57 protein-coding genes (1 of these 57 only partly in view) are annotated in these 45,354 nt (G+C 58.6%); 32 read left to right on the forward strand and 25 right to left on the reverse strand.

Annotation, left to right across the window (positions count from 1 at the left end; translation table 11 throughout):
- On the reverse strand, positions 1-177 hold the 5' portion of the coding sequence (cbiB, locus tag ACR0MV_RS18750; protein WP_480703251.1) for an adenosylcobinamide-phosphate synthase CbiB. The gene continues 744 nt to the left of window position 1, outside the view; only the first 177 of its 921 coding nucleotides appear in the window; its start codon is at positions 175-177; its stop codon lies beyond the left edge, outside the window.
- Entirely contained in the window at positions 174-1,139 is a 966-nt protein-coding gene (gene cobD, locus ACR0MV_RS18755) for a threonine-phosphate decarboxylase CobD (protein ID WP_480703252.1), read from the reverse strand. The genes cbiB and cobD overlap by 4 nt, the downstream gene beginning before the upstream one ends.
- A gap of 183 nt (positions 1,140-1,322) precedes the next feature.
- Here cobD and ACR0MV_RS18760 point away from each other — a divergent pair, with 183 nt between their 5' ends.
- Positions 1,323-1,685, forward strand: a complete 363-nt coding sequence (locus ACR0MV_RS18760; RefSeq protein WP_170419044.1) for a response regulator transcription factor — start codon at positions 1,323-1,325, stop codon at positions 1,683-1,685.
- Here the strand turns inward: ACR0MV_RS18760 and ACR0MV_RS18765 are convergent.
- The gene (locus ACR0MV_RS18765; RefSeq protein ID WP_480703253.1) at positions 1,667-2,656 is read right to left on the reverse strand and encodes a glutathione S-transferase family protein; all 990 of its coding nucleotides are present in this window, start codon (positions 2,654-2,656) and stop codon (positions 1,667-1,669) included. The genes ACR0MV_RS18760 and ACR0MV_RS18765 overlap by 19 nt on opposite strands.
- Before the next feature lie 211 nt (positions 2,657-2,867).
- Between ACR0MV_RS18765 and ACR0MV_RS18770 the strand changes: the two genes are divergently transcribed.
- Positions 2,868-3,221 (forward strand): hypothetical protein, encoded by a 354-nt coding sequence (locus tag ACR0MV_RS18770; protein WP_475201634.1) that lies wholly within the window; start codon positions 2,868-2,870, stop codon positions 3,219-3,221.
- 21 nt (positions 3,222-3,242) lie between these two features.
- Here the strand turns inward: ACR0MV_RS18770 and ACR0MV_RS18775 are convergent, their stop codons facing one another.
- Positions 3,243-4,415 (reverse strand): MalY/PatB family protein, encoded by a 1,173-nt coding sequence (locus tag ACR0MV_RS18775; protein ID WP_170469445.1) that lies wholly within the window; start codon positions 4,413-4,415, stop codon positions 3,243-3,245.
- A 94-nt stretch (positions 4,416-4,509) separates the two neighbouring features.
- Here ACR0MV_RS18775 and def (ACR0MV_RS18780) point away from each other — a divergent pair, with 94 nt between their 5' ends.
- Genes def (ACR0MV_RS18780) through ACR0MV_RS18800 form a run of 5 tightly spaced genes read left to right on the forward strand, consistent with a single transcriptional unit; the run spans position 4,510 to position 6,914 of the window.
- Positions 4,510-5,028, forward strand: coding sequence for a peptide deformylase (gene def, locus ACR0MV_RS18780; protein ID WP_170428836.1), 519 nt, complete (start codon positions 4,510-4,512; stop codon positions 5,026-5,028).
- Positions 5,025-5,519: a peptide deformylase gene (def, locus tag ACR0MV_RS18785; RefSeq protein ID WP_480703254.1), complete on the forward strand. Its 495-nt coding sequence runs from the start codon at positions 5,025-5,027 to the stop codon at positions 5,517-5,519. The genes def (ACR0MV_RS18780) and def (ACR0MV_RS18785) overlap by 4 nt, the downstream gene beginning before the upstream one ends.
- Positions 5,520-5,521: 2 nt before the next feature.
- Positions 5,522-6,436 carry a methionyl-tRNA formyltransferase gene (gene fmt / locus ACR0MV_RS18790; protein ID WP_170428830.1) on the forward strand — a complete coding sequence of 305 codons (915 nt, stop codon included), beginning with the start codon at positions 5,522-5,524 and terminating at the stop codon, positions 6,434-6,436.
- Between the two features lie 3 nt (positions 6,437-6,439).
- The gene (locus tag ACR0MV_RS18795) at positions 6,440-6,676 is read left to right on the forward strand and encodes a hypothetical protein (protein WP_480703255.1); all 237 of its coding nucleotides are present in this window, start codon (positions 6,440-6,442) and stop codon (positions 6,674-6,676) included.
- A 1-nt stretch (position 6,677) separates the two neighbouring features.
- A complete protein-coding gene (locus tag ACR0MV_RS18800; protein WP_480703256.1) occupies positions 6,678-6,914 on the forward strand; it encodes a GlsB/YeaQ/YmgE family stress response membrane protein in 237 nt (78 codons plus the stop codon).
- Positions 6,915-6,942: 28 nt separating this feature from the next.
- Here the strand turns inward: ACR0MV_RS18800 and ACR0MV_RS18805 are convergent, their stop codons facing one another.
- From ACR0MV_RS18805 to ACR0MV_RS18830, 6 genes are all read right to left on the reverse strand, one after another.
- Positions 6,943-7,566 (reverse strand): trimeric intracellular cation channel family protein, encoded by a 624-nt coding sequence (locus ACR0MV_RS18805; protein ID WP_480703257.1) that lies wholly within the window; start codon positions 7,564-7,566, stop codon positions 6,943-6,945.
- Positions 7,563-8,030 carry a ribonuclease HI gene (rnhA, locus tag ACR0MV_RS18810; protein WP_480703258.1) on the reverse strand — a complete coding sequence of 156 codons (468 nt, stop codon included), beginning with the start codon at positions 8,028-8,030 and terminating at the stop codon, positions 7,563-7,565. Before rnhA ends, ACR0MV_RS18805 begins: the two co-directional genes overlap by 4 nt.
- Positions 8,023-8,610 carry a class I SAM-dependent DNA methyltransferase gene (locus ACR0MV_RS18815; RefSeq protein WP_480703259.1) on the reverse strand — a complete coding sequence of 196 codons (588 nt, stop codon included), beginning with the start codon at positions 8,608-8,610 and terminating at the stop codon, positions 8,023-8,025. Before ACR0MV_RS18815 ends, rnhA begins: the two co-directional genes overlap by 8 nt.
- Positions 8,607-9,059, reverse strand: a complete 453-nt coding sequence (locus ACR0MV_RS18820; protein WP_480703260.1) for a DUF3429 domain-containing protein — start codon at positions 9,057-9,059, stop codon at positions 8,607-8,609. Before ACR0MV_RS18820 ends, ACR0MV_RS18815 begins: the two co-directional genes overlap by 4 nt.
- Positions 9,056-10,006 carry a 4-hydroxy-3-methylbut-2-enyl diphosphate reductase gene (gene ispH / locus ACR0MV_RS18825; protein WP_480703261.1) on the reverse strand — a complete coding sequence of 317 codons (951 nt, stop codon included), beginning with the start codon at positions 10,004-10,006 and terminating at the stop codon, positions 9,056-9,058. The genes ACR0MV_RS18820 and ispH overlap by 4 nt, the downstream gene beginning before the upstream one ends.
- Positions 10,007-10,198: 192 nt before the next feature.
- Entirely contained in the window at positions 10,199-10,771 is a 573-nt protein-coding gene (locus ACR0MV_RS18830; RefSeq protein ID WP_058278950.1) for a LabA-like NYN domain-containing protein, read from the reverse strand.
- Positions 10,772-10,924: 153 nt separating this feature from the next.
- Here ACR0MV_RS18830 and folK point away from each other — a divergent pair, with 153 nt between their 5' ends.
- The 9 genes from folK to rnc all read left to right on the forward strand — a co-directional run bounded on the left by folK (position 10,925) and on the right by rnc (position 18,153).
- Positions 10,925-11,482 (forward strand): 2-amino-4-hydroxy-6-hydroxymethyldihydropteridine diphosphokinase, encoded by a 558-nt coding sequence (gene folK / locus ACR0MV_RS18835; RefSeq protein ID WP_480703262.1) that lies wholly within the window; start codon positions 10,925-10,927, stop codon positions 11,480-11,482.
- 94 nt (positions 11,483-11,576) lie between these two features.
- Entirely contained in the window at positions 11,577-11,930 is a 354-nt protein-coding gene (rpoZ, locus tag ACR0MV_RS18840; protein WP_155142277.1) for a DNA-directed RNA polymerase subunit omega, read from the forward strand.
- 26 nt (positions 11,931-11,956) lie between these two features.
- Positions 11,957-14,089 carry a RelA/SpoT family protein gene (locus tag ACR0MV_RS18845; RefSeq protein WP_170428803.1) on the forward strand — a complete coding sequence of 711 codons (2,133 nt, stop codon included), beginning with the start codon at positions 11,957-11,959 and terminating at the stop codon, positions 14,087-14,089.
- A 16-nt stretch (positions 14,090-14,105) separates the two neighbouring features.
- Complete coding sequence (locus ACR0MV_RS18850; protein ID WP_170428800.1) at positions 14,106-14,804, forward strand: DUF2062 domain-containing protein; 699 nt, start codon at positions 14,106-14,108, stop codon at positions 14,802-14,804.
- Positions 14,797-15,543 carry a pyridoxine 5'-phosphate synthase gene (locus ACR0MV_RS18855; RefSeq protein ID WP_170428797.1) on the forward strand — a complete coding sequence of 249 codons (747 nt, stop codon included), beginning with the start codon at positions 14,797-14,799 and terminating at the stop codon, positions 15,541-15,543. Before ACR0MV_RS18850 ends, ACR0MV_RS18855 begins: the two co-directional genes overlap by 8 nt.
- A complete protein-coding gene (locus ACR0MV_RS18860) occupies positions 15,540-16,163 on the forward strand; it encodes a LysE family translocator (RefSeq protein WP_480703264.1) in 624 nt (207 codons plus the stop codon). The genes ACR0MV_RS18855 and ACR0MV_RS18860 overlap by 4 nt, the downstream gene beginning before the upstream one ends.
- Positions 16,160-16,579, forward strand: coding sequence for a holo-ACP synthase (gene acpS / locus ACR0MV_RS18865; RefSeq protein ID WP_480703265.1), 420 nt, complete (start codon positions 16,160-16,162; stop codon positions 16,577-16,579). The genes ACR0MV_RS18860 and acpS overlap by 4 nt, the downstream gene beginning before the upstream one ends.
- Positions 16,580-16,636: 57 nt before the next feature.
- Positions 16,637-17,476, forward strand: a complete 840-nt coding sequence (lepB, locus tag ACR0MV_RS18870; protein WP_170428787.1) for a signal peptidase I — start codon at positions 16,637-16,639, stop codon at positions 17,474-17,476.
- A complete protein-coding gene (gene rnc, locus ACR0MV_RS18875) occupies positions 17,473-18,153 on the forward strand; it encodes a ribonuclease III (protein ID WP_170428784.1) in 681 nt (226 codons plus the stop codon). The genes lepB and rnc overlap by 4 nt, the downstream gene beginning before the upstream one ends.
- 108 nt (positions 18,154-18,261) lie before the next feature.
- On the opposite strand, the gene ACR0MV_RS18880 is transcribed toward rnc, so the two are convergent.
- Entirely contained in the window at positions 18,262-19,638 is a 1,377-nt protein-coding gene (locus ACR0MV_RS18880; protein ID WP_480703266.1) for a multicopper oxidase family protein, read from the reverse strand.
- A 157-nt stretch (positions 19,639-19,795) separates the two neighbouring features.
- Here ACR0MV_RS18880 and era point away from each other — a divergent pair, with 157 nt between their 5' ends.
- A complete protein-coding gene (gene era, locus ACR0MV_RS18885) occupies positions 19,796-20,704 on the forward strand; it encodes a GTPase Era (protein WP_170428777.1) in 909 nt (302 codons plus the stop codon).
- Positions 20,701-21,030, forward strand: coding sequence for a DUF1491 family protein (locus ACR0MV_RS18890; RefSeq protein ID WP_480703268.1), 330 nt, complete (start codon positions 20,701-20,703; stop codon positions 21,028-21,030). The genes era and ACR0MV_RS18890 overlap by 4 nt, the downstream gene beginning before the upstream one ends.
- Before the next feature lie 42 nt (positions 21,031-21,072).
- Here the strand turns inward: ACR0MV_RS18890 and ACR0MV_RS18895 are convergent, their stop codons facing one another.
- Entirely contained in the window at positions 21,073-21,513 is a 441-nt protein-coding gene (locus ACR0MV_RS18895; RefSeq protein WP_480703270.1) for a cupin domain-containing protein, read from the reverse strand.
- 171 nt (positions 21,514-21,684) lie between these two features.
- On the opposite strand from ACR0MV_RS18895, the gene ACR0MV_RS18900 reads away from it, so the two are divergent.
- Together ACR0MV_RS18900 and recO are read left to right on the forward strand one after the other, a co-directional pair.
- On the forward strand, positions 21,685-22,584 hold the full coding sequence (locus tag ACR0MV_RS18900) for a hypothetical protein (RefSeq protein ID WP_170428771.1): 900 nt from the start codon (positions 21,685-21,687) through the stop codon (positions 22,582-22,584).
- A gap of 81 nt (positions 22,585-22,665) precedes the next feature.
- Entirely contained in the window at positions 22,666-23,391 is a 726-nt protein-coding gene (gene recO, locus ACR0MV_RS18905; RefSeq protein WP_170428769.1) for a DNA repair protein RecO, read from the forward strand.
- Here the strand turns inward: recO and ACR0MV_RS18910 are convergent.
- From ACR0MV_RS18910 to ACR0MV_RS18920, 3 genes are all read right to left on the reverse strand, one after another.
- The gene (locus ACR0MV_RS18910) at positions 23,375-23,767 is read right to left on the reverse strand and encodes an META domain-containing protein (protein ID WP_480703271.1); all 393 of its coding nucleotides are present in this window, start codon (positions 23,765-23,767) and stop codon (positions 23,375-23,377) included. The genes recO and ACR0MV_RS18910 overlap by 17 nt on opposite strands.
- Before the next feature lie 19 nt (positions 23,768-23,786).
- Positions 23,787-24,341 (reverse strand): hypothetical protein, encoded by a 555-nt coding sequence (locus ACR0MV_RS18915; RefSeq protein WP_480703272.1) that lies wholly within the window; start codon positions 24,339-24,341, stop codon positions 23,787-23,789.
- A 176-nt stretch (positions 24,342-24,517) separates the two neighbouring features.
- Complete coding sequence (locus tag ACR0MV_RS18920; protein ID WP_480703274.1) at positions 24,518-26,209, reverse strand: acyl-CoA dehydrogenase family protein; 1,692 nt, start codon at positions 26,207-26,209, stop codon at positions 24,518-24,520.
- A 145-nt stretch (positions 26,210-26,354) separates the two neighbouring features.
- Here ACR0MV_RS18920 and ACR0MV_RS18925 point away from each other — a divergent pair, with 145 nt between their 5' ends.
- On the forward strand, positions 26,355-27,119 hold the full coding sequence (locus tag ACR0MV_RS18925; RefSeq protein WP_480703275.1) for a sulfite exporter TauE/SafE family protein: 765 nt from the start codon (positions 26,355-26,357) through the stop codon (positions 27,117-27,119).
- Here the strand turns inward: ACR0MV_RS18925 and ACR0MV_RS18930 are convergent.
- From ACR0MV_RS18930 to ACR0MV_RS18940, 3 genes are all read right to left on the reverse strand, one after another.
- Positions 27,116-27,658 carry a hypothetical protein gene (locus ACR0MV_RS18930; RefSeq protein ID WP_480703276.1) on the reverse strand — a complete coding sequence of 181 codons (543 nt, stop codon included), beginning with the start codon at positions 27,656-27,658 and terminating at the stop codon, positions 27,116-27,118. The genes ACR0MV_RS18925 and ACR0MV_RS18930 overlap by 4 nt on opposite strands.
- 33 nt (positions 27,659-27,691) lie before the next feature.
- Positions 27,692-27,982, reverse strand: a complete 291-nt coding sequence (locus tag ACR0MV_RS18935) for a hypothetical protein (RefSeq protein WP_170428756.1) — start codon at positions 27,980-27,982, stop codon at positions 27,692-27,694.
- Between the two features lie 364 nt (positions 27,983-28,346).
- Positions 28,347-29,945 (reverse strand): phosphoenolpyruvate carboxykinase, encoded by a 1,599-nt coding sequence (locus ACR0MV_RS18940; RefSeq protein ID WP_170428753.1) that lies wholly within the window; start codon positions 29,943-29,945, stop codon positions 28,347-28,349.
- Between the two features lie 348 nt (positions 29,946-30,293).
- Between ACR0MV_RS18940 and ACR0MV_RS18945 the strand changes: the two genes are divergently transcribed.
- From ACR0MV_RS18945 to ACR0MV_RS18975, 7 genes are read left to right on the forward strand one after another with little or no spacing between them, the layout of a single operon-like run.
- On the forward strand, positions 30,294-30,998 hold the full coding sequence (locus ACR0MV_RS18945) for a response regulator transcription factor (protein WP_170428750.1): 705 nt from the start codon (positions 30,294-30,296) through the stop codon (positions 30,996-30,998).
- A 32-nt stretch (positions 30,999-31,030) separates the two neighbouring features.
- On the forward strand, positions 31,031-32,743 hold the full coding sequence (locus ACR0MV_RS18950; RefSeq protein ID WP_480703277.1) for a sensor histidine kinase: 1,713 nt from the start codon (positions 31,031-31,033) through the stop codon (positions 32,741-32,743).
- 3 nt (positions 32,744-32,746) lie between these two features.
- Positions 32,747-33,217 (forward strand): HPr kinase/phosphorylase, encoded by a 471-nt coding sequence (locus ACR0MV_RS18955; protein WP_480703278.1) that lies wholly within the window; start codon positions 32,747-32,749, stop codon positions 33,215-33,217.
- On the forward strand, positions 33,214-34,095 hold the full coding sequence (rapZ, locus tag ACR0MV_RS18960; protein WP_480703280.1) for an RNase adapter RapZ: 882 nt from the start codon (positions 33,214-33,216) through the stop codon (positions 34,093-34,095). The genes ACR0MV_RS18955 and rapZ overlap by 4 nt, the downstream gene beginning before the upstream one ends.
- Positions 34,092-34,484 (forward strand): PTS sugar transporter subunit IIA, encoded by a 393-nt coding sequence (locus tag ACR0MV_RS18965; protein WP_170428739.1) that lies wholly within the window; start codon positions 34,092-34,094, stop codon positions 34,482-34,484. The genes rapZ and ACR0MV_RS18965 overlap by 4 nt, the downstream gene beginning before the upstream one ends.
- A gap of 17 nt (positions 34,485-34,501) precedes the next feature.
- Entirely contained in the window at positions 34,502-34,771 is a 270-nt protein-coding gene (locus ACR0MV_RS18970; protein ID WP_170428736.1) for an HPr family phosphocarrier protein, read from the forward strand.
- A gap of 39 nt (positions 34,772-34,810) precedes the next feature.
- Entirely contained in the window at positions 34,811-35,710 is a 900-nt protein-coding gene (locus ACR0MV_RS18975) for a lysophospholipid acyltransferase family protein (protein WP_480703281.1), read from the forward strand.
- Between the two features lie 74 nt (positions 35,711-35,784).
- Here the strand turns inward: ACR0MV_RS18975 and ACR0MV_RS18980 are convergent, their stop codons facing one another.
- On the reverse strand, positions 35,785-36,660 hold the full coding sequence (locus ACR0MV_RS18980; protein ID WP_170428731.1) for a 3-hydroxybutyryl-CoA dehydrogenase: 876 nt from the start codon (positions 36,658-36,660) through the stop codon (positions 35,785-35,787).
- Between the two features lie 162 nt (positions 36,661-36,822).
- Between ACR0MV_RS18980 and ACR0MV_RS18985 the strand changes: the two genes are divergently transcribed.
- Positions 36,823-37,635, forward strand: coding sequence for a DUF6473 family protein (locus ACR0MV_RS18985; protein WP_254445860.1), 813 nt, complete (start codon positions 36,823-36,825; stop codon positions 37,633-37,635).
- 53 nt (positions 37,636-37,688) lie between these two features.
- Here the strand turns inward: ACR0MV_RS18985 and ACR0MV_RS18990 are convergent, their stop codons facing one another.
- The 6 genes from ACR0MV_RS18990 to ACR0MV_RS19015 form a co-directional block, all read right to left on the reverse strand.
- Positions 37,689-38,618 (reverse strand): electron transfer flavoprotein subunit alpha/FixB family protein, encoded by a 930-nt coding sequence (locus ACR0MV_RS18990; RefSeq protein ID WP_170428728.1) that lies wholly within the window; start codon positions 38,616-38,618, stop codon positions 37,689-37,691.
- Positions 38,618-39,376, reverse strand: a complete 759-nt coding sequence (locus ACR0MV_RS18995; RefSeq protein WP_170428725.1) for an electron transfer flavoprotein subunit beta/FixA family protein — start codon at positions 39,374-39,376, stop codon at positions 38,618-38,620. Before ACR0MV_RS18995 ends, ACR0MV_RS18990 begins: the two co-directional genes overlap by 1 nt.
- Before the next feature lie 181 nt (positions 39,377-39,557).
- The gene (locus ACR0MV_RS19000; RefSeq protein WP_170428722.1) at positions 39,558-40,130 is read right to left on the reverse strand and encodes a cob(I)yrinic acid a,c-diamide adenosyltransferase; all 573 of its coding nucleotides are present in this window, start codon (positions 40,128-40,130) and stop codon (positions 39,558-39,560) included.
- Positions 40,131-40,334: a twin transmembrane helix small protein gene (locus tag ACR0MV_RS19005; protein WP_170428719.1), complete on the reverse strand. Its 204-nt coding sequence runs from the start codon at positions 40,332-40,334 to the stop codon at positions 40,131-40,133. It abuts the gene before it with no gap.
- 80 nt (positions 40,335-40,414) lie between these two features.
- Positions 40,415-41,242 (reverse strand): SDR family NAD(P)-dependent oxidoreductase, encoded by an 828-nt coding sequence (locus ACR0MV_RS19010; RefSeq protein WP_170469356.1) that lies wholly within the window; start codon positions 41,240-41,242, stop codon positions 40,415-40,417.
- Positions 41,243-41,311: 69 nt separating this feature from the next.
- Complete coding sequence (locus ACR0MV_RS19015; RefSeq protein WP_480703283.1) at positions 41,312-41,911, reverse strand: SH3 domain-containing protein; 600 nt, start codon at positions 41,909-41,911, stop codon at positions 41,312-41,314.
- A gap of 200 nt (positions 41,912-42,111) precedes the next feature.
- Here ACR0MV_RS19015 and parC point away from each other — a divergent pair, with 200 nt between their 5' ends.
- The 3 genes from parC to ACR0MV_RS19030 all read left to right on the forward strand — a co-directional run.
- Positions 42,112-44,460 (forward strand): DNA topoisomerase IV subunit A, encoded by a 2,349-nt coding sequence (gene parC / locus ACR0MV_RS19020; protein ID WP_170469353.1) that lies wholly within the window; start codon positions 42,112-42,114, stop codon positions 44,458-44,460.
- Between the two features lie 96 nt (positions 44,461-44,556).
- A complete protein-coding gene (locus tag ACR0MV_RS19025) occupies positions 44,557-45,150 on the forward strand; it encodes a hypothetical protein (RefSeq protein ID WP_170428710.1) in 594 nt (197 codons plus the stop codon).
- Between the two features lie 113 nt (positions 45,151-45,263).
- The coding region (locus ACR0MV_RS19030; protein ID WP_215675807.1) for a GTP-binding protein at positions 45,264-45,354 on the forward strand (91 nt) is incomplete at its 3' end.

A 45,354-nucleotide genomic window follows, 5' to 3' on the forward strand; every position in this document is an offset into this window, starting at 1 on the left:
CACAACGGCGATCCCCTTTAGCCGCTTCCCTGTGCCCTGGTTCAGGCGTTTGTCCAGCCAGCCGATGACATTTCCGGTCATCACCGCCGGGTGGCGGATGCGGGACCACAGCCAGTCGGGCTCTCCCAGTGCCGCGTCCAGACACATGGCGCATACCAGCAGGAAAGCCGTGCTCACAACGCGGCCTCCAATCGTCCCCAAGCGTCAGCGGGGGGCAGGCCCAGCCGCAAGTAGGTGCGGGAGTAGGGGAAAACGCGGCTCCAGATATGGGCGCGGGCCAGTTTGGCTTGCCAGGCGGCTGCGTCGTCAACGTCAAAGAGGCGGAACAGCGTGGTGCCTCCGATCAGTGTTGCGCCGCTGCCAGTGACCATCTGGTCCAGCCGGTTGGTCGTATCAGCCAGATGCTGGCGGGTTGAGATGGCCCATTCAGTATCCCGCAGAGCCCGTTCGCCGATCCGCAGGGCCGGGCCAGAGACAGCCCATGGACCGGTCAGGTCATTCAGCTTTGCAATCAGGTCCGGCTGACCGATTGCAAACCCCAACCGCAACCCGGCCAGTCCCCAGAACTTTCCGAAACTCTTGAGCACGATCACGCCGGGATTTTCGGCCAGATGGATCAGAGACTTCTCAGGACAGATGTCACAGAAGCTTTCATCAATCACGGTCAGTGAGGCATCGGCGTCCGCTGCGCTCCAGATTCGTCCATCGGGGTTGTTTGGGTGGACGATAACACGCGCCTCGGCAGGACCTGCTGACTCAACAGTCCAGCCTTGTGCAGCAAATGCTGCGGCATGTTCGTTATAGGTCGGAGTTGTGATCCGAACCCTACCCCTCGGGGCGAGCGCTGGCATGCGAGCGATGAGCGCCGACGCGCCGGGCGCAGGAAGGATTGCGGCCCCGTCGGGCACCGACCAGAACTGGCGCGCGGCAGCCGACAAACGCTCAAACGCGCCGTGATCGGGTAGCGCCGTCCAATCCGATTGGGTCAGGTTCGAAACCGGATAGGGGTGCGGGTTGATGCCCGTGGACAGGTCCAGCCAGTCCTCGCGCGCGCCTCCGAACTGCGCCATGGCGCCATCCAGCCCGCCGCCATGGTCACGGGCGGCGCGGGGGTTCAGTGTTTCGTCTGGGCTTGCCATCGGGGTTCTCGCCGGAATCGTCAGTTTGAGCCCGCTTCAAGCGGATTTTCGCCGTTTAGACAAGCAAATCCGCGTGATTGGACCCGTTGGGTGACGCCATTAACACTTTGTTAAGGAATAAGCGTGATCACAAACAACGGGGGTCGGCACCACATACTCTACCAAGTGCCGAGGTTGTTGCAAATGAAAGTACTGATTGTTGAGAGTAACCCCGACCTTGGTCGGGTCTGGAAAAGACATCTGGAACGGCAAGGCGCCGAAGTGACGCTTGTTGCCGGTCAAGAGGCTGCGATCCTTGCGCTTTATGGCACGGATTTCGATATCATCGTGTTGGATCTGGTTCTGGAAACCGGCAGCGCCTTGGCTGTGGCTGATTTCGCCAGCTATCGACGGCCCGAGGCGCGGGTGATTTTTGTCACCAACACCACATTCTTTTCGGACGGGTCGATCTTTGCCCACAGCCCGAATGCATGCGCCTATGTCCAAAGCGGAACGCCGCCAGAGGATCTGGCGGCGATGGTCGAACACTACGCGGCGGGCCGCTGACCGCGCCCGTGCGGCTCCATATAGTCCAGGACCGGGTTCGTGGGGATGATCCGGTGCGGATTGATGCTGTCATGGCTAAAGTGATAGTGACGCACGATGTGGTGCATGTTCACCGTCTGAGCGACGCCTGGCCATTGATATAGCTCGCGGGTATAGGCCCACAGGTTCGGATAATCGACCAGACGCCGCCGGTTGCATTTGAAATGCAGGTGATAAACCGGGTCGAACCGGATCAGCGTGGTAAACAGCCTCCAGTCGGCTTCGGTCACGCGATCGCCCATCAGGTAGCGGTTGTGGGCCAGTCGATCTTCCAGCCAGTCCAGTGTTTCGAACAGGGGTTCAACCGCGGCATCGTAAGCCTGTTGAGTCGTCGCAAAGCCCGATTTGTAGACGCCGTTGTTTACGTTGGAATAGATCCGCGCGTTCACCTCTTCGATGTCATCACGCATCGCCTCGGGCCAGTAATCGTCCGTGTTGCCAGTGATCCCGTCAAAGGCCGAGTTGAACATGCGGATGATTTCAGAGCTTTCGTTCGACACGATCGTCTGCTGGGCTTTATCCCACAGGATCGGCACCGTGACACGGCCCGAGTAGTTTGGGTCGGCTTTGGTGTAAATCTGATGCGCAAAGCCCAGACCATAGAGGGTGTCACCGGTTGCGCCGTGATCGTCCGTTTCAAACGTCCAACCGTGATCCAACATATCGGGGTGCACGACAGAGACCGAGATGTGATCGCTCAGGTCTTTGAGTTCGCGAAAGATCAGGGTGCGGTGCGCCCAAGGGCAGGCAAGACTGACATAGAGGTGATAGCGCCCGGATTCGGCGTTGAACCCGCCCTTGCCCGAAGGCCCCGCGCTGCCATCGGCTGTCAGCCAGTTGCGAAACTGCGCGGCGCTTCGTTTAAACGCCCCACCGGTGGATTTGGTATCGTACCAGGTGTCGTGCCATTTACCGTCGACCAAAAGGCCCATGCTCAGTCCTCCGAAAAGCGGTTTGGCTAAACATAGTTCGGAGGATTTGCTGATCCTATGTCGGACGGCGCGCAGCATGCCTGCGTTCATGCACATCTCGGCTGAGATTTCTGTGCAACAGATTGAAATCAGGGCAACCTCTGCGTCCGGGTTCACTGGATTTTTACGATTTGGCCTTCACAATAATAGCCTCTGCCGAGGGGAACATTTTATGAGTACCTATGTATCAAAGGAAATTTCAGCCGAATTGGATGCGGCGCGAATCGCTGGTTTGAAAAAAACCAGCCGCCTTCGTGTCGAAATTGGCGACAATACCTATAAGATTTTAAGACTGTGGAGAGACGGCTTTACGGTCGAGGCCGAAACCACGCCGCAATTGCGCGGGCTTGTCGATATCTACGATGGCGCAAATCACCTGTACCAGTGCCTGATCATTGCGGATCAGGATGAGGCGGGCGAAATGCGCTATGAGTTCAAGCGCAGTACAGCTTCGGCTGACAGGGCACCGCTTGATTTCTATCGTGCCCCGGACGCGCCGATTGCGCTGTTGGGGCACGAAGAATAGGGCTCAACCGGCTTCCGGCAGTTATTGCAAATCGGCAAACGCGCGTTTCAGCCGCGCGCATGCCTCTTCGACGCGCCCGCGTTGCGTCGCCAGATTGAACCGCTCGAAGGTCTCTCCACCTGCTCCGAAACCGGGGCCGGACGAGGTTGCGATTTTGGCATCCGCGCGCAGACGGCGGATGAATTCGTCGTGGTTCATTCCGGTACCCGAGAAATCGACCCAAGCAAGATAGGTCGCCTGCAGCGGCATGGACCACAGACCAGGGATGTCGGCGATGGCCGCGTCAAAGACTGCGCGATTGCCAGCAAGATGCGCAATCTGTTCGTCCACCCAGGCAGCGCCTTCAGGCGAATAGGCCGCGGTGATCATCGCAACCCCAAGCGCGCCGGGATCATAATCCAGTGTCTGGATGCGGTGCCGCATGGCCGCGCGCAGCTTTGGATCGGGAATGATCATATTCCCCGTGCGCTGCCCTGCAATGTTGAAGGTCTTTGAAGCCGCCGTCAGCGTGACTGTCCAGGGCCGGGCATCAGGCGCTGCTACATCCATCGGTACGAAGGTGTTTCCGGGATAGACCAGATCGTGATGAATCTCGTCCGACACAAGGATCAGTCCGTTGCGTTCTGCAAAGGCCGCGACGGTGCGCAGTTCGTCCGGCGTCCAGACCCGGCCTGAAGGGTTCTGAGGCGAGCACCACAGCAACATCTTTTCCGACCCATCCAGCCGCGACTGCGCGTCTTCCAGATCAAGAACGTAGGTGTCGTTCTGCCGGACCAACGGGCATTCAACAACGCGGCGGCCGGATTTGTTCACCTTGTGTGCAAACTCATGGTAGACGGGTGTGAAAATCACCACACCGTCGTCGGGTTCCGTCCAGACGTCCAAGCACAGGGCGATTGCATTGCCCAAGCCTTGCGAGGTCAGAACCCAATCTGTGTCAATGTCCCAGTTGTGGCGGTTTCTCATCCACCACTGGACCGAGCCCAGGTAATCCGGGTGCATCCAGGAATAGCCGAACACACCGTGATCGGCGGCTTTGCGCACGGCGTCGATGACGCAAGGCGCGGTTGGATAGTCAGAATCTGCCGTCCACATGGCCAGCCCGTCTTTTGGCGAAACGCCGTAGAGTTGCTCCATCTTGTCCCATTTTGAACTATTGGTTCCCCGGCGGTCGATCAGGTCGTTGAAAGTCATGTCTGCTCCATCTGTCGGATCGAAAGCTAGCCACTATTGCGGCAGGCGCAAGGGGGGCGTTGCGGCGCGGGACGGGATGCCCTAAATCAACCCCATGAAACGCAATATCCTGATCCATCCCGATCCCCGCCTGAAAAAGGTCTGCGCGCCTGTGGCCGACATCAGTGACGAGCTGCGCAAGCTGGCCGATGACATGCTGGAGACGATGTATGACGCGCCGGGTATAGGCCTGGCCGCGCCGCAAATCGGTGTGCTGGACCGGCTGATCGTGATGGATTGCGTCAAGGAAGAGGGCGAGGCGCCTCGTCCGCTGATCATGTTCAACCCCGAGATTGTCGCCTCGTCCGATGAGACGAATGTCTACGAGGAAGGCTGTCTTTCGATCCCCGAGCAATTCGCCGAGGTGACGCGCCCGAAAGTGGTCGACGTGACTTGGATCGACCGGGATGGGAATTTGCAGCAAGAGACATTTGACGGCCTCTGGGCGACCTGCGTTCAGCATGAGATTGACCACCTGAACGGCAAGCTGTTCATCGATTATCTCAAGCCTCTGAAACGCCAGATGATCACGCGCAAGATGCAGAAACTGAAACGCGAACAGGCCCGCGCATGACCGTCCGCACTTGCCTGCCGTGGCCCGACAAGCGTCTGCGGACCAAGGCCGAGGATGTTGCCGAGATCACCGATGAAATCCGCTCCATCTGGGACGATATGATCGACACGATGGAGGCGATGCCTGGCGTTGGCCTTGCTGCGACGCAGATCGGTGTGATGCTGCGCCTTGCCGTCGTCGATGGTTCGACCGAGCGGGGCAGGGCCGTGCGGCTGGCGAACCCGGAGATCCTGCACAGCTCGATCGAACTGCGCGAGCATGACGAGGCCAGCCCGAACCTACCCGGTGTTTCGGCCAAGGTGAAACGTCCGCGCGCGGTGACGGTCAAGTTCCTGAACGAACAGGGTATGGTGGACCGCCGCGATTTTGTTGGAATCGAGGCCACCAGCGTGCAGCACCAGATCGATCACCTGAACGGGCGCATGTATTTCGACCGGCTGAGTAAGGTCAAACGGGATATGCTGCTGCGAAAAGCCAAGAAACAGGGGTAGAGATGCGCGTCATTTTCATGGGAACGCCCGACTTCTCGGTTCCGGTTCTGAATGCATTGGTCGAGGCGGGGCATGAGATCGCTGCTGTCTATTGCCAGCCCCCGCGTCCGGCGGGGCGGGGCAAAAAGGACCGTCCCACACCTGTCCATGCCCGTGCCGAGGCGCTGGGCTTGACCGTGCGCCATCCGGTGTCGCTGAAATCGACCGAAGAGCAGGACGCCTTTGCCGCTCTGAACGCGGATGTGGCTGTTGTCGTCGCCTATGGTCTGATCCTGCCGCAACCCATTCTGGATGCGCCTGCGCAGGGCTGCCTGAATATCCACGCCAGTTTGTTGCCGCGCTGGCGCGGGGCCGCGCCGATCCATCGCGCGATCATGTCCGGTGACGCGCAGACCGGCATCTGCATCATGCAGATGGAGGCCGGGCTGGACACTGGGCCAGTTCTGCTCCGCGAAGCGACGGATATCGGCATCGAAGAGACCACCGACCAGTTGCACGACCGCCTCTCGGTGATGGGTGCGGGCCTGATTGTTGAGGCTCTGCGCGAATTGCCCAACCTGACGCCGGAGCCGCAGCCCGAGATCGGCGTCACCTACGCCGCCAAGATCGACAAGGCCGAGGCTCGGATCGATTGGTCCCGCCCCGCGGTCGAGGTCGACCGGCAAATCCGGGGCCTGTCCCCGTTCCCCGGTGCATGGACCGAGTTTGACGGCGCGCGCATCAAGCTGCTTGCCTCGCGGATTGCCGAGGGGCAGGGCGTGCCCGGTCAGGTGCTGGATGACGCCCTGACTGTTGCTTGTGGCGAAGGCGCGGTGGACTTGCTGCGCTTGCAACGGGCAGGGAAAGGCGCGCAGGATAAAGAATCCTTTTTGCGGGGCTGGCCCATTCCGGCCGGCAGCCGACTGACAGCGGAGTAGCCGATGTTCATGGTGCTTATGGGCACAGTCGTCATTGCCGGGATCGTCGGCTACCTGTCCGAGAAAACGGGCTTCACACATAACCGGTACCTGCCGTCGATCATTATCTGCGTCGGCGGTGCCTTTTTGTTTTACTTTGTGCGTATCATGTTCGGCATCAGTTTTGGCCCTCCCGGTCTGGACGCCGTGCTGTCATCCATCGGCGCGCTGATTATCGTGCCGACCCATTGGAGGAAGTGATATGCCGGTCATCGCGCTGATCATCATCGGAGCCGCTGCCGGGTTTCTGGCCACCCGTCTGATACGGATCGAGGCGAATATCCCGACCACCATGTTGATTGGTATCATCGGCGCACTGGTCGGTGGGTTCCTTCTGCGCGCTTTGATCACCGTCGCCGGATGGTTGTCTGGTTTTGTCGGGGCTGTGCTTGGCGCGTTGCTGGTGATTTGGATCTGGCAGACTTACTTTCGGCGGTGACGACCGGCGGTTTTGGCCGTCCATTGCGTCAGTTGCGCGGTGGTCGCGCCTTGTAGACCGGAAGCCGCCAGCCAAACACCAGGGACCCCGCCCGCAGCGCCCAGCAGATCAGCGCGCAGGCCGCGAGTGTGGTCAACTCGTCAAAGCCCAGTCTTTTTGCAAGAACGGCGACCACGGCCCCGGAAAAAGCGCAGGACACGTACAACTCGCCTTGCTTCAGGACCAGCGGCACCTCGTTGCAGACCACGTCGCGCATCAGCCCGCCCAGGCATCCGGTCGTAACCCCCATCAGCACAACGATGACGCCGGACTGGTTTAAGGACAGGGCTGCTCCTGCACCGGCCGCTGCGGCGATGGCCAGCGCGAAACTGTCCAACCAGACCAGCCAGTTGTATCGGCTTTCGACCCGATGAGCGGTGAAGAACACCAACACCGCCGCAGCCGTCGCGATCAGGATGTAATCCGGTTGTCCAACCCAGAACACTGGATGCCGATCCAGCAGAAGGTCTCGGATTGTGCCGCCCCCGACCGCCGTAAGGCAAGCCATAAAAGCAAAGCCCACCAGATCCAGTTGGGCGCGGCTGGCCACAAGGGCGCCTGTCAGGGCAAACACAAAGACCGAGGCATAGTCGAGCAGCGCAAGACCGCTCACGCTTGTGCCTTTTTGGGTTTGAACGGGGCCATGCCAGCCCGGGCCAGCTCATCCGCCTTTTCGTTCTCTGGGTGGCCCGCGTGGCCTTTGACCCATTCCCAAGTCACATCGTGACGCATCTGCGCCTCATCCAGGCGCTGCCACAGATCGACATTTTTGACGGGTTTCTTGTTCGAAGTCTTCCAGCCGTTCTTCTTCCAGCCAAAAATCCACCCCGTCACGCCGTTTTTCACATAGGCGCTATCGGTAACCACAGTGATCCTCGAGGCCCGTTCCAGTGTTTCCAGCGCGCTGATCGCGGCCAGCAATTCCATACGGTTGTTAGTGGTTTCGGCCTCGCCGCCGTTCAATTCACGCTCTTTCAGGACCGTGTCGCCGTCCATCGCGCGCAGTAGTACACCCCAGCCTCCGGGGCCGGGATTGCCGGAGCAAGCACCATCGGTATAGGCAAACAGATCAGGCATGGGCGAGCACCAGAATAAAACCGTCATACGACCCGGCCAGACCTGTGCCCATGCCGGTTGTGATCTGGTCAATGGTAAACCCGGCCTGCGCCAGCGCGTCTTCGATCTCGGTTTGCGAGAAATAGGTATAATAGCGGTCGATCTCGTCGCGGTGTTCACCGGTGCCCAGCTTTAGCCCAAGAAAGAAGATGCCGCCGGGTTTCAAAGCTCGCTGAATGGCTGCCAAGTGGCGCGGGAATTCCGCACGCGGTGCATGCAACAGCGAAAAGCTCGCATAGATACCATCATAGACGGCGTCCTCGGTCACGTCATCGAACGTACCCAAATGCGCATCCACGCCGTTTTCACGGGCGTGGTCTACGAAGGCGGGTGTCGCATCCAGCGCCCGAACCCGGAGACCCTGACGTTGAAAAAACGCGCTGTCCGCACCGGGGCCTGACCCTAGGTCCAGCACAAAGCCTTCGGGTGCGACCGCCTCGGCAAAGGCCATGCGCGCCTCGATCTGTTCAGCGGGCAGAGGGACGCTCAGGTATTCGGCGACACGGGTGGTATAGGCGTCGATGGTCTTGCGGTCAGTCACAGGTACACTCCTACAGCAAGACATATCAGGACGACGCTCGTCAGCAAAATCCGCAGCCGCAGCCACCAAGTCGGGGTCAGCCGCCAATAAGCGAAAATCGCATCCAGAATGAGCAAGCCGGCGAAGCCGTACATCAGGTTAATACCGGCCTCGACCGGGCCACCGCCTGTCATGAAGAACGCCCAAAGCGCCGGAAGGACAGACAACAGATAGCATGTCGCGGCCTTGCTGCCCGAGGTCTTGGTGGCAAAACCCCACAGAACACCGGACATAAAGCTAAGGATCACCGAGCCGTAGAACAATTGAACGTAAGGCCCGACAAATCGCGATCCCAGCGCTTGGCGGCCCCAATCTTGCAGGTCGCCGTTCAGATAGGTCAGTGCGCCCCAGATGAACGGGATCAGCCCGGCCAGCCCCAAAACCAGCGGGGCGTTTGGGATGCCTCTCATGCGGGCTGCCTCAAAACGCGGGGCACTTTGAACTCGACGTTTTCAACGGCGGTCTCCACCAGTTCGACAGTGACCTCATAGTGATCCTTGAACGCGTCGATGACCTCGTTCACCAGCACCTCGGGCGCGGATGCCCCTGCGGTGATGGCGATGGATGCGATTCCTTCCAGCGCTCGCCAGTCGATATCAGAGGCACGTTGCACCAGTTGCGCATAGTTGCACCCGGCACGCGAGGCGACCTCGACCAAACGTTTGGAGTTCGATGAGTTCGGTGCGCCGACGACCAGCAGAGCATCCGCCTTCGGAGCCACGGCCTTGACGGCCTCTTGCCGGTTGGTGGTGGCGTAGCAGATGTCTTCCTTGTGCGGGCCAACGATCGCGGGGAACCGGGCCTCAAGCGCGGCGATAATGTCTTTGGTGTCGTCCACCGACAGTGTCGTCTGCGTAACAAACGCCAATTTGTCTGGGTCGCGTACCTGAACCGTGGCCACGTCCTCGACCGTTTCGACCAGCAATACTTCGCCCTCGGGCAGCTGACCCATGGTGCCGACGGTTTCCGGGTGGCCTTTGTGACCGATCATGATCATCTGCAGACCTGCATCCGCATGGCGCTGCGCCTCGACATGGACCTTTGAAACCAGCGGACAGGTGGCGTCGACATAGATCATCTCACGCTGAGCCGCGTCTGCCGGAACGGATTTTGGCACGCCGTGGGCCGAAAAGATCACTGGTCGATCATCGGGGCATTCATCCAGCTCTTCTACAAAGATCGCCCCTTTAGAACGCAACCCATCGACCACGAACTTGTTGTGCACAATCTCATGGCGCACATAGACGGGTGCCCCCCATTTCTGCAGGGCCATTTCCACGATCTTGATGGCGCGATCAACGCCGGCGCAGAACCCGCGGGGTGCGGCAAGAAAAAGGGTAAGCGGTGGCTTGGTCATGTCTCGGTCTCCATAACGCACAGGTAAGTCTTTTCCTGGCCTTGGTCCAGACAGCACATCGTCATTGAACTGACATGAATCGATGTTAGCCAACAGGTGTTTCAGCACCTGTACTTAGTTAAAGAAACGCGGCCAGGTTGAAAAACCTGACCGCGTCTATTTCTTCCCCCCGGGTTTGTGAGTGGCCCGGTCTTATTGTCCGCCTGCGGCAACGCTGCGCGGTTCCATAGGCATTTCACGCGGAGGCCGCCCGATCACGTCGCGCAGGTCTTCCAGTTCGATAAAGTTGTCTGCTTGACGGCGTAGCTCGTCCGAGATCATCGGGGGCTGGCTGCGGATGGTCGAAACGACCGACACGCGCACGCCTTGGCGCTGTAGGCTTGCGATCAGCGGGCGGAAATCCCCATCGCCCGAAAAAAGCACGATATGATCGACGCGTGGTGCCAGTTCCATGGCGTCCACGGTCAGTTCGATATCCATGTTTCCTTTGACTTTCCGACGCCCCATGCTGTCGGTGTATTCCTTAGCCGGTTTCGTTACCATGGTGAAGCCGTTGTAGTGCAGCCAGTCAACCAGTGGACGGATCGGCGAATACTCGTCATTCTCCAGAAGCGCTGTGTAGTAGAAAGCCCGAAGCATTTTGCCGCGACGCATGAATTCCTGGCGCAGCAATTTGTAGTCTATGTCAAACCCCAGTGCTTTTGCGGCTGCATAAAGATTCGAGCCGTCGATGAACAGCGCTAGCCGTTCGTCTTTGTAGAACATAAATAGGTCCTTCCGGTACAATACAGAGCGCCGTGGTGTTACGTGAGTGGATATTGGAAATAGGCGGCGCGCTGGTATCCCTATAATTAGGCTATTTCGGCCGTATCGCAAGTATGCAATTCGCCGAATATAGCGAGTAGAAGGCACAAATTCATGTCAAACGCGGTTATCGCGCTCGGGGCCAATCTCAAATTGAGAGGTAATGAGCCCAAGGTGACACTTCGTGACGCACTTGACGCGATTTCGCGTCATGGCGTGGTGATTCGGGCTGTTAGTCGGTTCTACGGGACCCCTTGTTTTCCTGCCGGGGCAGGCCCGGATTATGTGAATGCAGCGGCCCTGATCGAAACGGATAAGTCGTCAGCGGATCTGCTGGCGGTGCTGCACGAGGTCGAGCACGAGTTTGGTCGCGAAAGGGTTCAGCGCTGGGGCATGCGAACACTGGATCTGGACCTTGTTTGTTATGATGATCAGATCTTGCCTGATGACGCCGAATTCGACCGTTGGTTGACCCTATCGCCGGAAGAGCAGAGGCAGAGTGCGCCCGAGCAGTTGATCCTGCCTCATCCACGATTGCAAGATCGTGCTTTTGTGCTGGTGCCAATGGCAGATGTTGCTCCGGATTGGCGGCATCCGGTGCTTGGTCGCACGGTCCGCGAAATGCTTGCCGACCTGCCTGTCGAGGATATTGCGGCGGTCACGGCCGCGTGAAGGGTGCATTTGCAGCATTTCTTGCTTGTCAAGGCAGGGATTCGCGCTTAGATAAACCTCTTCCTGACATGGATTCAGTAACGGAGAGCGCCCAATGGCCCGCGTGACGGTTGAAGATTGCGTAGACAAGGTTCCAAACCGGTTCGAACTGGTGATGCTTGCCGCCCATCGTGCGCGCGAGATTTCCGCTGGTGCGGCAATCACTGTTGACCGTGACAACGACAAGAACCCCGTCGTGTCGCTGCGCGAGATTGCCGACGAAACTCAAAGCGCGGATGAGCTGCGCGAGCGCCTGATCGAGGCCAACCAGACTCAGATCGAGGTGGACGAGCCGGAAGAAGATCAGATGGCTCTGCTGATGGGCGCGGAATCGGACAAGCCTGCAGACGACGACATGTCCGAAGAGAAGCTGCTGCGCGCTCTGATGGAGGCTCAAGGCCAGGGGTAAGCCCCAAAGATGAAGGTGCGGACCGGATGATTTCTGCAGACGATCTGATTGCGCTGGTCCGCAACTACAACCCCAAGACAAATGCTGACCGCATCGCCCGGGCCTATGAGTTCGGCAAACAGATGCATGAGGGTCAGTACCGCCATTCCGGCGAGCCCTATTTCACGCATCCTGTTGCCGTTGCCGCCATCCTGACCGAACAGCGTCTGGATGATGCGACCATCATAACGGCCCTGCTGCACGACACCATCGAAGACACCAAGGCCAATTATGGCAAAGTCTCCGAGCTGTTCGGCGAAGAAGTCGCCAAGCTGGTCGACGGGGTGACCAAGCTGACCAACCTTCAGCTTTCCAGCCGCGAAACAAAACAGGCCGAGAACTTCCGCAAGCTGTTCATGGCCATGTCCAAGGACCTGCGGGTCATCCTGGTCAAGCTTGCAGACCGTTTGCACAATATGCGCACGATTAAGGCGATGCGCCCCGAAAAGCAGATCGTCAAAGCGCGTGAGACGATGGATATCTACGCGCCGCTTGCGGGCCGCATGGGTATGCAGTGGATGCGTGAAGAGCTGGAGGACCTCGCCTTCCGCGTTCTCAATCCCGAAGGCCGCCAGTCGATCATTCGTCGCTTTATCACTCTGCAACGCGAAACCGGCGATGTGATCCATCGCATCACCGGCGACATGCGGCACGAGTTGGAAAAAGCCGGAATCGAGGCCGAGGTTTTTGGCCGCGCCAAGAAACCCTATTCGATCTGGCGCAAGATGCAGGAAAAGGATCAGGGCTTTTCGCGCCTGTCCGATATCTACGGGTTCCGCATCATCACCCAGACCGAGGAAGACTGCTATCGCACTCTTGGTGCGATCCACCAGCGCTGGCGCGCGGTGCCGGGGCGGTTCAAGGATTACATCAGTCAGCCCAAGTCGAACGGTTATCGCTCGATCCATACCACGGTGTCGGGCCGTGACGGCAAACGGGTCGAGGTACAGATTCGAACCCGCCAGATGCATGATGTGGCTGAAACCGGCGTTGCAGCGCACTGGTCGTATCGAGACGGTGTGCGTTCGGAAAACCCATTCGCCGTCGATCCGGCCAAGTGGATTGCCAATCTGACCGAACAGTTCGACAGCGAAGAGGATCACGAAGACTTCCTCGAAGCCGTCAAACTTGAGATGTATTCGGACCAGGTGTTCTGCTTCACGCCCAAGGGGGACGTGGTCAAACTACCGCGCGGGGCGACGCCAATAGATTTTGCTTATGCGATCCACACTCGCATCGGCCATGCCTGCGTGGGGGCCAAGGTGGACGGCATCCGCGTGCCGCTCTGGACCCGGATCAAGAACGGGCAGTCGGTGGATATCATCACCGCTGACGGCCAAACGCCACAGGTCACCTGGCTTGAGATCGCGGTTACCGGTAAGGCGCGGACCGCGATTCGACGCGCGCTGCGCGAGGTGGACCGTGAACGCTTTATCAAGCTGGGCAAGGAACTGGCGCGCTCGGGCTTTGAACACGTTGGCCGCAAAGCCACCGACAAGGCGCTGGACACGGCGGCGAAACACCTGCGTCTGAAGGATCGCCACGAATTGCTTGCGCGACTGGGAAGTGCTGAACTGACCGCCCATGATGTGGTCAGCGCGGTCTACCCCGAACTGACACAGGATGAAGGCGATGCCATTTCACCGCGCCGCGCGGTGATCGGTCTGGAGCCGGGGCAGAAATTCGACCGCGCGCCCTGCTGTCAGCCTTTGCCGGGCGAACGCATTGTCGGCATCACCTATCGCGGCAAAGGCGTTGTGGTGCATGCCATCGACTGTGACCGTTTGTCGGAATTCGAAAGCGAACCCGATCGCTGGGTCGACCTGCACTGGCATTCCGGCACCCACCCGGCTGTCTATGGTGCCACTTTGGACGTTACCATTGGAAATGACGCTGGGGTACTGGGGCGCATTTGCACATTGATCGGCGAGAAAAAGGCCAATATCTCGAACCTGGAGTTTGTGGACCGCAAACCGGATTTTTACCGCCTTCTGGTCAGTGTCGAATTGCGCGACCTGGAACAGCTGCATTCGCTGATGCTGATGCTTGAGGCGGAAAGCGACGTTGCCGCGGTGGAACGCTACAGAGACAGGACCAAAACCGCAGTTGCGGCTGGCTGAGAAAGGGTGATCAGGAGTGGTATTCAAGCGCCGAGACCGACGCTCGCCCGTCCAGATCGCGTCTGAATTCGTCTATCCCAAAGGGGGATGGACGCGGGCCTTTCACTACGTGAAGCACCGTGTCCGCAGGTTGCCGGATTCGCCCGAGCGTATCGCACGGGGCGTAGGTGCGGGCGTATTCACTGCTTTTACGCCGTTCTATGGTCTGCACTTTGTTGTGGCAGCCCTAATCGGCCGATTGATCAACGGCAACATTCTGGCCTCTCTAAGCGGTACGTTCTTTGGGAACCCGCTGACATATGTCCCCATCGGGGTGATCTGCTTGCAAACCGGGCATTTCATTCTTGGCGGTAATTTCGAGAAAGAAGAAACTAAAGGGTTGATGAAGAATTTCGTCGACGCCCTTGGGGATCTCAAGAACAACTTTCTGGCGTTGTTTACCGACCGGGTCGCTGATTGGCGCGGCCTTGCCGTTTTCTATGATGAGGTGTTTTTCCCATACCTCGTCGGTGGCATCCTGCCGGGCCTGCTGGCGGGCGCGATCTGCTATTATCTCAGCTTGCCGCTGATCCGAACCTATCAGCAGCGCCGCCGTGATAAGATCAAGGCAAAGTTTGACGAAATCAAACGCTTGGCAGAAACAAAGCCTGCCGTTCCACAGCCGAATGCCCTAGGTTCGGACCTAGGGTTCAAGAAGGATTCGAGCGATGTCTGACAACCACCTGCGTCTTGGCGTAAATATTGACCACGTAGCCACTGTGCGCAATGCCCGCGGCGGGGCCTATCCCGACCCGTTGCGCGCCGCAAAACTGGCCGAAGAGGCCGGAGCCGATGGCATCACCGCACATCTGCGAGAGGATCGCCGCCATATCTCGGACGCCGATATCGACGGTCTGATGGAGGTTCTGTCCGTTCCGTTGAATTTTGAAATGGCGGCCACCGAAGAAATGCAGAAAATCGCTCTGCGCCACAAACCGCACGCTGTCTGTATCGTCCCCGAAAAGCGCGAAGAACGCACGACCGAAGGTGGGCTGGAAGTCGCTCGCGAAGAAAACAAGCTGGCCCATTTCATCGCGCCCTTGCGCGATGTGGGGTGCCGGGTGTCGATCTTCATCGCCGCTGACCAGCGCCAGATCGAAGCTGCCCACCGCATCGGTGCCGAGGTGATCGAGCTGCACACAGGTGCCTATTGCGATGCAATGGCCGAGGGAAACACCGAGGTTGCTGAGCGTGAGTTGGACGCCCTCCGCCAGATGTCCAGCTTCGCCCATTCGCTGGGTCTTGAGGTCCATGCGGGCCACGGCCTGACCTATGATACTGTTCAGCCCATAGCCGCGTTCCCCGAAGTACGTGAGCTGAACATCGGCCACTTCCTGATCGGCGAGGCCATCTTCCGCGGTCTCACCCCAGCCATTGCCGAGATGCGTCGCCTGATGGACGAGGCGCGGGGATGATAACTCCGGGATTTATTGCGATCTGGTTTGCCTGGCTGATGGCAGGGGGCTCTCCTGGGCCCGCGACGATGGGGATTGCCGGCACCGCAATGAACGAAGGCCGTCGGGCTGGCTTGGTGTTTGCCTTGGGCATTTGTGCAGGCTCAGCCGCTTGGGGTATCGCCGCCGCATTGGGCCTGTCGGCGATCATGCTGGCCAATGTTTGGGTGTTCGAGGTGATCCGTTACATAGGGGTGGCCTATTTGAGCTGGCTTGCGCTCAAGGCGCTGCGCCGGGCAATGACATCGGATGAGGTGGCTTTGGGCAAACCGGTTACAGGTTCGCTGCGCGCGATTTTTACCAAAGGCGCGGCCATTCACCTGACCAACCCCAAGGCGATCCTGAGTTGGGGCTCGATCTATGCCATCGTCGCACCGAGCAACGCCAGTCTGGCGATGCTGCTGAGCTATTTCGCGATGCTGTACGCGGGATCGTTGCTGATCTTTATCGGATATGCCTTCCTCTTTTCCTCGGACCGAATGGTAAACGTATATCGCCGCGCACGCCGATGGTTTGACTTCGCCTTTGCCGGATTCTTCGGGGTGGCAAGCTGCAAAATTTTGACGGTTCGGTTGCAATGATCCTCGGCATCGGCACAGACCTCGCGAATATCGAACGTATTCAGGGCACGCTCGACCGGTTCGGCGACCGGTTTCGCAACCGCGTGTTCACCGAAACCGAGCAGCTCAAAGCCGAACGTCGTCATGACGTGGCCGGAACCTATGCCAAGCGCTGGGCCGCGAAAGAGGCGTGTTCCAAGGCTTTGGGCACCGGATTGCGGATGGGGATCGCCTGGAAGGATATGGCGGTGACCAATCTGCGCACCGGTCAGCCCGTGATGCATGTCACCGGATGGGCTGCGGAACGTTTGCGTGAGATGACGCCCGAAGGGCACGAGGCGATTATCCACGTCACCCTGACCGATGATCACCCCTGGGCGCAGGCATTCGTGGTGATCGAGGCGCGCCCGCTTCACGAAGCGCCCGCTCAGCCTTGACTTGCCCTGAACCGACCCGCATGTAGCACCCCAACAACCTAACGACCGGAGAGCAGCATGGCCGAGGAAGCCAAAACAGGTAACGCCGTTTGGGAGACGATCAAAACAGTCGTCTATGCTCTGCTGATCGCGGGCGTTTTCCGCACCATCCTGTTTCAACCGTTCTGGATTCCGTCAGGGTCGATGAAGCCAACCTTGCTGATCGGGGACTTCCTGTTCGTGAACAAGATGTCTTACGGCTATTCCTACGCGTCCTGCCCCAGTCTTATCATTCCCAGCGTCGGACTGAACGTGGATGCGCAAGATATCTGCGGTTGGATGCAAAGCGGCGAAAACACGCGTATCTGGGGCGGTGAGCCTGAGCGCGGCGATGTCATCGTGTTCCGCCACCCTGTCACCGGACGCGACTATATCAAACGCCTGATTGGCCTGCCCGGCGACCGTATTCAGGTGCGCGACGGGCAGATCATTTTGAACGGCACCCCAGTGCCACAACAACCCGATGGGGTGTTTACCGAGGTTGCCGAACCGCAGGGCTCGCAAGGTCTTCGTCCGCGCTGCGAAAACGGACCTGTTGGTTTTGGCGGCGTCTGTGAAAAATCCCGGATGATTGAAACCCTGCCGAACGGAGTGTCCTACGAAGTGCTCAACATCGGCAATCAGGGTGCCGATAACACTGGCATCTATACGGTTCCCGAGGGGCACTATTTCTTCATGGGTGACAACCGCGACAACTCCAGTGACAGCCGCCTTCCGCAGTCTGCGGGCGGGGTTGGCTATGTGCCATACGAAGACCTGATCGGACGTGCGGATCGCATCCTGTTTTCATCGGCTGGCCGTTCGATGCTGTTCTTCTGGACATGGCGTGGTGACCGTTTCTTCAAGGCGGTCAATTGAAGCTCTCGGCTGAAATAAAGGCGTTCCAGCAGCGGCTTGGCTATGAATTCAAATCGCCGGAACTGCTGGTGCGTGCGCTGACGCACGGGTCGGTATCCTCGGCAACACGTCCCGACAACCAGAGGCTCGAGTTTCTGGGCGACCGCGTTCTGGGGTTGGTTATGGCGACAGCGCTTTTAGAGGCCGACAAGAAGGCCTCGGAAGGACAGTTGGCACCACGTTTCAACGCCCTGGTACGAAAAGAGGCCTGCGCCGATGTCGCGCGGCAGATTGATCTGGGTGCCGTCCTAAAACTGGGCCGGTCCGAGATGCTGTCGGGCGGTCGCCGCAAACAGGCCTTGTTGGGCGACGCGATGGAGGCAGTGATCGCAGCAATTTACCGCGATGCTGGTTTCGAGGACGCGCGAGACGTGATCCTGCGCCTGTGGGGAGATCGTATCCACAACGTTGAAGCGGATGCACGTGACGCCAAAACTTCGCTTCAGGAATGGGCGCAAGCGCGGGGGCAAAAGCCGCCCGCGTACATAGAGGTGAAACGCAGTGGCCCAGACCACGCGCCTGTCTTCACCATAGCCGCCCGGTTGCAAGACGGGACCGAGGCTCAGGCGACCGCGGGCTCCAAACGACAGGCCGAACAGGCCGCCGCCAAGGCCCTCTTGGACTCTCTGCCAAAATAGCGATCTTCGTGGTCTGGGCACCGGGTCCGATCTTCATCTGGCCAAAAATACCTCGGGGGTGAGGGGGCTGGCCCCCTCTTGGTTGGATTGGCGCAACCAATTCGATTTTTAAACGACGCGAATGAACCCGGTCAGCCCGGTTTTCTGGTGTTCGATCACATGGCAGTGAAAGGCCCAATCGCCTGGGTTGTCGGCGACCAGCGCGATCTCGACCACCTCGTCTTTTAACAACAGCATCGTGTCGGTCATCAACGAAGGCAGCTTTCGCAAGTTCGACCGCAGCGGCACAAATGCGAGCCCGTGCAGATGGATCGGGTGCAGGTTGGGCGACTCGTTGCGCAGTCGCAGTACATAGCTTTTCCCCAGCTCTAGCGTTGCCAAGGGACCAACCCCTTCTGCCGCGTCGCCGGGCCAGGGGGTTCGATTGATCGACCAAAAGTTATAGCCCAACGATCCGCAGAAGCCGTTGTTTGGCTCACCGCCTTCTGGGGTCCAGCCAAAGACGAACTCGTGCAACTCGGCATTGTCGAGATCGGGTCTTGCCACCGGATTCAAGGGGAGCGGGCGTAAGTCTTGCAGGTCGCGTCCTGCTGATGACCCGATCGCGCGCAGGCCCGCCATGGCTTTTGGCGGTTGGCCGGGTAGCTTTGCCATCAGGGTGACGCTTTGCCCTTCACTGCCCGGCATGACGACCGCAAAATCCAACCGTTGGCCGGGGCCGACCAAAAGCGGCTCATCTACGCTGGGCAAGGGGACTTCAATCTCAACCGGATGTCCGTCCCACGCGATGATCCGCGCTGCGCCGCCGTCCAGATGCAGTTTGTAGATCCGCGTCGTGTCCGTGTTCACCACACGTAACCGAACCAGACTACCGGCCGCGTGGTCATAGACCGGGCTTTGAAGCCAATTGGCCGTGTGGACATTGCCAAAAGTTCCTGCCCGCGCTGCGCCACGTTGGGTGTATGCGGGCAGGAAGGCACCGCCCTCGTCCAGCCGGAAATCACGCAGGTTGATGACCTGTTCGCTGTCAAATCCGACGTCCTTAGGTTCGGTGATCACCATGACGCCGGTCAGACCGTGAGCCATCTGTTCCATGGTCATGCAGTGCGGGTGGTACCAGTAAGTGCCTGCATCCGGCGGAGTGAATTCATAGGTGAACAGCTCGCCTTGGCCTATCGGCATCTGAGTCAGGTAAGGCACACCATCCATTTTGTTGGCGATCCGCATCCCGTGCCAGTGCATCGCGGTATAGTCGGGCAAGGTATTGCGCACCGGCAACCGCATCACTTCACCCTGTTTGCCATACAAAACCGGCGGCGGCGCGTCCGGCGAAAGGCTGACCATCCCGGTCGTTACCTGATCGCGCAGGGCGAAGCTTGCCGGTTGGATCGTCAATTCCTGCGCACTCTGGGCAAATCCAAATCCTCCCAGACCCAACGCACCGGCTGCGGCCCCGCTGGTCAAAAGAAACTCGCGACGTTTCATCTTCTGCCTCGTATTCCGAAAGGGCGTCTGGCTGGGTTTGGCGTGGCTATGGCAGGGGTGCCACCGTTTTTGCATGGCCGCAATGCGACAAATCCCTCTGGCCCGCGGGGGCTTTCTGCTATAGGGGTGCGCACTTGCAAACAGGATCGCCAGAGACATGACCACACGCGCCGGATTTATCGCCCTGATCGGAGAGCCCAACGCGGGCAAATCCACCCTGCTGAACCGCATGGTGGGGGCCAAGGTTTCGATCGTGACGCACAAGGTGCAGACCACCCGTGCGCGTATTCGCGGTGTGGCGATGGAAGGTGATGCGCAACTGGTGTTTGTCGATACCCCTGGCCTGTTCAAACCACGCCGTCGTCTGGACCGTGCCATGGTCGCGGCTGCATGGGGCGGTGCTGCGGATGCGGATGTGGTTGTACTGATGGTTGAAGCGCACCGTGGCATCACCGAAGGCGTCGAGCGCATTCTGGAAGGTCTGGAAGAGATCGGGCAGGGCCGCACCATCGCGCTGGCGATCAACAAGATCGACAAGGTGCCGTCCGAGAAGCTGCTGGCTCTGACCAGCGACCTGAACGCGCGCTATCCTTTTGCCGAGACCTTCATGATCTCGGCCGAGAAAGGCCACGGGGTAGACGATCTGCGCAAATGGCTCGCCTCGGAACTGCCCGAAGGCCCCTGGCTCTACCCCGAGGATCAGATCGCCGATCTGCCCCTACGCATGATCGCCGCCGAGATGACACGGGAAAAACTGACCCTGCGTCTGCATCAGGAGCTGCCCTATCAACTGACCGTAGAAACCGAGAACTGGGAAGAACGCAAGGACGGGTCGGCCAAGATTGATCAGGTCATCTATGTCATGCGTGACGGCCACAAGGGCATCGTTTTGGGCAAGCGTGGCGAGACGATCAAAGCCGTCAGCCAGGCCGCGCGGGCGGAATTGGAAGAATTCCTCGACCGCAAAATTCACCTGTTCCTGCAGGTCAAAGTCCGACCGAATTGGTTGGAGGAATCTGAGCGGTACTCGGAAATGGGTCTGGATTTCAAAGACGGCAACGCATGACGCGTCTGACCGCCGAATTCTGGGTTCACGCCTATCTGGCGCGGTTGCGGTTTCAGGAAATCCCCGCGTTTGTCGTGGCCCACGGTGACAACACGGCGGGTGCGGTTCTGGTCAAGCTCAACACTTTGGATGGTCAAGCCGTCGCGTTTCAGCGCAGTTTTGACCTGATGAGCGGTGAGCGTAAGTGGGTTGAACTCTCATCCGGCACCGAGGGTGACGTGGATGAGGCGATCGCCCGTCAACGTGGGTTCGATCCTGACCTTTGGGTGATCGAGGTCGAAGACCGGCAAGGTCGGCATCTTCTGGGCGAAGACGGGTTGGAGTAACCCTGCAACGTTGAACGGACTAATCAGGCAGACTAAAATTGTTCACACTGTCAGTTCAACGCCGTTTTTCCTAAGAACTTCAGCAAGTTTTGCACCGTCCTGAACCGGTCCGGGCACCTCATGGTCCAGTGCGGTAAACATCTCAACGGCTTGCGAACCGCGGCCGCTGATTTCAAGCAGATGCGCTCCGCCGGGGCCAAATTTGAAACTGTGCACCGTGCCCGCCGGAAAATGGACCAAGGTGCCTTCGGTCGCGATCCGCTGCTCTCCGTCCATAACGAAATCGACCTCACCTTTGACGACAAAGAAAGTCTCGTCCCACGGGTGCGAATGGGGCGGCGGACCGTTGCCTTCGTGGCCGTAGTTGAGCGTGACGGCGTAATCTCCGATTTGCTCAAGCCGCGCCAGAACGGTGATCCGGTCGCCCAGGACATTCAGAGGCTCAGGATAGTTGGAGGGAGAGGTGAAAAAGGACTTCTTCATGCGAAACTCCAAATGGTGCAGGGCGCTCGTCAAGCAGTTTAGCACACTGCGGGGACGGTTCCGGTTTCGGCTTGGCTGACACATATCGAAATTCAATTACCTACCCGCGTTTGATCGCATCAGGCGGCATGCTATCTCAGAAGGTGAGCGTCTCCTATCGAGTTGAAAACCATGAAAAGCTTTGCATCTGCGTGTAGTTTGGCGGCCCTTGTTCTGAGCCTGAGTGCTGTGCCCTCAGTCGCGCAAGAGCGGTCGGGTTGGGTCTATCAGATCGATGGGCTGGCGGCCTATCAGGGGAATACGGACCTGAGCGGCGGCGGAGAGTTCTCGGCCAATCGTGCGTTTCTGCGTGCGACAGCGCTAAACAATTTGGGTGGCGGAACCTCAGTCGGGTTGTCCGCCAGCGTCGGCAGGTTCGACTATGATTTCAGTCAGGCGGATAACCAGCCGTGGCGGGATATTCGTGATATTCGCGTTTCGGTGCCTGTGCGGTTTCGCGTGGGCAACACGGCCAGTGTGTTCGTGTCGCCTCAGGTCCGGTGGGATTACCAAAGCGGTGCCAGCGCCTCGGATGGTAGAACCTACGGCGTGTTTGCCGGCATCGCGTGGCAAGTCAGCGAGAGCCTGACCATCGGTCCGGCCTTTGGGGCGTTCTCGCAGCTTGAAGACGACAGCACTGATTTCTTCCCGGCGCTGCTGGTCGATTGGGATATCAATGATCGGTGGAACCTGAACACAGGCTCGGGAGTTGGGGCCACGCAGGGCCCGGGGCTGACGCTGAGCTATGCGCTGAGCGAAACCATGACACTTGGCCTGTCGGCCCGGTCTGAACGCATTCGGTTCCGGCTGGATGGCGATGGGCTGGCCCCGAACGGCGTTGGTGAGGACAAGAGCGTCCCTGTTGTCCTGTCCTTCGGCTATAATCCCAACCCCGGTGTTTCGCTGAACGTGTTTGCAGGGGCCGAGTTCGACGGTCGCCTGACGCTTGACGATGCGAACGGGGCCGAACTGAGCCGTCAGAGCTATGAAACTGCGCCCCTGGTCGGTGTGGCGTTCCGGGCCCGGTTCTAGGTCATCACACCACTTGCGAATATGGTCGCCTTACGGTCTGTTACGGGCACGTAGCGGCCCGCAGAGTTAAAGGAGCCTGATTTGGACTGGCGCGATCACGGCATCCTTCTGACCACCCGACGACATGGTGAAACTGCAGCGATCATCGAAGTGTTCACCGAAGAACACGGACGACATGCGGGTGTCGTGCGCGGTGGCACCAGTCGCAAGATTGCGCCAATCCTACAACCCGGCGCGCAGTTGGACGTTCTATGGCGCGCGCGTCTTGAGGAACATCTGGGCACGTTTCAGGTCGAGCCTTTGCGTTCGCGCGCAGCGGCGGCCTTTTCGGGACGGCTGGCTTTGGCAGGGCTGAACGCGACCGTGGCACTTTTGTCTTTTTGCCTGCCCGAGCGAGAGCCGCATCCGGCGATTTACCGGCAAACAGAACAGTTGATGGATTTGTTGGGGCAAGACGAGATCTGGCCGTTGGCCTATCTGCGATGGGAACTGGCGCTGCTGGAAGAGTTGGGGTTTGGTCTGGACCTGTCGGCCTGCGCGGTGACCGGGGCGACCGGAGGGTTGATTTATGTCTCGCCCAAAACCGGCCGCGCCGTCAGCGCTGAGGGGGCCGGAGAATGGGCGGACAAGCTGCTGCCGCTGCCACCCTGTCTGCGCGGCGAGGGGACTGCACCGGATGCCGAAATCGCCGCCGGACTTAAAACCACCGGATACTTTCTGGAACACCACCTCGCGCCGTCTTTGGGACACAACCCCGTGCCCGAGGCGCGGGCGCGGTTTGTGGATCAGTTTACTCGGCGGCTTTGAACACCATCTCGTGGCCGTCATCATTACGCAGGACCAGCACGTCGCCCGAGACTTCGGACTGCGTCATTGCGATAAGGGCGGCGAAGAAAAAACCCTCGGCCTCAAGCCCCGCGCAGGCCGCTCGGGTGGCGGTCAGGTCTATGATCTCGAACCACGGGTAAGGCGCGTTCAATGTGCCGCTGTAGCTGTTGCAGGGGGCGTTGCCTGCGATCTTGCCCTCTTCGGGGAAGCGTAGCGTCGCGCTGGCCTCGAACGGCTGGCCGTCAACCTCTTGCAGTGCCCAGGTTCGATCGCCTGCGCCATATGCAGCGACGGTCTCGTCCTTGTCGCATTGAAACAAAGTCATCAGGGGCAGGGCGAGGATCAGGCGCATCATGGGGTGTCACCTTTCTAGGTCAAAAGGGGTTTTCGCCGCTCATAAGTTCGGCGCGGACGTCTAGCCGAGGCCGCCAGTTGTACCTGGTATCTTCGCGGACAGGCGCCCAAAACAACGCCCCGCTATTGCGCCACGGATCCAGGATGATGCCATCATACATGGAATCTCCCTTTGCGCTGATCAGGGCCGAATGATGGATGATCCGAAACGCGGTCGGGGGCGAGGTGGCCCAGTGCAGGTCCAGCGTGCGGAAGTTTTCCTGCTGCAGGCGCTGGGTCATCGCCTGCGCCCAGTCGTTGCACAGGCCTTTCTCGCGAAAGCCGTTAATGACCTTGGCGTTGTGGATGATGGCTGGGTCAGTGACGTTCCAGTCCTGTTTCAGCTGCTTGGAATACGCATACGCGATAGAGGCGGCCCTTTGCGCCTCGGCAGGGTCGACCTGCGGTCCAAGATCGGTGATCGCTTCGGCAAGTGCGTCAACTTCGGTTTTCCCAACAAAGGGCTGAGAGGGCGCGCAACCGCCCAGGATAAGAGCCGCAAGTGTGGCCCAAAGCGCAAAAACCAGTCGGGTCATTCTGTGCAGCGTCCCTTGTACCTCGTTCGTCTAGCAACCTGCCCTAAAAGGGTTCGGACTAAAAGCAAAGGGGAAGTTCTTTTGTCTGCGGATCATAGGGGGAATGTCGCCGCAAAAAGAAAAAGACCCGACGCGAAGGCCGGGTCTAGTTGGGGAAACGGGATGCCTAATTCTGGTTAGCCCAGCAAACGCCGTGCAATAACCTGTGCCTGAATTTCGGCAGCCCCCTCAAAAATGTTCAGAATGCGCGCGTCACACAGAACGCGGCTGATCTTGTATTCCAGCGCAAAGCCATTGCCGCCGTGGATTTGCAGACCGTTATCCGCCGCCGCCCAGGCCACTCGGGCACCCAGCAGTTTCGCCATGCCGGCTTCAAGGTCGCAGCGCTGGCCGTGGTCCTTTTCCCAAGCCGAGAAATAGGTCAGCTGACGCGCGATCATGATTTCGACCGCCATCATCGCCAGTTTGCCGGACACACGAGGGAAGTTGATCAGCGATTTGCCGAATTGCTTGCGGTCCTGCGCGTATTGCATCGCGATATCCAGCGCGCTTTGTGCCACACCGATGGCGCGGGCGGCGGTTTGGATACGGGCGGACTCAAAGGTTTCCATCAGCTGTTTAAAGCCTTTGCCCTCTTCGCCGCCAAGCAGGTTTTCCCCTTTGACTTTGAAGCCGTCAAAGCCCAGCTCGTATTCTTTCATGCCGCGATAGCCCAGAACCTCGATCTCACCGCCGGTCATTCCGGGGGTTGGGAAGGGGGCCTCGTCCGTGCCGGGCGTTTTTTCGGCCAGGAACATGGACAAGCCACGGTGATCGGTGGTGTCTGGGTTGGTGCGGGCCAGCAGGGTCATCACGTGGGTCCGCGCCGCGTGGGTGATCCAGGTTTTGTTGCCGGTGATCTCATAATCGCCGTCTGTGTTTTTGACCGCGCGGGTGCGCAGGCTGCCAAGGTCCGATCCGGTGTTTGGCTCGGTGAAGACAGCGGTTGGCAGAATTTCGGCGCTGGCCAGTTTCGGCAGCCAGTTGGCTTTTTGTTCGTCGGTGCCGCCTGCGATGATCAGCTCGGCCGCGATCTCGGACCGCGTGCCCAGCGAACCAACGCCGATATAACCGCGCGAGAGTTCCTCGGAGACGACGCACATCGAAGCTTTGGACAGGCCGAATCCACCGAATTCCTCGGGGATGGTCAGGCCAAAGACACCCATCTCGGCCAGTTCCTCGATGACTTCCATCGGGATCAGCTCATCCTTGAGGTGCCATTCATGCGCATAAGGCTCGACCTTTTCGACTGCATAGCGGCGGAACTGGTCGCGGATCATCTCAAGTTCTGCATCCAGAGCCGACGCGCCGAACATGGTGGCACCGGCCTGATCTTCCATCAGCGCGACCAGACGGCTGCGCGCGGCTTGCGAATTGGCCTGGGCCATCAGCGTCTGAATTTCTGAAGCCTGGAAGCCAGACAGGGCGTCCCAACCCAGTCCCATATCCTGCAGGCGGACGACCTCGCCCTGGTTCATCGGGATACCACCTGCAACCTGGTGCAGGTACTCGCCAAATGCGATCTGGTGCAGCAACTGTTCGATTTCGCCGAACTTGCCATCAGCGTCCAGGGCTTCGGCCCAGCGCTGCATCTGTTGCAGCGATTGAGCATAGGTCGCCAACCATGCCAGACCATGAGCAGCGGTTTGATTGGCTTCAATCAATGCGCCCGAGACGCGGCCATCTGCGGTGACCATACCGCGAACCGACTCACGCGCGCGCTCGAACACTTCGGTGACGGCGGGAACCGCCACACTGGTCAGTTTCAGAAGATCGGGCAAAATCGCGGGTGTCGTCATCTGGGTCATATCCTGTCCGTCATGAGCCATGAATCGTGTCCTTTTCTGGTATCGTCTGGTCATATCATGCTGCACGTGCAGCGCAACAAAAATACGTATTACGTTGCGAAAAAGTTCAATTATTTCTCGAACGTTTTTGCGGTGCAGCGCGCGTCAGGAATGCTATCAGGGGTGCATGACATTGTTTTCCTTATTGACTCCGCAGGACCTGCTGCTGGCTTTTGGTGTGGCGTTTCTGGCCGGTTGCATCAAAGGCATGGTCGGGTTTGCCATGCCCATGGTGTTGGTTTCTGGATTAAGTGTCTTTTTACCGCCCGAACTTGCCATCGCAGGCCTTATCCTTCCGACACTGGTAACTAATGTTCTCCAGGCGTTTGGACAGGGTGTGCAGGCGGCTGTGTCGTCGATGCGGCAATTCCGCGTGTTTCTGATCGTCGGGCTGGTGTTTCTGATGGCAGGAGCCCAGCTTGTCACTTTGGTGCCGCCATCAACCTTTTTGCTGATGATCGGTGCACCAGTTACGTTCTTTGCCTTGATCCAAGTGCTGGGTGTAAAGCTTGTTCTTTCAAAACCGTCGGTGCGGATCGAAGCACTGATCGGCTCAATCGCAGGCTTTATCGGTGGGATGTCCGGGATATGGGGGCCGCCGACTGTAGCTTACCTGACGGCGTTGAATACGCCCAAGGCTGTGCAGATGCGGGTTCAGGGTGTCATCTACGGGCTGGGTGCTGTTGCCCTGACGCTGGCGCATCTTGGCTCGGGTATCCTGCGGGCAGAGACGGCTCCGTTTTCGGCGATTCTGGTCGTTCCTGCGGTGGTTGGAATGTGGCTTGGGCTGCAATTGCAGACGCGAATCGATCAGGCGTTGTTTCGTAAGGTGACGTTGGTTGTTCTGTTGGTCGCCGGTTTGAACCTGCTGCGCCGCGGGTTGGTGGGTTAAGCCCTGCGGTCCATAAAGCGAAACGCGAAGTATAAACCCAACATCAGGAAGAACAGCCCCGAGATGTCGCCGATCAGAAAGGCGATATACTCGACCCTGGCGCTGCCAAACGCCCAATTTGTCAGGGCGGACACCAGGAAAGAGGTGATGACGCCGACACCCATGACGCATAGCCAGCAGGGTTTGCGATCCGGCCTAGGGAACAGATCCCACCCAATCCACTTGAGGATGTAGAACACGGCCGGAACAGTGGTGACAGCGATGGCCATTGCCAAAAGGCGGCTTGGCAGGAACACGTCCGCCCCGCCAAGAACGGCGAACACCGCAAAGACGCCCGGCAGCAGCGCGAAAATCGCGCGCCAACCCAAAAGCCACGCGGCAAGTACACGCACGCCATGCGGCAAAAACAGCAGGCTGGCCCGGCTTGGGTATTCCGGAAAAAACATGTTTTGCAGCGGCATCAGCACCTCAAACGTGAGGTACGACGCAACTACATAAGCCAGCGAGGCAAAGAATGTGTCAGAAGCCCATCTGCGCACGGTGTTCAGCCATCGACGCGCAGGTTGGAGACATCATCTGGGTGCATGTACGATATACCGCCCCCGGTTGGAACTGCCGCTCTGGGACAGATAGCCTTTTTGCACCAGCGATTTCAGCGCGCGGAAAAAGGTCGGACGCGAAACGCTTTTGACCAGAGTGTGTTCGATCAGACCAAAAGTCCGCACTTCCTGATCCTGTTTGGAAAGTTCTTCGGCGGCGTAATAAATGTCACGCTCAACCGGAGAGAGTTGCTCGAGCCCAAGGGTCTGCTCCATACTTTGCATCAATTTGCGAAGTTCGGTCAGTTTCGAGATTTCTGTCATTTCTTTACCTGTAGTTTTCCGTGCCATCCTTCACTCAATGCAAAGGTGAGATCTGCATTCGTTTTCAGTGGTGATTTGCAAGTCTCATATTGACACCCATCCCCGATGGATTACACTAGATATCTGATTAGGTTGCTCAAATCGCGAATGTGAGTGCGCGCTCATTGAGTATCCCCAAGGTCTTTACTTTCCGCCCGGTGCGCAAGCGCCGGGCATTTTCGTCATAATGACACCGTTGAGTACTCTAAACTGGCGAAACGGGCAATAAATTTGTATGTGCATTGCGCACATTACAACTATTGGGAGACTTCGATTCTCCGAGTCGCCTCAAAAGAAAAGGGGGCGAAGCCGCCCCCTGATTTCTTTAACCGATTGCGACGGCTTTGATGTCGTCGTCAATGAAGGGCAGATACTGTTCAAAGTTTTCGGCAAACATCTGCACCAGTTTCTCGGCCTGCTTGTCAAAGGCCGCCTGATCATCCCAGGTGCGGCGCGGGTCCAGCAGAACTTCGGCCACACCAGGAACCGAGACCGGGACGTCGAATCCGAAGTTGGCATCCTTGCGGAACTCGGCGTCGCGCAGTGATCCTTCCAGCGCGGCTGTTAGCAGGGCGCGGGTCGCACGGATCGGCATGCGGCTGCCAACGCCATAGGCACCGCCGGTCCAGCCGGTGTTCACCAGCCAGCAGGTTGCGCCGTGCTGGGCGATCTTGTCGCGCAGCAGGTTGCCGTACTCTTCCGGGCGACGTGGCATGAACGGCGCGCCAAAGCAGGTCGAGAACGTGGGCTGAGGCTCGGTAATGCCACGCTCAGTTCCTGCAACCTTCGAGGTGAAGCCCGACAGGAAGTGATACATAGCCTGTGCCGGAGTCAGCCGCGCGATCGGAGGCAGAACACCAAACGCATCGCAGGTCAGCATGATGATGTTTTTCGGATGACCGCCCAAAGCACTGCTTGACGCGTTCGAGATGTACTCGAGCGGGTAGGCGCAGCGCATGTTTGCGGTCAGCGAGTCGTCTTCGAAATCCAGCTCTTTGGTCTCCGGATCGAAGACCATGTTCTCGATCACGGTGCCAAATTTGCTGGTGGTCGCGTAGATTTCCGGCTCAGCTTCGGCGTTCAGGTTGATGGTCTTGGCGTAACAACCGCCTTCAAAGTTAAAGGTTCCGCGGTCCGACCAGCCATGCTCGTCATCCCCGATCAGGGTACGCGACGGATCAGCCGACAAAGTGGTCTTGCCGGTGCCGGACAGGCCAAAGAAGACGGCAGTGTCGACCGGGTTGCCCACAGCGTGGTTGGCCGAGCAGTGCATCGGCATCACGCCTTTTTCTGGCAGCATATAGTTCAGCAGGGTAAAGACCGACTTCTTGTTCTCACCCGCATACTCGGTGCCGCCGATCAGGATCAGCTTGCGGTCGAAGTTCAGCGCGATCACGGTTTCACTGTTGCAGCCATGCTTGGCCGGATCGGCCTGGAAGCTGGGGCAGTTGATGACGGTAAAGTCCGCGACGAACTCTTCCAGATCCTCACGATCCGGACGGCGCAGCAGGTGGCGGATGAACAGGTTGTGCCAGGCCAGTTCGGTGACCATGCGCACGTTGATCGAATAGGCGGGATCGGCACCGCCGACCAGGTCCTGCACGAAATAGTCGCGGCCCTTCATATGGGCCAGCATGTCTTCGTAAAGCGCGTCGAAACCTTCGGGGGTCATCGCAGCGTTGTTTTCCCACCAGATAGTGTCAACGACGCTGTCGGTCTTGACGACGTGTTTGTCCTTGGGCGAACGACCGGTGAATTTACCGGTGGTGACCAGAAAGGCGCCGCCATTGCCAAGGGTGCCTTCGCCACGCTTCAGCGCCTCTTCGATCAGCGCCGGTTCCATGAAGTTATAATAGACATTGCCCAGACCCTCGATGCCCTGATCTTCGAGGCGGAATTGCGGGTTAACCCGTCCAGATGTCATGTTTGTCTTCTCCTGTGGCGGCGCGTCGGCGGTTGGGCCGGGGGGCGCTCTTGGGGCAGTATGCCGGGAAAAACCGGCGGATGGGCGGGTCTTATCATGGTCGTTTGGGGCATGAACAGGACGGTTTGGCGCAGTTAGCGCAACCAAGTCAAAGTTTAGCGCCACCAGTAATTTCCTGTCGGAAAACAAGGCGCTTTTACGCGCATGTTAACGGCTTTTTTGCCGCATCTGTGTGACAACAATCGCACGATTCGCAGATACGGATTGATTCGGGGCCATAAAAACGACAAAGATGCCTTACTAATAAGCGAAATATTGCGTGAGTGAGCAGGAATAGGGGTTAACCCGATGTCAAAGATTGCACTGGTGGACGACGACAGAAATATTCTGACGTCCGTTTCCATGACACTCGAAGCCGAAGGGTTCGAGGTTGAGACGTATAACGATGGACAGGCAGCGCTGGACGCTTTCAACAAGAAACTGCCGGACATGGCTGTTCTGGACATAAAGATGCCGCGTATGGACGGGATGGACCTGTTGCAGCGGCTGCGGCAGAAAACCCAGATGCCGGTGATTTTCCTCACCTCCAAAGATGATGAGATTGACGAGGTTCTCGGCCTGCGTATGGGCGCAGATGACTATGTCAAAAAGCCGTTTTCGCAACGTCTTTTGGTAGAACGCATTCGAGCGCTGCTGCGCCGGCAGGAGGCAACCACGGGTGACGCGACCACGGCCAGCACCGGCGACGCCAAGGTCATGGAGCGCGGCGATCTGCGGATGGACCCGCTGCGTCACGCGGTCAGCTGGAAAGGGTCAGACGTCTCCCTGACCGTGACCGAGTTCCTTTTGCTTCAGGCATTGGCCCAGCGACCGGGCTTTGTCAAAAGCCGGGATCAACTGATGGACGTGGCCTATGATGATCAGGTCTATGTGGACGACCGCACCATCGACAGCCACATCAAACGCTTGCGTAAGAAGATGCGCGCCGCAGACCCCGAGTTTTCGGCGATCGAAACCCTGTACGGCATTGGGTACAGGTACAACGAAGAATAAGCGTGGCCATTAATCAGGGGTAACCGGGTCTCGTGCGCGATACGGAACAAGCCAGCGAATTGCGGGACGGTGATGTCGTTCTGGGGGATGACTGGGTCATCCCGCAAGATCCCGAGTCTGCCGAGCTTCGGGCATCCCGTCGACGTCGCAACCTGTTTTCTATGCGCGGCTCGCCATTGGCGCGCAAGATCATCACATTTAACCTGATTGCTCTGGTCATCCTGGTGACTGGCCTGCTGTATCTTGACGACTCACGGGATGAACAGCTGCGGCAGACCGCGCGCAACCTGGTTGGTGACGCGCAATTGGTCAGCAACGTGTTCGAGGCTCAGCTGCGCCAGACGTCATCTGGTTTGGCACAGGATTCCAGCGCGCTGGACGTGAAAGACACACTGGCCGGGCTCAGCCTGCCCGAAGGCGGCGAAGTCTTTGTGTATGATGCGCGGGGTACGCTGATTGGATGGGCGCGGGGCGCAGCGTCGCAATCACCAGCTTTGTTGTCCTCCGAGGCAGAGCTTCAGACGGGCAGCACTGTAATCAGCGACGCGCTTAATGCGGTCTGGACCGGCTTGTCACGCGTGTTTGCCAGCGGCGAACCCAACGAAGCACCAACGTTGGCGCAAAGGGTTCAGGCCATCGTGCCAAATGCGCTACAAGGCCAAGTGCAAGTACAGGCAGTCAAAGATGATTTTGGTGAAACGGTAATTGTAGCCGCGGCGCCCATTCTGCTGGACAGCGCTGCAGTGGGTGCGGTGGCTATGGCCGGTCCGTCGGGGGAAATCGACGCTTTGGCCCGTCGCGAGCAAGAGCGTATTTTGCAAATGTTTGTCGTCGCGCTGCTGGTTTCAATCGGGTTGAGCCTGGTTCTGGCCTCGACAATCGCCAACCCGCTTGCCGATCTGGCCGCGGCGGCTGAGTTGGGCAAGGACCGAGGTGCAGGTGTGAATCCTGGCCGTATCCGCATCCCGGACCTGACCGCGCGCCCGGATGAGATTGGCCTGCTCAGTCGCGCACTGCGGGGCATGGTGACGGCGCTTTACAATCGGATCGATGCGAATGAACAGTTCGCTGCCGATGTCGCCCATGAGATCAAGAACCCGTTGGCAAGTCTTCAATCTGCCGTTGGAACCTTGCGAATGGTCACGCGTGAAGATCAGCGCGAGAAACTGATGGGCGTGATCGAACACGACGTGCGCCGCCTGGACCGTCTGGTCAGCGACATTTCGAACGCGTCCCGATTGGATGCCGAGTTGGTCAAGGAAGAAGAGCAACCGTTTGACCTGCTCAAACTTGTTGGCAATATCAGCCAGTATTTGGGCGAAGATGCGCGTGCCAAAGGGATCGACTATATCACTGATCTGCCCGACGGTCCCATTATCATCAACGGGCTTGAGGCACGTCTGGCTCAGGTCTTTGTCAACCTAATCACCAACGCGATTTCGTTCTGTGAGGAAAATGATGCGATCCGCGTTTGGGTGCGCCGACGCGAAAACCGCGTTCTGGTTGTCGTAGAAGACACCGGTCCAGGTATCCCCGAACAGGCGCTGACCAAAGTGTTCAAACGCTTCTATTCACAGCGACCGGCTGAGCATTTCGGCAATAACTCGGGCCTCGGGTTGGCGATCTCAAAGCAGATTGTCGAGGCTCACGGTGGCGTAATCTGGGCCGAAAACATCCGCCCGACCGAGGCGGACATCACCTCGGACCCGTTGGGCGCGCGTTTTGTTGTCGGGTTGCCCGTTTAATCTATGCCCGGCCCGTCCGTCTATGATCTGGCTGAACAGGACAGCGCCATCATTCACGCGAGTTGTGTGGCGGTTGCGGGGAAGGCCTTGTTGATTGTGGGTGCCTCCGGTTCTGGCAAGTCCGGTCTGGCGCTGCAGATGATGGCGTTTGGGGCGGAACTGGTTGCGGATGACCGGGTCGAGCTGCGTGCGACCGCTGATCAGGTCTTGGTCGAGGCGGCCCCGAACATTCGCGGAGTGATCGAAGCGCGGGGCCTGGGTATCTTGCGGGCCTCTGCTGTCGGACCTGTGCCACTGACCTATGTTGTGGATCTGGATGAACAAGAATCGGAAAGAGCCCCTGAACCAATTGCGATCCGTACCCTGAGGCAAACTGTTCCCTTGTTTCGGGGCCTTGACGTTCCCAATTTGGCCGCAGCACTGATGCAATTGATGAAAATGGGGCGCGTGGACCCGGAATGGCCCAGCACATGAAGCAACAACGACGTATTGTTCTGGTCACCGGGCCCTCGGGGGCCGGACGGACGACAGCCATTCATGTGCTTGAGGATCTGGGATTTGAAGCGATAGACAACCTGCCTATGGGTCTGCTGACACGCCTGTTGGACGGCCCGGACAGCGACCAGCCCATGGCGCTGGGGATTGACGCGCGAAACCGTGATTTCTCGACCATTGGGTTCATTGAACTGGCCGCGTGCCTACGGGGTATGGACCAGGCGGATCTGACGATACTTTACCTCGATTGTAGCGACGACATTCTGCTGCGCCGTTTCTCGGAAACCCGTAGACGTCACCCGGTTGCAGTTGATGCGAGCCCGGAAACCGGCGTTCGGCAAGAAAAAGAGCTACTGGCTCCGATCCGCGAAATCGCCGACACGCTGATCGACTCCAGTTCTCTGAACGTCCATCAGCTGCGAGAAGAAGTCGAGCGTTGGTTCGCACCAAAAAGCGGGCGGCATCTGGCCGTCTCGATTGAGTCATTCTCATATAAACGCGGATTGCCACGCGGTTTGGATATGGTTTTCGATTGCCGATTTCTGGCCAACCCCTATTGGCGGCCAGAGTTGCGGGCCGAAGACGGTCGAAACCCGGATGTGGCGCGCTATGTACAGTCAGACGCAAACTACGCACCGTTCTTTGACCGCGTTGTCGATCTGTTGAAACTGTTGCTGCCGGCCTACCGCGCCGAAGGCAAAGCGCATCTCTCGGTTGCGTTCGGGTGCACCGGAGGGCAACACAGGTCGGTTGCAATGGCAGAGGCGGTTGCAAAGGCCCTTGCAGAGGAGGGGCAGCAAGTGGCAATTAGGCACCGCGAAATGGAACGTCGATCGTTGAATGTGAGGCCGGATTGATCGGGATCGTACTCGTAGCACATGGCGGGCTGGCCCAGGAATACTTGGCAGCCATGCAGCATGTGGTCGGAAAACAACCTGGGCTGGTCGCAATCTCGATCGAGGCGGATCACGATCGCGAAGCAAAACAGGCAGAGATCTGCGCTGCTGCAGATAACGTCGATGCCGGGGATGGTGTGGTCGTTGTAACGGACCTGTTTGGTGGCAGCCCTTCGAATCTAAGCCTCAAGGCCTGCACACCGCAGGATCGCCGTATTCTTTACGGTGCAAATCTGCCTATGCTCATTAAACTGGCCAAAAGTCGCCACCTGCCGATCGGGGATGCGGTGCGGCGCGCGATGGAGGCTGGACGAAAGTACATTAACGCGCAGAATGTGACGTTGGACTAAGACCGGATTGATTAAGAATGACCAACCGAAGCTTGAAAATAATCAATGAAAAGGGCTTGCACGCCCGCGCCTCGGCCAAGCTGGTTGAGGTGGTCGAAGGCTTTGATGCGCAGGCAGAGGTGTCCAAAGACGGACTTTCTGCATCAGGGGACAGTATCATGGGTCTTTTGATGTTGGCAGCCTCGCGCGGAACGACTATTGACGTCGAGACGTCCGGACCGGATGCTGAGGCGTTGGCTGATGCATTGGAAACCCTGGTGAACGACAAGTTCGGGGAAGGGTTCTGATCCGCTCAGTCGCGACATGAAGAACGGGAAGACCAGGAATTGGCGGAAACGACGCACGAGACCAAGACAGGCCCGGTTGTGGATGGGACAGACGACCAGGGTGAGATCTACGATCGTAGAACCCTGACCTATGCGAACTCGTTCGACGACGCTTGGACCTCCACAGCTATTCGGGCCATTGAATGGTGCACAGGCAAACTGACCATTCTGCGCATGGTCAACAAGTTCGAGAAGAAGAACGAATACTACCGTGGCCAGCGGTTCTGGGGTGGCGCGCTTGAGGTGATGGGGATCAACCTCACCACACCACAGGAACAAATCGCGCGTATTCCAAAGAAAGGGCCTGTTGTCGTCGTTGCAAACCATCCACATGGGATGGTCGATGGCATGATCCTTGCCGAACTGATCGGACAGGTGCGTAGTGACTACAGGATCCTGACGCGCTCGGTCCTGACGGGACTGGATGAGGCCGCGACCTCATTCATGATTCCGGTGCCATTCCCGCATGATCCGGAGGCGCAGACCAAAATGCTGGAAATGCGCGGCAAGGCGATGGATCACCTAAAAGACGGCGGTGTTGTTGCACTGTTCCCCTCGGGCGTGGTGATGTCCTCAGACGACTGGTTCGGCCCCGCGCAAGAGCGTGAATGGAATGTGTTCACCGCCAAAATGATCCGCCGGTCCGGCGCTCAGGTGGTGCCAATTTTCTTCCCCGGAAGAAACTCGCGTGCCTATCAGATCGCAAACAAGCTGTCGCCGATCCTACGGCAAGGCCTGCTGCTGCATGAAATCGTTCGCTCCTGTAACAAGCCGCAGTCGCCGGTTATTGGCAAGCCGATCTCGGACGAAGACATGCAACTGCTGGAGCGTGACCCGCGCGGCTTTATGGCCTGGCTCAGAAAACACACAATGGCGCTGGGCGAAACGCTCAAACGCTGATCCGCACTTCATCTGGCTAAAAATACCTCGGGGGTGAGCCCGGATGAAATCCGGGCGAGGGGGCTGGCCCCCTTCTAACGCGTTGGAACTGGTGTTTCGCCCCGGTAGTCATAGAATCCGCGCTCTGTCTTGCGCCCCAGCCACCCGGCCTCAACATATTTCGTCAACAGCGGGCAAGGTCGGTACTTGGTGTCCGCCAGACCGTCATGCAGCACGTTCATGATCGCCAGACATGTGTCCAGCCCGATAAAATCCGCCAGCTCCAACGGCCCCATCGGATGGTTCGCGCCCAGGCGCATCGACTGATCAATCGATTGAACGCTCCCCACGCCTTCATACAGCGTATAGACGGCTTCGTTGATCATGGGCATGAGGATGCGATTCACGATAAAGGCAGGGAAATCCTCGGCGCTGGCCGCCGTTTTGCCTAGCCGATCAACAACTGCCTTGCAGGATTTGAACGTCTCTTCATCGGTTGCGATGCCGCGGATCAATTCGACCAGCTGCATCACCGGCACCGGGTTCATAAAGTGGAACCCCATAAAGCGCTCTGGCCTGTCCGTCCGGCTGGCCAGCCGGGTGATCGATATTGAGGAGGTGTTGGATGTCAGAATTGTGTGCGGCAGCAGATGGGGCTGCAGATCCTCAAAGATTGCCTGTTTGATCGCTTCACGTTCTGTTGCGGCTTCGATCACCAGGTCGGTCTGACCAAGCTGGGGCAACTCCAACGTCGTTTTGATCCGGCTCAGCGCTGCCTGCACCTCGTCGTCCGAGATTTTGCCGCGTGACGCCTGCCGCGCCAGATTGCCTTCAATCGTCGCCAAGGCTTTGCTGAGTGCGTCTTCCGAAACGTCGTTCAGAAGAACGTCATATTCTGCCAATGCCAGAACATGGGCAATCCCATTGCCCATCTGACCTGCGCCAATCACTCCGACCGATTTTACATCCATGTTCAGGTGCCTTTGTGTCCCGCGATACGGCGACAGTATCGACAGATCGGGGCGGGCGGCAAGGGGATCAGACCGCTCGAATTTGCTTCAAATGCGCACATTAGGAATTTCTCAAGATTTGCGGCTGCAAAATGGCAACCGGGTGAAAATTGGGTGAGTGTTATGAGCTATCATCAATCGGGCTCGGGGGAACCCGGGCATGAAGTATGTCAATATGACGGGTCGCGGCTGTGGTTTCGGGGCACACGACGCGTATTGGATCAGCCCTATATGGCTTGCGCCGGCGGGGACGAGACATTTGGGCGTTTCGTGGAGCGCCCCTTTGCGACCCTTTTGGAGGAGCGCACCGACAGGCGGGTTCTGAACCTTGGCTGTCTGTTCAGCGGGGTAGATGCCTTGTGTTTGGACAGCGGGCTGTTCGATCTGCTCAAACGATCCGAGCTATGCGTCTTGCAGGTGCCCGGATTGCTGGGACAATCCAATCATTTCTATCGCGTGCATCCCAGACGCAATGATCGCTTTCTTGAGCCAACAGCGGATCTGACCCGTCTCTACCCCGAAATCGACTTTACCGAAGTGCATTTTGTTCGCCACCTCATGACTTGTCTTCAGCGGTTTCCGGATGCGCGAATCGAGGTCGTTCTGGATGAACTCCGCCGCAATTGGGTCCGCCAGGTCGGCGCCCTTCTTCAACGACTGGACGTACCGGTGATCCTGCTAAGGCTTCAGGTGCTGCGCGATCCCGGTGGTGCGGATCATCTTGAACCTGATGTGACGGGCGCGATGATCGAAGAGGTCCTCCCGTTCTCTTCCCAATGCGTTGACGTCACAACACAGGTTTGTGGCCAGTCGGATGAGATTGAGGACATGCTGTTTGGCACACTGCAGCAGCCGATGGCCGAACATATGATCGGTCCTGCGGCGCATCGGGCTATTGCCGCTGCTTTGGTTGGTCCGATACAGAACCTGAACTGAAAAGGCCCGCCAATTGGCGGGCCCTTTCGTTTTCCTCAATGGAAACTGTAAGGTTAGCCGAGTTTTTCGGTCAGCTCAGGTACGGCTGCAAACAGGTCGGCGACCAGTCCGAAGTCTGCGACCTGGAAGATCGGAGCTTCTTCGTCCTTGTTGATCGCAACGATGACTTTCGAGTCCTTCATACCAGCCAAGTGCTGGATCGCGCCCGAGATGCCCACTGCGATGTACAGGTCAGGTGCAACAACCTTACCGGTCTGACCAACCTGCCAGTCGTTCGGGGCATAGCCGGAGTCAACAGCAGCGCGCGACGCGCCAACAGCGGCGCCCAGCTTGTCGGCCAGGGTTTCGATCAGTTTGAAGTCTTCTTCCGAGCCGACGCCACGGCCGCCCGAAACAACAACGCCAGCCGAGGTCAGTTCCGGACGATCGCTTTCGGCAACCTTGTCCTCGACCCACGAAGACAGACCCGGGTTGTCACCAACAGAGATGGTCTCGACCGCGGCCGAGCCGCCTTCGCCCGCTGCGTCGAAAGACGCGGTGCGGAAGGTCACGACTTTCTTGGCGTCGTTCGATTTCACGGTCTGGATCGCGTTGCCCGCATAGATCGGACGCTCGAAGGTCGAACCGTCGACCACGCCGGAGGCATCCGAGATCACCATGGCGTCCAGCAGAGCTGCAACGCGGGGCATTACGTTCTTGGCGTCGGTGGTCGCCGGGGCAACGATGTGCTCGTAGCCATCCGCCAGACCTACGATCAGGGCAGCGGTCGATTCCGCCAGGCGGTGACCAAGCGAGTCGTCTTCGGCAACCAGAACCTTGGAGACACCGTCGATCTTGGCAGCGGCCTCACCGGCAGCAGCGGCAGACCCGCCCGCGGCCAGAACAGTCACGTCACCCAGTGCCTTCGCGGCGGTGACAGCCTTGGCGGTGGCGTCCAGCGCCAGTTCGCCGTTGTTGACTTCTGCGAGAAGAAGAACAGCCATTACACAGCCCCCGCTTCTTTGAGTTTCTCGACCAGCTCGTCAACCGAGCCAACGACGATACCAGCGGCACGTGCCGGCGGCTCTTCGGTCTTGACGATTTCCAGACGCGGCGTGACGTCGACGCCGTAATCGGCGGCGGTTTTCTCATCCAGCGGCTTTTTCTTCGCCTTCATGATGTTCGGCAGCGACGCATAGCGCGGCTCGTTCAGGCGCAGGTCAACGGTCACGATGGTCGGCATCTTGACGCTGATGGTCTGCAGACCGCCATCCACCTCACGGGTGATCTTGGCGCTGTCGCCTTCGATGTCGACTTCGGACGCAAAGGTGCCCTGCGACCAGCCCAACAGGGCCGACAGCATTTGACCGGTGGCGTTCATGTCGTTGTCGATTGCCTGCTTACCGGCCAGAACCAGACCGGGCTGCTCTTCCTCGACCACTTTGGCTAGGATCTTGGCAACGGCCAGAGGCTCGATATCGGTGTGCACGTCATCGGCTGCAACAACCAGAATGGCGCGGTCTGCACCCATGGCCAGCGCGGTACGCAGGGTTTCCTGCGCCTGCTTCACGCCGATCGAAACCGCAACGACTTCATCAGCCTTGCCCGCTTCTTTCAGACGAATCGCCTCTTCGACGGCAATCTCGTCGAACGGGTTCATCGACATTTTGACATTGGCGAGATCGACACCGCTACCGTCCGCTTTCACGCGGACCTTCACATTATAGTCAATCACGCGTTTGACAGGCACGAGTACCTTCATTTTGCGCTTGCTCCTCACAAATAACGGTAAGCCGCGTTGCGACTCCACCAATGCTCTCGGACGACTGAATAGCGTCTCAATTCACGCTGCAACAGGGCAAAATCGTCACGTCATGAACTTGAGACGTCGCGTTTCGTATATTTTGACGCAACGGCGCGAAACTTAATTGCTTTGGCAATGCTCAGCGGTTGGCGCCGGGAACCCACAAAACGTCCGCTGTGCCGTTATCGTTGGCGCAGCGCGCAGCGACAAAAAACCAGTCGCTCAGACGGTTGAGATACTTCACCGCGACCTCGTTCACGGGTTCCATATTGGTCAGCTCAACAGCCAGGCGTTCGGCCCGACGCGACACGGTGCGGCAGACATGAAGATGGGCAGCCAAGCGCGATCCACCGGGCAGGATAAAACTGCGCAGAGGTTCCAGCGTCTCGTTCATCACGTCGATTTCGGCTTCCAACCGGTCGATCTGTGCTGCAACGATCCGCAGCGGAGGATAGTCGGCCTCGGCGTCCTTTTCCATGTCCGGGCGGCAGAAATCTGCGCCCAGATCGAAGAGATCGTTCTGAATACGAGCCAGAGCCGCATCAACCTCGCCCTCGGCCTCGGTTCGGGCCACGCCGACAAAAGCGTTCAACTCGTCAACCGTCCCATAGGCCGTCACCCGGCCCGAATATTTGGCGACCCGCTCGCCATTGCCCAAAGCAGTTTTCCCGTCATCGCCGGTGCGCGTGTAGATCTTGTTGAGTACGACCATTTATTGAACTCCTTGTCCGCGCAGCCAGACGTAGAGCACGATCAGCACCACGGCAATGAACTGGAACAGAATTCGCAGTTGCATCATCTTGTTGCTTTTCAGCGCGGCACTTTTACCGGCTTTGCCGAAGTTCGAAATGCCAATCACCAGCACGACGACAACTGCCGCCATGGCCAACAACAAAACGACCATCAAAAGGTCCATGGGTACACCGTCCGCTTCTCTTGTTTCCTGAGGGTACCATCTAGACCCCCACTTGTGAAAAGCGAACGGGTAATTTCGCCTCAGACGTCGGACAAGATACGGTCGATGGTCCGGGTCGGCAAAAGGCGGCGCAGGTAGCCGGCGATATAGGTCGGCGTGGTCACGTAGTAGCGCGGGCGCGGACGTTTGGACTCGACCGCATGGGCCAGCTTGTCAGTCACTGCGGATGCGGGCAGCTCAAAGCGGTCCGGGCCGGAGGATTCGTACAGTCTTTTCAACAGTGAAGCCTCGTATCTGTCGCGCAGGGCCGAGGTTTCCCAGTTGATGAACCGTTCGAAGAAGGGGATCGAGTTTTCGCGGATTTTCGAGGTAATCGGGCCGGGTTCGATCAGGATGGCCTTGATATCGGTTCCAGCCAGCTCAAGGCGCAGCGTGTCGGTCAAACCTTCGATGGCATATTTGGTCGCAACGTAGGCACCGCGCCAGGGAAAGGCGACAAACCCCAAAACAGACGAGTTCTGAACGATTCGTCCGTGCCCTTGTGCCCGCATGACCGGAATCACCTGCCGGGTCAGTTCGTGCCAGCCAAAGAAATTGGCTTCGAATATCGCGCGCAGGCCATCTGTCGGCAGGTCTTCGACCGCACCCGGCAGGCCGTGCGCCCCATTATTGAACAGCGCGTCCAGAGTGCCGCCCGTGGCCTCAAGCACTTCGGCCAAGCCCGAGGTGATACTGTCGGTGTCGGTATAGTCGATACGCGGGCTTTCAAAACCCTGGGCCCTTAGACGATCGCAATCGCGCTGCTGTCGGCATGACGCAAAAACACGCCAGCCGCGTGCACGCATACCGTGTGCTGCATCAAGGCCTATGCCGGACGAGCACCCGGTGATAAGAATGGTTTTCTGCATGATCTTCCTGACCGTTAACCCACGCCAAAGCTATTGCGCGGATACGGTCAGGACAATGATGGCACCACGTCAGTTTTCGATTTTTCGAACCAGCGAGGCGGAAATCCAGCCGACCTGTTGCGCCGGCAACACGCGCAGGCGCAACCAGCCGGTGCCGGATTCGCTCAGCACCTCGACCTGCTGTCCGATGGTCGCCCTGCCGATGATCGGATAGATCGTGCCCGGCCCATCGCGCATGTTGACCCGTGTACCGGTTATCTCGCGGATATCCCGCGCCGGCTCGGGAGTCGCTTCGACCTCCACCGGCTCTTCAGTGACCTGACGCAAACCTGCTACGCCGTCTTCCAGCGAAGCCAGTGTGATGGTGGCGCTCTGGTCATCAAAGACCGTCACCCCGGACAAGCTGGGAAGGCTGGCTGTTTCGGCCACGATCTGAACAACCTCTTCGGTCTTGATGGATGTTTGGACACGCTCTGACGGAGTGCGCACAGCGACATTGGTCACCAGCTCTTCGACGCGCGCCGGGGCAACAGGCGCAGGTTTCGGTACCGAGGCAACGCGCTCTGGTTGTTCGGTTCGCAGGCCACGCGGTTCAAAATTCGGCCCGCCGCTCATCACGTAAAAGCACCAGCCCAGTGCAGCGAAAGTCAAAACAATAAGGCGCGTCATGGCGCATCCCCCGGCAATCATAAGGTACAAGAAAAAGGCAGCAGTCTAATGAAGACAGCCTAGCATAATTTGGGGTCCGAGTCGAAAAACGGGGGAAATCCGTGACTTGCCTCCCCCTGTTGCAAAAAGCGCGACTTGTCCCCATCAAAATACCTGCTGATTGCTTTACCAGCGCGCTCTTGCGGCGTATCACATCATATATGAACGATACGATCGACGACCCCAACATGGAGGCCCCCGAAGGTGGGGGCGAGGTAGCTGAACCGCTGCGCCGCGCGATTGGCGAACGCTATCTGACCTACGCTTTGTCCACCATCATGCATCGGGCTTTGCCGGATGCGCGCGACGGGTTGAAGCCGGTTCACCGGCGAATCCTTTATGCGATGCGCGAACTGCGACTCAGTGCGACGGGTGGGTTCCGGAAGTCCGCGAAAATCTCGGGCGACGTGATGGGTAACTATCACCCGCACGGCGACGCCGCGATTTACGACGCGATGGCGCGTCTGGCGCAGGACTTCAACGTCCGCTATCCGCTGGTCGACGGGCAGGGGAACTTCGGCAATATCGACGGCGATAACCCGGCGGCCTCTCGATACACCGAGGCGCGGATGACCATCGTGGCCGAGGCGCTGCTTGAGGGTCTGAACGAAGACGCCGTCGATTTTCGCGACAACTACGATGGCACGCTGACCGAGCCGGTTGTACTGCCCGCGCAGTTCCCGAACCTGTTGGCCAACGGTGCCAGTGGGATCGCGGTGGGTATGGCGACGAATATCCCTCCGCATAACATTTCAGAGCTATGCGACGCCTGTTTGCATCTGATCAAAACGCCGGATGCGCGGGACGACACTCTGTTGAACTATGTGCCCGGTCCGGATTTCCCGACTGGTGGTGTCATCGTCGAGCCGCCCGAGAACATCGCGCAGGCCTACCGCACCGGGCGCGGGTCCTTCCGTCTGCGCTGTAAGTTCGAGGTCGAGGATTTGGGCCGCGGTCAGTGGCAGATCGTTGTCACCGAGATCCCGTATCAGGTTCAGAAATCCAAACTGATCGAAAAGATCGCGGAACTGATCCAGACCAAGAAAATCCCGATCCTTGCCGATGTGCGCGATGAATCCGCAGACGACATCCGCCTGATCCTCGAGCCGCGCTCCAAGAACGTGGACCCCGAGGTGCTCATGGGCATGCTCTATCGCAACTCGGACCTCGAGGTGCGGTTCAGCCTGAACATGAACGTGCTGATCGACGGTGTGACTCCGAAAGTCTGCTCGATGAAGGAAGTGCTGCGCGCCTTCCTTGACCACCGGCAAGAGGTGTTGATCCGCCGCTCGCGTCACCGTTTGGGCAAGATCGACCATCGTTTGGAAGTGTTGGAAGGCTTTATTGTCGCCTTCCTCAACCTCGACCGCGTGATCGACATCATCCGTTACGACGACGATCCCAAAGCCGCGTTGATGCGTGAGGACTGGGGGATTGATCACGTTCGCGCCACCGACGAATCCGACTATGTCTCGCCGAAACCGGGTGAGGGCGAACTGTCTGAGGTTCAGGTTGACGCCATTCTGAACATGCGGTTGCGCAGCCTGCGCCGTCTGGAAGAGATGGAACTGGTGCGCGAGCGAGATGAGCTGATGCTGGAACGCGCCAACCTCGAAGACCTTCTGGCCGATCCTGCTCTGCAATGGGCCAAGATCGCGGAGCAGCTGAAAGAGACCAAGAAGACCTTCGGCAAAGACTACGAAGGCGGCGCGCGTCGCACGCAGTTCGCCGAGGCCGGACAGGTCGAAGAAGTTCCGCTTGAGGCGATGATCGACAAGGAACCGATTACGGTCGTCTGCTCTCAGATGGGCTGGATTCGCGCCATGACCGGTCATATCGACCTGAAGCGAGAGTTGAAGTTCAAGGATGGCGACGGTCCACGGTTTATCTTCCATGCAGAAACTACCGACCGCCTGTTGGTGTTTGCCTCGAACGGCCGGTTCTATACGGTCAGCGCCGCCAACCTTCCCGGCGGCCGGGGCATGGGTGAACCGCTGCGCTTGATGGTCGATCTTCCGAACGAGGCGCAGATCATTGATATTCTGATCCATAAGCCCGGGCGCAAGCTGTTGGTGGCTTCGGATGCGGGCAACGGGTTCATGGTTCCCGAAGATGACGTGCTGGCGCAGACCCGAAACGGGAAACAGGTGCTGAACGTCAAGGGTGATGAGACGGCAATGATCTGTAAGCCTGTGGAAGGCGATCACGTGGCTGTCGTGTCCCAAAACGGCAAATTCCTGGTCTTTCCGACGGAAGAACTGCCAGAGATGGGGCGCGGCAAGGGCGTGCGTTTGCAGAAATACAATATGGCGCGGGGCCGTCAGGGCACGCTTGAACTGGATGGCGGCCTCTCCGACATCACGACCTTCAACTGGGAAGATGGTCTCAAATGGTCCATGGGCGGCGACAAGACGCGACACGAAGCGGATATGTCCCAATGGCTGGCCAAGCGGGCCAGTGTGGGCAAAAAGCCGCCCTACGGCTTCCCACGAGACTATAAGTTTTCGTGATCAGGCGGCCACAGCAGTGAAATTCCGCCGATACGGCTTGGCACAAGCCGTATCGGTGCGCTAGATCAAAGAAAACAGGCCTATCGAGACGAGAAAATGCTACGAGCTTTGACCCTGATAACCGGACTAGCCCTTATGGGCGCGTGTACACAGACGCAGGTTTATGAAGCCCCTGAGTCGCTGGGCGAGTTCAAGCTGCGCGTTAACTACGCCTTCGCGGAAAAGGCCCGGCAAGGTCCGGTGTCGCGGGATGCGACGCCCAAAGAGTGGGAAGATGCGATTCAGAACGCCGTGAACATTCGTCTCGGTCGATATGAGGGCGCGCAGGAGTATGATATTGGGATCAGCCTGGAAGGTTACATGCTCGCGCCTCCCGGCGTGCCTGTGATCTACAATCCAAAGAGTACGGCTATCGTCCTGGTAAATGTCTACGACGTCCGCAAGAAAGAGTTTCTGGCCAAGGGCAAGCAGTTTCAGGTTCTGGAAGATACCACTGGTGAAAGTGCTTTAGCTGGCTCGGGTCACACCCGCACCAGAGAAGAGCAAATGGACGGTCTTGCACTGAAAGTTGCCGACCGTGTCGAAGAGTGGTTGGCCGAAGAACACAAGGACAATGGCTGGTTCGACAAGCGACCAGACCTGATCCAGCCGCTGGAATCCGTCGAAGTCACGCAAAATCCGGCGTCTTAAACCGAATTTAACGCAGGATGTGCTTGATTTTCCCCTTTGAACCAAATATCTCGCGCGCGCAGATGTAACCACGGGACCAAGGGTCCCCCAAATCGTAAAAGGGCGCCTGAGGAATGGCAAAGGAAAAGTTTGAGCGTACAAAACCGCACGTCAACATCGGCACGATTGGCCACGTTGACCATGGTAAAACGACGCTGACCGCAG

The organism is Ruegeria sp. BC3 (genome assembly GCF_056539265.1).

Bases quoted from the DNA above. Each gene is read 5' to 3' on its own strand.
- ACR0MV_RS18925 (WP_480703275.1), top strand. From the start codon at position 26,355: ATGACATTGTTTTCCTTATTGACTCCGCAGGACCTGCTGCTGGCTTTT.
- ACR0MV_RS18795 (WP_480703255.1), top strand. From the start codon at position 6,440: ATGTTCATGGTGCTTATGGGCACAGTCGTCATTGCCGGGATCGTCGGC.
- acpS (WP_480703265.1), top strand. From the start codon at position 16,160: ATGATCCTCGGCATCGGCACAGACCTCGCGAATATCGAACGTATTCAG.
- ACR0MV_RS19010 (WP_170469356.1), bottom strand. From the start codon at position 41,242: ATGCAGAAAACCATTCTTATCACCGGGTGCTCGTCCGGCATAGGCCTT.
- cobD (WP_480703252.1), bottom strand. From the start codon at position 1,139: ATGGCAAGCCCAGACGAAACACTGAACCCCCGCGCCGCCCGTGACCAT.
- ACR0MV_RS19005 (WP_170428719.1), bottom strand. From the start codon at position 40,334: ATGGACCTTTTGATGGTCGTTTTGTTGTTGGCCATGGCGGCAGTTGTC.
- ACR0MV_RS18970 (WP_170428736.1), top strand. From the start codon at position 34,502: ATGACCAACCGAAGCTTGAAAATAATCAATGAAAAGGGCTTGCACGCC.
- def (WP_170428836.1), top strand. From the start codon at position 4,510: ATGAAACGCAATATCCTGATCCATCCCGATCCCCGCCTGAAAAAGGTC.
- ACR0MV_RS18935 (WP_170428756.1), bottom strand. From the start codon at position 27,982: ATGACAGAAATCTCGAAACTGACCGAACTTCGCAAATTGATGCAAAGT.
- ACR0MV_RS18890 (WP_480703268.1), top strand. From the start codon at position 20,701: ATGACGCGTCTGACCGCCGAATTCTGGGTTCACGCCTATCTGGCGCGG.
- ACR0MV_RS18845 (WP_170428803.1), top strand. From the start codon at position 11,957: ATGATTTCTGCAGACGATCTGATTGCGCTGGTCCGCAACTACAACCCC.
- ACR0MV_RS18800 (WP_480703256.1), top strand. From the start codon at position 6,678: ATGCCGGTCATCGCGCTGATCATCATCGGAGCCGCTGCCGGGTTTCTG.
- ACR0MV_RS18770 (WP_475201634.1), top strand. From the start codon at position 2,868: ATGAGTACCTATGTATCAAAGGAAATTTCAGCCGAATTGGATGCGGCG.
- ACR0MV_RS18920 (WP_480703274.1), bottom strand. From the start codon at position 26,209: ATGGCTCATGACGGACAGGATATGACCCAGATGACGACACCCGCGATT.
- ACR0MV_RS18985 (WP_254445860.1), top strand. From the start codon at position 36,823: ATGAGCTATCATCAATCGGGCTCGGGGGAACCCGGGCATGAAGTATGT.
- ACR0MV_RS18820 (WP_480703260.1), bottom strand. From the start codon at position 9,059: ATGAGAGGCATCCCAAACGCCCCGCTGGTTTTGGGGCTGGCCGGGCTG.
- ACR0MV_RS19000 (WP_170428722.1), bottom strand. From the start codon at position 40,130: ATGGTCGTACTCAACAAGATCTACACGCGCACCGGCGATGACGGGAAA.
- ACR0MV_RS18775 (WP_170469445.1), bottom strand. From the start codon at position 4,415: ATGACTTTCAACGACCTGATCGACCGCCGGGGAACCAATAGTTCAAAA.
- def (WP_480703254.1), top strand. From the start codon at position 5,025: ATGACCGTCCGCACTTGCCTGCCGTGGCCCGACAAGCGTCTGCGGACC.
- ACR0MV_RS18990 (WP_170428728.1), bottom strand. From the start codon at position 38,618: ATGGCTGTTCTTCTTCTCGCAGAAGTCAACAACGGCGAACTGGCGCTG.
- ACR0MV_RS18940 (WP_170428753.1), bottom strand. From the start codon at position 29,945: ATGACATCTGGACGGGTTAACCCGCAATTCCGCCTCGAAGATCAGGGC.
- ACR0MV_RS18880 (WP_480703266.1), bottom strand. From the start codon at position 19,638: ATGAAACGTCGCGAGTTTCTTTTGACCAGCGGGGCCGCAGCCGGTGCG.
- ACR0MV_RS18860 (WP_480703264.1), top strand. From the start codon at position 15,540: ATGATAACTCCGGGATTTATTGCGATCTGGTTTGCCTGGCTGATGGCA.
- fmt (WP_170428830.1), top strand. From the start codon at position 5,522: ATGCGCGTCATTTTCATGGGAACGCCCGACTTCTCGGTTCCGGTTCTG.
- ACR0MV_RS18830 (WP_058278950.1), bottom strand. From the start codon at position 10,771: ATGTTCTACAAAGACGAACGGCTAGCGCTGTTCATCGACGGCTCGAAT.
- ACR0MV_RS18910 (WP_480703271.1), bottom strand. From the start codon at position 23,767: ATGATGCGCCTGATCCTCGCCCTGCCCCTGATGACTTTGTTTCAATGC.
- ACR0MV_RS18915 (WP_480703272.1), bottom strand. From the start codon at position 24,341: ATGACCCGACTGGTTTTTGCGCTTTGGGCCACACTTGCGGCTCTTATC.
- ACR0MV_RS18760 (WP_170419044.1), top strand. From the start codon at position 1,323: ATGAAAGTACTGATTGTTGAGAGTAACCCCGACCTTGGTCGGGTCTGG.
- ACR0MV_RS18855 (WP_170428797.1), top strand. From the start codon at position 14,797: ATGTCTGACAACCACCTGCGTCTTGGCGTAAATATTGACCACGTAGCC.
- ACR0MV_RS18945 (WP_170428750.1), top strand. From the start codon at position 30,294: ATGTCAAAGATTGCACTGGTGGACGACGACAGAAATATTCTGACGTCC.
- ACR0MV_RS18955 (WP_480703278.1), top strand. From the start codon at position 32,747: ATGCCCGGCCCGTCCGTCTATGATCTGGCTGAACAGGACAGCGCCATC.
- ACR0MV_RS18765 (WP_480703253.1), bottom strand. From the start codon at position 2,656: ATGGGCCTTTTGGTCGACGGTAAATGGCACGACACCTGGTACGATACC.
- ACR0MV_RS19015 (WP_480703283.1), bottom strand. From the start codon at position 41,911: ATGACGCGCCTTATTGTTTTGACTTTCGCTGCACTGGGCTGGTGCTTT.
- ACR0MV_RS18895 (WP_480703270.1), bottom strand. From the start codon at position 21,513: ATGAAGAAGTCCTTTTTCACCTCTCCCTCCAACTATCCTGAGCCTCTG.
- rnhA (WP_480703258.1), bottom strand. From the start codon at position 8,030: ATGCCTGATCTGTTTGCCTATACCGATGGTGCTTGCTCCGGCAATCCC.
- rpoZ (WP_155142277.1), top strand. From the start codon at position 11,577: ATGGCCCGCGTGACGGTTGAAGATTGCGTAGACAAGGTTCCAAACCGG.
- era (WP_170428777.1), top strand. From the start codon at position 19,796: ATGACCACACGCGCCGGATTTATCGCCCTGATCGGAGAGCCCAACGCG.
- lepB (WP_170428787.1), top strand. From the start codon at position 16,637: ATGGCCGAGGAAGCCAAAACAGGTAACGCCGTTTGGGAGACGATCAAA.
- ACR0MV_RS18900 (WP_170428771.1), top strand. From the start codon at position 21,685: ATGAAAAGCTTTGCATCTGCGTGTAGTTTGGCGGCCCTTGTTCTGAGC.
- rapZ (WP_480703280.1), top strand. From the start codon at position 33,214: ATGAAGCAACAACGACGTATTGTTCTGGTCACCGGGCCCTCGGGGGCC.
- ACR0MV_RS18995 (WP_170428725.1), bottom strand. From the start codon at position 39,376: ATGAAGGTACTCGTGCCTGTCAAACGCGTGATTGACTATAATGTGAAG.
- ACR0MV_RS18980 (WP_170428731.1), bottom strand. From the start codon at position 36,660: ATGGATGTAAAATCGGTCGGAGTGATTGGCGCAGGTCAGATGGGCAAT.
- parC (WP_170469353.1), top strand. From the start codon at position 42,112: ATGAACGATACGATCGACGACCCCAACATGGAGGCCCCCGAAGGTGGG.
- ispH (WP_480703261.1), bottom strand. From the start codon at position 10,006: ATGACCAAGCCACCGCTTACCCTTTTTCTTGCCGCACCCCGCGGGTTC.
- ACR0MV_RS19025 (WP_170428710.1), top strand. From the start codon at position 44,557: ATGCTACGAGCTTTGACCCTGATAACCGGACTAGCCCTTATGGGCGCG.
- folK (WP_480703262.1), top strand. From the start codon at position 10,925: ATGTCAAACGCGGTTATCGCGCTCGGGGCCAATCTCAAATTGAGAGGT.